The sequence below is a fragment of the Streptomonospora sediminis genome (genome assembly GCF_054778995.1).
This window is the reverse complement of record NZ_BAAGYZ010000002.1, coordinates 1-56,152: the sequence shown is the minus strand read 5'-3', so window position 1 is coordinate 56,152 and position 56,152 is coordinate 1. Positions and strand designations below refer to the sequence as shown.

Below are 56,152 nucleotides of genomic sequence, written 5' to 3'. Positions count from 1 at the left end.
GCAAAGAGCCGCGTTCCCCCACGAGCCGGCCGTCCTCCGGCCCCTGGGAGCCGAGACGCCCCCCAACGGTCCCGGCCCGCATCGAAGGCGAGCACCGGCCGCGGGGAAGTACCAGCCGGAACCGCCTGGTGAACAGCCTGGCCCTACAGGCTTACATCCTGCTGGCGATTCACTTTCACGCGTGGCTTGTGCGCTTACAGCCGATTTCGGCGGTATTAGCGGGGAGCGGACTCAGCGGTACCCGGTGCGTCCGGTGGGCCGCTGCCCTGCTGCGGGAGCCGTCGGCCGGCCCCGCCGCCTTGGGCGGACCGCGCCCTACCGCAGCCGCGGTGTCCGATTCCGGCCGCCGGCGATGGCGCATACCCGCCGGCCGATACGCGCATTAGGCTCGTGGCATGGCCGAGCAAGTCGTCGTCGGCGTCGACGCCGGAGGCACCTCCACCCGTTGTGCCGCGGTGTCGCTGAGCGGCCGGATGCTGGGTTACGGGCGGGCCGCCGGGGCCAACCAGCTCTCCAGCCCCGACCCGGCGGCGGCGCTTGAGCAGGCGCTGCGCGAGGCACTGGCGGGCTGCGGGGAAACCGAGGTCGTGCAGGCGGTGTTCGGCTTGGCGGGCGCGTCCGCGGCCGGGCACGCGCGGGCCGCCGCGGCCGCTGACAGCGCTTGGAGCCGCCTGGCCCTGCCGGGTGGCCCGCAGGTCACCGACGACATCGCCGTCGCCTTTGCCGCGGGCAGTTCCGCCGACACGGGCGCGGTGCTCATCGCGGGCACGGGGTCGGTCGCGGCCCGGGTCGGCAACGGCGCGGTGCAGCGCCGGTGCGGCGGCCACGGCTGGCTGCTGGACGACGAGGGTTCCGCGGTGTGGCTGGGCCTGGCGGGGCTGCGGGCCGCGCTGGCCGCCATCGACGGTCGAACCGGCCCCACCGTGCTGTGCGAGCGCCTGGCCGCCCTGCTGGAGGTTCCGGCCCGCGACGCGGCGGCGCTGGTGCGCGCGGCCCACTCCCGCGCTCCGGCCGAGCTGGGCGAGCTGGCGCCGGGGGTCACCGGTGCGGCGGCCGACGGCGACCCGGCGGCGGCGCGCATCGTCGCCGAAGCGGCCCGGTTGCTGCTAAGCGCCCTGGCCACCGCGGCACCCGACCCCGGCGGAGCCGAGCCCGTGGTGCTGGCGGGCGCCGTGCTGGCGGACGGCCCGGTTGCCGAAGCGGTGGTATCGGGACTCCGCGAGCGCTCCGGCGCGGAGCCGGCCAGGGCGGTGGACGGGGCGCTGGGCGCAGCGGGACTCGCACTGCGTAGGGCGGGGGCGCCGCGGCAGGCGCACGCCGCGCTGCTGCGAACCGCCGCCGGCGCCGGCGGCGGTGCGGCGCGATAGCCGGAGCCGGGGCATTGCAGCCTTACCCGCCCTACCGGCGGTGCGGCGTGCCCGCCGCTTGCCCGCGCGGCCTGAGCAGGACGAACGCTCCCGAGTAACGGGACTCGGCCGCGGTAGCGCCCGGTTCCCCGCACTGCGCTGTGCCGACGGGCGGCACCCGGGTTTCCCGAGTGACGAACAGCAAAAACCGCCGAATCACCCCAAAGGGGGGATTTCTTCGGCGGAGGGGAGCCATCAAGGGCTGCGAGTCGCTAGTGTCGTCTGCATGGCCAACAACACCAATAATCCGAATCCAGAGCAGGGCGACCCGGCGGGGTCGACCATGATGTTCCACCGGTTCGTGTCGGAGAACAAGGAGTCCGACGCGGCTCCCAAGCGCCCGGTTACGCCTTACATTCTCGCGGGTGTGGGGGCGGTCCTGGCCATCGCCATCATCATCACCGTGGTCGTCATGTGGTCCTGACCGTGAGTGCCGGGGGACACGGGCCGGCGGCCCTCACCCGCCGCGGATGGCGGAGTGGGGGCCGCGCGGCTGTGCGCGGCACAATCGGTTCGCGAGTGTTCTCGGGGGCTGCTATCGTTTAACGCGTCGCAAGCCCGGGCCGGGCAAACCGCCCACCGGGCTGGCCGACACGCGGCATTAGCTCAAGAGGCAGAGCAACTGACTCTTAATCAGTGGGTTCGGGGTTCGAGTCCCTGATGCCGCACTCGATCCACGCATCGGCAGAGGCCGATCGCAATCCGGTCGCACGTGCAGTGCACCCCGGTTCGCGGTCGGCCTTTTGCATGCGCCCGCACCGGCCCGCCGACCGCACACCCGCCTCCTGCCCGGCGCCCTGCGCAGCCGCCGAACCGGCACCTGCCGCGCCGATGCGCCAGGCGCGCCGGATACGTTCGTTCCCTTGGCCCCGGCCCTCTCGGCCCGCCCCCTGGAGGAGAACGATGCACATGCCCGACCGGACGGCCCCCGCAACACCCGACCCCCTGCGGGTGGCCGTTGTCGGCACCGGCAGTGTCGCCCGGCTCCACGCCGAGGCGCTGCAGTCGATGCCGGAGGCAGCGTCGCTGGTCGCCGCCGCCGATGTGAACCCCGACAACCTCGCACTGTTCACCGACAGCTACGGGATACCCCGGCGTTTCGGCGACATGGACCGGATGCTGCGCGAGGTCCGGCCCGACCTGGTGCACCTGTGCACACCCCCGGGCATGCACCACGGTCAGGTGACCGCCTGCCTGGGCGCGGGTGCAAGCGTGCTGGTGGAGAAACCCCCGGCGCTCAGCCTGGCCGAGCTGGTGCAGATGGCCGCGGCCGAGGGCCCGCAGGGGCCGTGGTGCGCGACCCTCTTTCAGCACCGCTTCGGCTCGGGTGCGCGGCGCGTGCGGGCGCTGGTGGAGTCCGGCGAGCTGGGGCGGCCGCTGGTTGCCGTCTGCCACACCCACTGGTTCCGCGACCAGGCCTACTACGACATCCCCTGGCGCGGCCGCTGGGACACCGAAGGCGGCGGCCCGACCATGGGCCACGGCATCCACCAGATGGACCTGCTGCTGTCGCTGCTGGGCGACTGGACCGAGGTCTCGGCCACCGCGCGGCGCCAGGCCAGGGCCGTGGAAACCGAGGACGTCTCGGTCGGGCACGTCAGCTTTGCCAACGGTGCGGTGGCCGGGATCGTCAACAGCGTGCTCTCGCCGCGCGAGGAGAGCTACATCCGCATCGACTTCGAGCGGGCCACCGTCGAACTGCGCCACCTCTACGGGTACGGCGACGGCGACTGGACGCTCACCCCGGCGCCCGGTTTCGAGGAGCAGGTCCAAGCCGCCTGGGAAGCCGGCGAGTCGGGTGTCAGCAGCGGCCATGCAGCCCAGATCGCCCATGTGCTCGCCGCGCTGCGGGCCAAGGAGGCGCCGCCGGTGACATCGGCGGATGCGCTGCGGACCCTGCGCCTGGTGGCCGGGATCTACGCGTCGGCCGCCGAGCACCGCACGGTCGGCGTCGGCGAGCTGCGCCGGGGAACACGGTTCTACGAACGCATGCACGCGGGCGGCTCGCCATGGTAAGCGCTATCCATGCCAGCGGCCGGCAACCCGCTGCAGCCCTGGCACCGTCCGTTGTACGGCCCGCAGCACACCCCATGGAGGCGCGATGACCGCCGAGCACGCCGAGTACCCCCGTCCCGCCGCCGGCACCGCAACCGCAGCCCGGCAGGCACCCGCACCCGGCGCCGAACCGCCCGCCCGCGGCCTGGGTCTGGTCCACGAACACGGCCGCTGCCTGCAGGTGACCTACGGCGGCGCGCACCTGGTGCGCTACGTCCACCACCCCGCAGACGACCAATTGGAGTCGCCGCGCCCCTACTTCCACCCCATCCGCACCCTCGGCGGCGACACGGTCAGCCTGTACCGGCCGCACGACCACGTCTGGCACAAGGGCATCGCCTGGTCGCTGCCCCACGTCGGCCCCGCCAACTTCTGGGGCGGACCCACCTACATACGCGACCGCGGATACCGGCAGCTCGCCAACGACGGCGCGATGCAGCACCGCGGGTTCGACCTGGTCAGCGCCGCAGGCGGCGAGGTCGCGGTCAGCGAGCGGCTGGAGTGGGTCACCGAGCAGGGCGAGACCTGGTTCACCGAGCGGCGCGGCTTCCGCATCTCGGCCGACCCCGCCCGATCGGCGTGGACCCTGGTCTTCGAAACCGAGTTCACCAACCTCACCGCATCCGCGATCGCCATCGGCAGCCCCACTACCGCAGGCCGCGACAACGCCGGATACGGCGGGCTGTTCTGGCGCGGGCCCCGCTCCTTCAGCGGCGGGCGGGTGTACACCCCCGACCGCGAGGGCGGCGACGACATGATGGGCCTGCGCGCGCCGTGGCTGGCCTTCGCCGGCCGCCACGACGACCGCGGCGGCGCCTCGACCCTGGTGTTCGCGGACGCGCCGGACAACCCCGGCCACCCGGTCGCGTGGTTCGTGCGCAGCAGCACCTTCGCGGCGGTGTGCCCGGCCCCGTTCTTCAGCGAGGAGGTCGAGGCCGCCCCCGGCACCCCGCTGGCCTACCGCTACGCCGTGGTCATCGCCGACGGCGACCGCGGGCGGTCGGGCAGCGCGGAACTCGCCGAAACGGGCCTGGCCGAGCTCGGCCGCCCGCGGATCGGCACCGCCGCAGCGGCCCCGGGCGCACCCGCCCGCACGTCGGCGGGCGGCCCCCGCCAGGCGGCCGCCCCGTGAGCGCCGCCGGCGGGCCCGGCGCCGCGGTCCCGGGCTTTCCCGGCGGCACCGCGGTCTCCCACCTGCGCGTCTACGACTGGCCCACCGCCGACGGCCTCGCCGGGGGGTCCCCGCACCTGCACACCGCATCGGCCGAGGGGTACGTGGTGGTGCGCGGCGAAGGCACGCTGGAGACCCTCAGCAGCGGCGGCCACTCCCGGACCCCGCTGTCGCCGGGGACCCTGCTGTGGTTCACCCCGGGCACCGTGCACCGGCTGGTCAACGGCAGCGGCGACCTGGAACTGCTGGTCGTCATGCAGAACGCGGGCCTGCCCGAGGCCGGCGACGCCGTGCTGACCTACCCGCCCGACGTGCTCGCCGACGCCGGCGCCTACGCCCGCGCCACGGCCATCCCCGCCCAGGCCGGTTTCCCCGACGCGGCCGCGGCGCAGGCGGCGATGGCCGCGGCCGCCCGGCAGCGCCGCGACCTGGCCATCGAGGGGTACCTGCGGCTGCGCGAGCGTGTGCAGCAGCAGGGCCCCGGCGCGCTGGCGGAACTGTACGAGGCGGCGGTGCGCCTGGTCCGCGACAAGGCGGCCGGCTGGCACCACCACTGGGAGCGGGGCCCGCACGGCCAGGCCGAGGCCACCCGCGGCCACATATCCGGCCTCGCCGCGGGCGACGGCGCCCACCTGCGCGAATCCGCCGTCTACACCGCCGAATCCCCGCCCGGCCCGCGCCGCACCGGCATGTGCGGCCTGCTGCAGGTCTGGGATCTGGACGGCGCCCACCCCGTCGACTGAGCCGGTCCGCCGCGGTGGAAAAGCGGCACCGGGGCGGCGGCGGAGGGTGCGCACGTATCCGCTGTGCGGGGCGGCGCCGACCGCGCCGTCCGGCTCCACTCCGGTGCCGGTAGTCGACTTCCTGTTACCAAACGCGGGCCGAGACGCTAGGGTTGCCACCGACCGAGGGATTCCGCACGAAGCCGCGCCCCGCACAAGCTGGGTGAGCCGTGCCGGGCGGCCCCGCCGCCGGCGCCGCTCCGGGCGCGATCGGCCGGTCCCCGCTCCGCCCTCGGAACCCGAGGAGGCAGCCGATGTGAGCACCGACGTTGCCCGCCCCGACCACACCGCCGCTGCGGCTCGACGACCCCGGCGGTACTACAGACCCTGAACAAAGCGGCGGGCCGCCTCATGATCGTGTCACGCCCCGGTGATCATGAGACGGCCGCCACGTCTGGGCACCTCTGTCCTCCCGGCCGGGCGCCTGCCCGGCCGCCGTCCTCGGAGGAGCGTCGGCCTCCCCTCCCGAAAAAGCCCGCCGCTCGGTGCCTCTGCCGTACCCCCGGCACCTGCGGGCAGCGAGACCGCCGTCGGGCCGGAAGCCGTCGTGTGCAGAGTTCCAGTCTCTGCGCCGACACCTCCGATCATGGCGGCGGCCGGCTGGAACCGGGTTGGAACACGGTTGGGGTGCCGATCGACGGCTGCTGCGCGGCACCGAGCCGCCGCGCAGTGCAGCGGGGCGTGTAGCGACCACCCGTATCCGGGCGGCGCGGGCCCTGCGGCGGTCCTGCCGCCCGCCAACTCACGGAGTTGACATGGACTTCCAAGTCCTCGGCCCGCTGCAGGTGAGCGGTCGCGACGGCCACCTCCGGCTGTCACCGAAACTCACCGCCCTGCTCGCCGCTCTGCTGAGCAGGCCCGGCGTGGTGGTGGCCGAGGAACGGCTGATCGACGCCCTGTGGGGTGAGAACCCGCCGCGTTCGGCCACCAAGAGCCTGCAGGTCTACGTTCACCACCTGCGCCAGGCGCTGGGCGAAGGCGCCCCCATCGAGCGCGGCGCCTTCGGCTACCGGCTGGCCGTGGACCGGGACCACGTCGACGCGCTGCGCTTCGAGGACCTCGCCGAGCAGGGCGAGCGCGCGCTGCAGAACGGCGAGGCGCACCAGGCCGGCCGGCTGCTGGGCGAAGCACTGGGGCTGTGGAGGGGCTCGGCATTCGCCGGGCAGGAGACCCTCGCGCTCGTGCGCGAGGAGGCCGCCCGGTTGAACGAGTGCCGCCAGCGCATCGCCGAGGCGTGGTTCGACACCGAGCTGGGCCTGGGCCGCCACAGCGCCGTCGTGGCCGACCTCAGCGGCCTGGTGGCCCAGTACCCCTTCCGCGAGCGGCTGCGCGCCCAGCTGATGATCGCCTACTACCGCATGGGGCGCACCACCGAGGCGCTGGAGGTCTTCCGCGAGGGGCGCGACCTGCTGGTGGAGGAGTTGGGGTTGGAGCCCGGCCGGGAACTCGCGGCCCTGGAGCAGGCGATCCTGCGCAACGACCCCGCACTGGACGTGCCCGCAGGTGCGGGGGATGCGGGTTTCACCGCCGCGCCGGGCACGCGCTGGGTGCCGGAACCGCGGGCGAACGGCGCAAGGCCCCTGCCGGACGGGCCGCATGAGCCGGGCGGCCCGGCGCACCGGTCGGACGCGGGCGCGCACCCGCCGGTGCCGGGCGGGGCGGCCGAGCACGGATCCGAGCAGGAGCCGGGTTCGGCGCCGCCCGAACCGGACGGTGCCGCGGGTACGGACCGGCCGGGCGCGGACGGCGCGCATGGGGCGGCACACCGGGCGGCCGAGGCAGCCGAGCCCGGCGCTGCCGCGGCATCCGGCACCGGATCGGGAACCGATCAGGGAGCCGCGCCGACCGCCGCACACACCGGTACGGCAGGCGCCGCCGGCGCCCGGCCCGAAGGCACCGGGCGCCCCGTACCCGCCCAGCTCCCGCCCGACATCGCCGACTTCACCGGCCGCCACGAGCAGGTCGTCGAACTGCGCAACCGGGTCGGCGCTCACCCCGAGGACGGCGTCGGGCGCCGGCCCGTCGTCGTTTCGGCGGTGGCCGGGATGGGCGGGGTCGGCAAGACCTCGCTGGCGCTGCGCGTCGCCCACGCCAGCGTGGCGGACTTTCCCGACGGCCAGCTCTATGCCAACCTGCGCGGCGCACAGAAGGCTCCGGCCGACCCCGCCCAGGTGCTCGCCGGGTTCCTGCACGCCGTCGGCGTCGAGGGCTCCGCGCTGCCGGAACCGCTGGAGGACCGGTCGGCGCTGTTCCGCAGTCTGCTGGCCGGCCGCCGCATGCTGGTCGTGCTGGACGACGCCGGCTGCGAGCGGCAGATCCGCCCGCTCATCCCCGGCGCCCCGGGGTGCGCGGTGCTGGTGACCAGCCGGGTCCGGCTGACCGGGCTGGAAAGCGCCCACCTCGTCGACCTGGACGTCTTCGAGCCGGGCCAAGCCGTCGAGCTGCTGTCGCGCATCGTCGGCGAGCAGCGGGTCGCCGCCGAACCCGAGGCCGCCGCCGACATCGCCCGGTTGTGCGGCCACGCCCCGCTGGCGGTGCGCATCGCAGGAGCCCGGCTGAACGGACGCCGGCAGTGGCCGCTATCGCGCCTGGTGCGGTTGCTGGGCGATGAGCAGCGGCGCCTGGACGAGTTGGCGACCGGCGACCTCGCGGTGCGTGCCAGTTTCGCCCTCAGCTACGCGGGCCTGTCCGATTCCACGCGCCGGGTCTTCCGGCTGCTGGGTTTGCTGCAGGCCGGGGACGTGGCCGCCTGGACGGCTGCGGCGCTGGCCGACTTCGGGCTGGACGCCGCCGAGGACGCGGTCGAGGATCTGGTCGACGCGCAACTGCTGTCGGTCGTGGGCACCGACGGCACCGGGAACCTGCGCTACCGCATGCACGACCTGGTGTGCCTCTATGCGCGCGAGCGCTGCGAGCAGGAGGACCCGGCCGAAGAGCGCGAGGCGGCGCTGCGGCGGGTGCTGGGCGCGTGGCTGTGGCTGGCCGAGCAGGCCACCGAGTACATCCCCGGACCCTGCTACGCAACGATGCACGGTTCCGCGCCGCGCTGGCCGCTGCCGATCGCCGAGGCCACGCGGTTGCTCGGCGAGCCCATGGCCTGGTTCGACGCCGAGGCGGCGGCGATGGCCGCAGCGGTGCAGCAGGCGTGCGCGCTGGGCTGGCACGAGACGGCCTGGGACCTCGCCGGCTGCCTGGAGAAGTACTTCGACGTGCGCGGGCGCTACGACGACTGGCGCCGCAGCCACGAGGCCGCCATCGCCGCCTGCCAGGCGGCGGGTGACGTCCGCGGCGAGGCGGTACTGCGGCGCGGGCTGGCCGACCTGGTCACCTGGACCCAGCAGAGCGGCGACAACGCGATGGGCACGATGATGGACCACGCCCAGCGGGTGTGGGACCTGTTCCACGAGCTGGGGGACCGCCGCGGGATGTCGGACGCGCTGGTGATGCGCACCTGGGCGCAGGTGTCCCAGGGGGCGGTGCAGCAGGGGGCGCAGACCGCCGAAGCAGCGCTGGACCTGGCCGAACGCGAGGACTACACCGGCGGCCGGGCGCGCGCCTACCAGGTGATGGCGGTCGCAGCGCACGGCATGGACCGGCCCGACCAGGCCGTCTCGCACCTGACCCGGGCCCTTGAGCTGGCGCGGTTGCTGGGCAACTCGCGTTTCGAGGCCACCGCGATGCAGTTCCTCGGCGCCGCCCAGTGCCAGGCGGGCGACGTCGACGAAGGGCGCGCCAACCTCGACCGCTCGCTGGCGATGACCCGGGCGCTGGGCGACCGCTACGCCGAGGCGTTCTCGCTGCTGTACCTGGTGCGGTTGTACTTGGCGACCGGCGATCCGCGGGCGCTGCCCACCGCCGCCGAGACCGCCGAGCTGAGCCGCAGCCACAACATGAACCACCACCTGGCCGACGCGCTGGGGCTGATGGGCCAGGCGCTGCTGCAGACCGGCCGGATCGAGGAGGCCGTGCCGGCGCTGGAGGAGTCCGTACAGGTCTGGCGCACTCGCGGCTGGCCGGCGTTCCTCGCCGACGGGCTGCGGACCCTGGCGCGGGCCTACACCGCACAGGGCGACACAGCGGCCGCCCGCAGGGCCGAGAAGGAGGCCGACGCGATCAGCGCCGCGTCACCCGACGCGGCCCCGGCCGAGTAGGCCGACGGCCGCCCGGCCAAGCGGCAGCGCCCGCAGCGGGCCCGGCCCGGGGCAGGCACCCGGTCCGGGCCGGGGCGGCCGGGCCCGCCGGTATGTGACCCATATGACCCGCTCCTGCACTCCGCCGGGCGCGGGAGCCGGGGAAACATCCGGTAAACTGGGTGGTGAAGAGGGGCCGGTAACGGGCCGAACAAGTACCGAGCCGTCCCTGGGCGCACCGCCGGTCCCCACAAAGGATCCCGTCGATCCGCCCATTGCCCCTCTGCATTTCCGCGCCATTAGCTCAAGTGGCAGAGCAACTGACTCTTAATCAGTGGGTTCCAGGTTCGAGTCCTGGATGGCGCACCCTATTTCCGCAGGTTGACGGATATCCCACCCGCGGTCCGGGCACGCCGCAGCCAGGTGGCCGCCTGCCCTGATCCGCCGGGGTCCGCCCGAGTCCGCCCTGCCGGCCACCGCATTCGCACGTCCGGGCGCCCGGCGCTGCTGCAGCCGACTACCGCGCCGGTTCTCGCCCACCGAAGAACCGGCCCCGTGCGGACACGGCACCCTTGCCATCGGACCGCCCGCGGATTCCCCGGGGCGAGTGCGCGTCGAGGAGAGCGCCGACACCGCCGCGTCAGGCGGGCGGTGCTGCGCCCGCCGTTCGCGCGGCAAACGGGCCGCCTTGACCGACCGACTGCGAATCACGGCCGGTCAGCCCGCGGGTTAACCGTCGACCTGGATATCGAAGTTGACGTTCGAGCCGTCGACCTCAGTGGTGGTGACCGTCACACCGAGGGTTTCGCCTCCCGCGGTGAGTTCGCAGCGGATCGATGCGCCGACCTCACCGGGAAGGTCCTCCGGGCAGGTCACGTCGTCCGGAGTCTGCCCGACCTGGGCTTCCAACTGCTTGGCGGCCTCCTCGGCCACCGTTTCCCTGTCCACACTGGTGCCGCCGCCTGCGCTGAAATTGAAGCTGCAGCCTGCGGATAGCAGCAGCGCCAGTACCCCTGCACCCGCAATGGTCCACTGCCGTGCTCGGGCTCCGTGCATTGTCGCCTCCTATGCGGTGGTCATCGGCTTGCCACGGAGTGAGACCCGCGGAAGGTCCGAACGGTTCCATCGCAATTGTCCGGTTCACTCGGCCCGGTCGGCAGCACCGCTACAGCGGGGTGCGCGGCGGCGCCGCGATCGTGTACCCGGACGGTGCCGTCCGGGCCGCCGTGTCACCCCCCGGCGCCTGCCGGGCCGTCGCCGTCCTGTGCGCTCAGGCGCTGGGTCTCGGCGTGCAGGATCGCGACCGAGTTCGTCACGAAGTCGTTGATCGCGGCGATCTCGGCGTCGTCGTACTTGGCGACCAGTTCTGCCATCGCCGCCGAGAGGCCGGTGAAAGCGCCGGCGAAGTCGGGCCGCGCTTCGGTATCCACGGAGATGAGGACGCGCCTGCGGTCCGCGGGGTCGGGGGTGCGCTGCACATAGCCGCGGCGGCGCAGCCGGTCCACGAGGCCGGTCACGGCGCCGGGGGTCAGCCCCGTCGACTCGGCCAGCGCTCCGGCGGTGAGCGGGCCTGCGCGCTCGATCAGCCCGAGTGTGCGGTGGTCCAGCGCGCTCAGCCCCAGGCGGCGGCCGACGGCCTCGTGGAACAGCACGACTGCGGTGCTCAACCGCCATCCCAGGTCGGCGCCTTGTTGTGCCCGGTCGGATTCTGTGTCACTCACGCCCCGATTGTCCCCCGTTCTCCTACGCGGCCGCCTTGGCACTTGCTTTAGCTTACTAAATATTTTACTTTATTGAACTAAATAGCCGGATCGGTGCGCTCCGACATCGGGAGATCTCATGACCGACAGCACGACAACGACCGCGCCGCCCGTACCCGCCAGCGGAATCCGACTCGGCCTGCAGGTCCCGCGCTGGGCGCTGGCCTGCTACATCCGGCACTTCGCCCTGGTGGCGGGCATCTCGCTGATCCCCGCTGCCGAGCGGTTCGCCGTCGCGCTGTGGGGCGCGGCGTTCTCCGCTCCCGCCCACATCGCCTTGGAGGTCCTTGCCGAGGGCGCGCGGGTGGTGCTCGTCGTCCTGGTCGTCCGGCTCGCCATCGTGCTCGACGCGGACGTGCGGCGGTGGAACCACCTGGGCGCCGGCCGCCGGTTCAAGGCGTTCCTCAACCGCAGGTGGCCGAGCCTGCTGGTGCAGGCGGCGCTGCTGCTGGGGCTCACCGCGGTCTTCAACGTCATCCCCGAGCAGATCGTGCCGCTGTGGCTGCCCGACTCCGCTGAGGACGTTTATTGGGCAGTGCTGCTGGCGGTCAAGAACCTGACCGTTATCGCGTTCACGATGATCTGGGTGGTGGCCGCGGTCCGCCAGGCGCTCATCGAGGGCGGCCGCCTCCTCGGAGCCGAGGTCTGAACCGGCCGCAGCCGGCCGGCCGCCGGATCAGCCGCGCACCAGCCCCGCCTGGTAGGCGACGATCGCCGCCTGGACGCGGTTGGCGGCGTCCAGGCGGGCCAGGACCGAGCTGACATGGGTCTTGACGGTGTCGTCGGCCAGATGCAGGCGGCGGGCGATTCCGGAGTTGGGCAGGCCCTCGCCGATCAGCGCCAACACCTCGCGCTCCCGCGGGCTCAGCGCCGCCACGCGCCGCTCCGCCGCAGCAGCGGGGTCCGGCGCGGACTCCGGCTCCTGGCGGAACCGGGTGGCCAGCCGCCGGGCCAGCTTCGGCGGCAGGCACGCGCCGCCCGCCGCCACCGTGTTGACCCCGGCGATGAGCTCGCGCGGATCGCCCGCCTTGAGCAGGAAGCCGCTGGCGCCCTCGTCCAGCGCGCGCACCACGTACTCGTCCTTGCCGAAGGTCGTCAGCATGGCCACGGCGGTGCCGGGCGAGACGCGCCGCAGCTCGGCGATCGAATCCAGACCGCCGCCACCGGGCATCCGGATGTCCACGAGCGCGACATCGGGCCGGGTCTGGGCGGCCATCGCAACCAGTTCCGAGCCCGAACCCGCCTCGCCCACGACCTTGATACCGGGATCGGCCGACAGGATCGTACGCACACCGGTGCGGATCAGTGCCTCGTCGTCGGCCAGCCCCACCCTGATCACGATCACCCTCCCGTCCCGTGTCCGGTGCTGCGCCCCCCGGGCGCCGCCTCGGCGGCGGTCTGGCAGCGCAGGCCGTCCGCTGTGATTCGCCGTGCCTGGTTGTACGCGCACTTGGCCACCACGCGGCCATCGCGGTAGCAGACCCGGTAGGTGAACGCGGGCGACCACGCCGGTCCGAGCCGGGAGCGGTAGAAGGAGCATGCCGGCGGCGGGCCGCCGCCACCTGCGCCGCGCAGCGCATCGGGGACGAACACGTTACCCGGCAGCGATCCCTCGGGCAGCACCGCCTCCGCCTGCGCGCGCGGCTGGCCCACCTGGATCCGCGCGTACTCCGCGGAGCCGAGCCCGGCGCTGCGCTCCAGATGGGCGGCGTAGGCATACCAGGTGACGAGGAGGGGAGCCAGCAGCCCGACGCAGACCAGCAGTACCGACACCGGCTCGTGCGGACGCCGCGGCCGCGTGTCCGCAACGGGGGCGCGGGCGGTGCCGCGCGGGCGGACGCCGGCGCGGGCGGTCGGCAGCCGGGCCGCGACCCGGAACCCGCTGTCGCCGCACGGACCCGACTCCAACGTGCCGCCCGCAGCGCGCACCCGCTCGTCCAGCCACTCCAGCCCGCGGCCGCCGCCGGCCAACGAGGGCGCGCCCGGGGCTGCAGTGGCGTCCGAGCCCGAGCCGGTGTGCGGGGCGGTGCCGTTCACCACGCAGACCGCCGTCTCTCCGGATCGGCGGGTGACCCGGTCGAACGGGGCGGCGAACACGGCCCGCACGGCCGATGCTGCGGAGGCACCGGAGACGGCCCCTGCGGCCGGCGCGGCGCCCTCGGCGCGCGCGGGCCGCAGGCGCGTGGCCAGCGTGACGCGCACGCGCGCGCCCGGGGCGTGTTTGGCGGCATTGGTCAGCGCTTCGCGGACCACGGCTTCGGCGAGCCGGACAACCGGTTCCGGACCGCGCGGCTCCGCGCCGTCCCAGTCGACCGCCATTCCGGCAGCGGCCGCCCGCCGGACCAGCCCGGCGATCCCGCCGGAGGGAGCCCGGGCGGACTTCGGGGCAGGGGCGGAGGTTTCGGGGTCGGCGCCGGACGTGCGCGCGCCGCCGCCATCGCCGCCATCGCCGCCGTCCAGCACGCCGACGATCGCCTGCAGGCGGTCGGTGGCCGCGGTCGCACCTGCGCGCAGGTCGCCCGCCGCGCGCCGGAACTCGTCGTCGTCCGGCCGGGGCCCGACCTCCAACGCGCCGGCGCGCACGGCCATCAGACTCAGCTCGTGGCCGAGCAGGTCGTGCATCTCCTCGGCGATGCGCGCGCGTTCGCGCAGCCGCTCCTGCTCGGAGACCGCCGCCAACTCCCGTTCCAGGGATTCGGCGCGCTGCCACCCGGCATCGAGAAGGGCGCCGCGCTGGCGCAGATACCGGCCGACCAGCCAGGGCAGCACCCCGAACATCACCGTTATGACGGCGCCGGCGACCCCCGACCACACCTGTGCCTCCAGCAGGGCGCGCGCCAGGCACCACACCAGGGTTCCGCCGAGCCACAACGGCACGGCGCGGTGTTCGGCCGACGCCCGTCCCGCCGCAGCGGCGGCCAGTGCGAGCAGCGGCACGAACACCGAGGCCGAACCCGCGGGGCCGGTCATTGCCACTGCGCCGACACAGCACGCGATCACGCCCGCCGCCAGCACGGCGTCGCGCGCCCGCGCCGCCCATGGCCCACGCAGCAGCCCGAACGCCGCTGCCGCTCTGCCCGTCATGTTCGCTCCACGCACCCCCGAACTGTAAGCAGCCCGGCGGCCCGCCGCCCTCCCCCGAAAGTGCCGGATGACCGGACCCCGGGGCCCGGCCGGCCTTTCTGCCCCGGAGGGCGGGAGGGCGGGGTCAGCGCCCGGCCGGGTGCCACCACCAGTGGTGCGGCGGGACGCCCGGGGGAGTGGCGGCCAGCGGGAGGTATCGCGGATCGGCGAAGCGCTCTTGGAGTTCCTCGTCGATTCCGTTCACCTCTTCCATGTCGATCAGCGAGAACGCCGCGGAACCGAGGAAATGCTCGAACGCGGTCTCCAGCGCCGACCGGTGCAGGCACGCGCCGTACCAGCCGTGCTCGGAATTGAGGGAGTAGTCCTCTGCAGCGCTGACATAGGCATCGAGCGCGGCGCGGTTGCCGGCGAGGGCCTCGGCTATGGCGGCGGCGCGGCCGCTGCCGGCCAGTGGCGCGGTACCACTGGCGACGGCCGCGCCGAGCAGCATGAGCATGCCGCGGTCGAAGTGGGGCGCTGTGTGGCGCAGATCGGCCGCGGCCTGGCCGAGGTAGGCGTCCGTGCCGCCGCGGAACGTGTGGATGGGGGCGCGCACCGTGGTCCGGGGCCAGCCGAAGGACTCCAGCCTTACCGCGCCGTTGCCGGCGACATGTACGGCGGCTTCCAGCGTTGCGGTCGTGCTCGCCGCCTCTTCGGCGGTGTAGTGGAACACGGCCGTGCCGCCGCCTTCGTGCGCAGCGGTGTCGGCGACGGGCTCCCCATCGGCGACCACCCGGGTGACGGCCGCGTGGAAGTCGGCGATCAGCGACTCCCCGCCCAGCATGGCCGGCGGAACCTCCTGGATGCGCCGCCTCGACATCGCCGCCGCCTCGACGGGGGAGTCGAACCCGATCGAGCCGGCCTGCGCACGGATCTGCTGGAGGACGGACTCCGACTCCGCCGGATCGACGCGCGCGCCGCGGCGCCCCAGGCCCTCGACCGCGGCGATGTCGGCGTCGAGCCGCCGCTGGACCGCATCCGGCGACATGCGCGATGCGGCGATCTCTGCAGGGGAGGGGTTTTCGGTCAACGTGTGTCTCCAGGTGGTGGGCGGGCAGCGCAGGGCCTGACCAATATCCGGGGAATGTTACTTGTTGCTGTGTATGGTCCACCACCAGTGGTGGGCGGGTACCCAGTCGGGAACGTCGAATTCCATGTCCGTCTTGAAATCCCGTTCCCGGGCCAGGAACTCATCGATCTCTTCGATGTCTCCGCGGTCAGGCTCCGGAAGCAGGAGGTCGATGTGCATGAACTCGTCGCAGAAGATCTGGATGACGGACCGCATGCGGCATGCCACCGCGTACTGGTCCGGGCACAGCATAGTCGAACGATCCATGCATTTTTGTATGTATAGGAACACGGCACCGTTGTTGCCCGGCGACTTTAGTTCCGATATTACTTGCTGTTTGAATTCGATGAATCCGCCTGTTCTGGGGTACCGGCTACCTAGGGATATATAAAGCCGCGCCAGCCAATCCAGTGCAGTGTGCGTGGCTTGGGTGATATCTTTCTCCCGTCCACGTTCAAGAAGGTCGAGTATTTTCTCCTTGATTTCCTGTGGGTTCCATGTATACTCGTCCGAGTCGAGCATTTCGGTTATTTTCTCGTGCTCTCGCCGTAGGTTTTCATGATAGGAGTCCCATCGCTGCGCACCACGATGCGCGCATCGAGTTTTTTGATCAAATTATCGTCGCTGTCGTATACGTTGCGTTCGTATACTAGGTCGATGGTTCCGTCTTGGTTCTTATGCCACTCGGCAATATTCCCCTTTCGGACGGTCTCGCTTGCGCTTTGATGGTACGATTCTACCTTGTCCGCTCCTTGTTCTAAAGCAGGCAGTTCGTTGAAATGCTTTCGGATGTGGTAAGCCGTGGACGTGGGGTGTCCCATTCCGATATTCGTGGAGTTGTCCTTCAGGATCTGATTGATTTCGTGTTGGTCGGCCGACGGGTCGACCTCTACCGGATCCTGCCCCCAGAGCTCCGATATCTTCTGGTGGTCGGACTCGAGCATGGACTGCACGTCGACATCGTCCATGCGGCCGGCCGCGGCGGCATTTCGGGAAATTCCTTGGTGGCTGTCGGGTCCGAGATTCTTGAAGTAATCGACTTGTTCACCGTAAACCGCCTTGAAGTATTCATACCGGTAGGCGAACTCCCTCGGGTCGGCGGCGCCGTCGAACGCGAACCTGGTCGCCTGCGGGTGCAATATATCGCGCAGCTTTTTGGGGAACTCCTGGCGGAGGGCGCCGTACGCCCTCTCCCACTGGTCCCCGTCGCGCGGATGGCCTCCGAACAGGTCGGAAATCTCCTGGTCGGTCAGCCCGCCGGCACGGAGCTTCTGCTCCGCCTCTTCCGCCCTCTCCAAGAGCCGCTCGCGTTCCGGGTCGTGCGGCTGCCGGCCGGGTTCCTGGTTCTCCTCTTGGCCGCCGCCCTCGTCCCGGTGCGAAGGGGCGTCCGCATTATCCGGTTTTGTAGACGGCGGTTGTTCTCCGGTCGGCTCGACGTTGTCGTCGGCCGGATCGGCTTCGGGCGCCTCCTCCTGCCGTGACGGCTTGTCGGCCGGCGGGTCGGTCTCCGGGCTCGGGCTCTCTGGGGACTCCGGGTTCTCCGGGCGTTGCGGCGATGGTTGCCCTGGCGGGTTCTCTTCTCCTGGGGCACCGCCCTCGCCATCGCGCTCGCCCCCGCCGTCGCCCTCGGGGGACGGCGGACGACCGCCTCCGCCACCCCCGCCCCCTCCACCGCCTCCATTGGGTGGGATGCCGGAACCCGGGCCGGTGGCGTCACCCGACGGGTTCGGCGTCGGCGTGGCCGGGCGGTCCGGTGCGGGCGATTGGATCGGATCCGCGATGGGGTTGGCGGGTGGCGGGTTGTTGGGGCCGTCGCCGTCGGCGTTCATTTCGGCATCGCCGTTAGGGCCGCCGACCAGGGCCGGTTCGCGCTGCTCGGCCGGTTGGGAGAATTCCGCGGACCGCCGAAGGGTCTCCTCCCACCCGAGTTCGGCGGCCATCTCCTCCCAGCTCCCCAGCTCCCGCTGGATCTGCTCGGTTGTGGGCGGCCCGTCTCGCCGGCCGGAACCCGTGAGCTCCATATTCAGGTTGAGGTCATTGCCGGATCCGTCGGATCCGGTCGAACCACTGCCGTCGCCGTCCCGCGTACCGGTTTCGGGGGCGGCGTCGCCGACATTGCTCACGGCGCGCATGATGCGGGTGCCCCGCCACGCCAACAGGGGCACACCCGCCACAGCTCCAACCCCGGTAGCGGTCAGCGCCACACCGGCGACGATGCTGCCGATGTTGACCAGCCCTTGGGTGATGACATAGCCCGGTCGGTCGCCCCACTCTTCCCAGGGCACCATGGAGTGGGCGACCTCCTTCCAGGCGGTACCGGCATTTTCCAGGCTCCAGCCGCCCTCTCCGTAGCCCACGAGCATCGCCGCGCCGGCCGCGGCGTCGCTCCAGTACGCACCGGCGTTGCCTGCCATCTCGCCGGGATTGATGGTCCAATCGCCCTGGCCGTCGTGGAGGCCGACCATTCCCAAGGTGTCCTTGACCGATCCCCAGGTGAGGTCGACCACGGCCGCGCCGACGTCCTCGTACCAGGGCGCGTCGTGCTGCTGGGGGATGGCCCACGGGGTGGCCACGTCCTGGGGCGCTTCGTCGTAGCCGTAGGCCTGCTCGTCGGCGCCGACCGACCCTTCCTCGCCCGGTTCAGTGGTCACGAACGTCGTGCCGCCGAACAGTGCGGTGATCTTGTTGGCGCACGTGCGCTCGGCGGCCATGAAGTCGTTCTGTGCCTTGAGGAGGTCGTTGTTGAGCTGGTTGAACTCCTCGACCTTGTCCTCGTCCTGGCGCCAGTCCTCGTTGTCGTCGATGTGGGCCTGCATGTCCTCGGCATCGAGTTTGAGGGCGCGCCAGCGCCGGAGGATGGGGCGGACCTCCTCGGCAAAGGCCAGCAGCGCGTCGCCGACGGTGGTTGCCGCGCTGTGCACGTCGTCGCCTTTGGTGGCTACCGGGTCGATCGCGGAGAACAGGGTTTCGTCTTCGGGGGCGCTGTAGATGCCATCGAGGCCGCCCCAGGCCGTCTTGATGTCCTGTCCGAAGTCGGAAACGTCCTGGCCATCGTTCTTGATGGCCCGTGCTGCTTCTTCGAGGTCCTGTATTTTCACGTCGGGAATCGTGATGGCCTCGGGGTCGATGCCATCAGCCAACTCGGCCGGGATCTCCGTGTTCATCGCCCTGCCCTTTCGACACTGGCCCCGGTCGTTCGAACCTCAAGGTAAAGCGGAACCGGCGAGTTAGGTGGGCGATTTGTCCGCGATTGCGGCCATGCAGGCCCGGGCCTTTCGCGGGTGGAAGCAGCAGGACGGCGTTGTTCCTGGTAGCGGGGGTACGACCGGATCGGGGTGCGAAATGCCTGGCCGAAACCGGCCAACCCGAGCGCGGCGCCGACGCGCGTTTAGGACCCGGACAGCTGGGTTTCGAGCACGGAAAATGGGGAACACATTCCGCGCCCGAGCCGGGCCGCCGCCGGCCGGCAATGGGATCAGCCGAGATTGATGGCCGCCGGTATACCGAGGCCATGTCCAGCGGATTTCCAGCGGAAGGCTACCCGCGGCTCAGGCCGAGCGGGTAGCCGCAGCGGCTACATCACGATCTGGAGCGCGCACGCTATTAAAGCGCCTGCGAACAGGACCACCGTGAGGATGTTCTCCCAGGTGGAGACCTGTACGCCACGCTTGTTCAGCACTTGCTTGCGTACGACAAGAAGCACGGCAAAGGCGGTGAGCAGGGCAGCAACTACGAAATTCACTTGTGCTCCGAACGTTGCCGGGGGATGGAACGGAGCCGCGAGTCTAGTCGGCGTTTGGTGAAGGGCGGATCAGCGCTCCCGGACGGGGATGTAGAGTTCTCCTACGGCTGCGTAGAAGTTCCCGTCCATCGGAATCACCAAATCTCTCTTTCAGTGATTCACTTCTCGGGACGGCGTTCCCATCGAGCTATGGATTCGTAGCTGCCGAACTCGGGAACCGGCTCCCAGTTGTTTTGCACAGGAACGTCCGTAGATTCTTTTATATCTTTGAAATTCTCGATTGCATTGATTTTTTCTTGCCTTGCATATCCGTCTTCGCGGTATGTATATTTTTCGATCATGTTCGCATCTTTGCGGGTGTGTTTTGGATTGTCATCGGCATAGCTCCATATGTGGACGGTCTCCAGGAACATTTGGTCCTTGTTTTTCTGGGAAAATTGGTACTCCATTTTTGGCCGCCCGTGTTCATCCAAAAATAGTGTGCTCGCATACCCATAATTTCCGGATATCGTGACAAGGACGGGATGGGATGTTCCTGGACTGCGGCCGATTATGGCAATGTAGTCCTCCCCGGTGGCATGCCGGGATCGCGCCTCTGCCTCGGTTAGAGGGGTTCCTGCGCGGTTTCGGCGAAAGTTCCAGGTCCACGTGTATTCGACCCCTGATTTGCTATTGTTATTTTCCATTTTATTCCTATTGTTATTCGTCGGGTAGTTCGTGAACATTTCCCGCCTCATCGCGGATGATTATGCCCAAATCTTCCGCCTTTTCTAGGATGCGATTTGGGACAGGAAATTTTTGTATGGGAACTTCGAGTATCATATCACCGCTTAGTCGCGTTCCTATGGCGCTATCACCGAGGTCCCGCCGGTTGGTGGGAGTGTCTGCGATGACTGTGCCCGGAGGGTAGTTAGTGAACAGGTCTTGCAGGTAGCCAAACGCGGTGCTTTCTTGGATCTCGGAAAGCTGTGTGTATTTTCGGGATACAATTTCTTGTTCAGGGATGTACGAGTCAAGTCGTCTATACTGGTTTCCTGGAGTTCGCTCTCCGACGTGGACTTCATTGGCTCCCCCTAGTTCGGTGTAGTGCGGCTCGCGTCTCTTATTGAAGTCATTTCCTGCTTCGGCATCGACAAGCCAATCCGGCTTAGACGACCCACCCCGCTGATTTTGCTCCGTACCTCCGTCATCGTCAGCGGAGTCGCTGCCAGAGTCCTGATTCCCAGGTTCCTCCTCCGGCCGATTCCCTGGTCGGCTGGCATCGTCCTCAAGTGACCCGTCACCCGCGTCGGCCGGATCCGGATCGTCTGTCGGCTCGTTGGGAGTATCCCCTTCCTGGTCGGACGGCTTGTCATCGGGTGCCTCAGGTTCCGATGGTTCCGGGCGTTCCTGGGGTGGTTGTTCGGGCGGGTTGTCCGGTCGTCCGCTGTTCTCCGGGCCGTCCTCCCCCTCACCGCGTCCGCGCCCACCTCCGAGGAACTGCGGGCGGTCGCCGCCTCCACCGCCGCCATTGAGCGGTGTGCCGGAGCCCGGGCCGGTGCCGTCGCCCGTTGGGGTTTGTATCGGGGGAGCGGACGGGCGCTCCGGTGCGGAGGGGGAATCGGGCAGGGGCGGGACCGGTTTGGTCGTCGGCGGGTTGTCGGGGCCGTTGGCGTTGGCGTTGATTTCGAGGTCGCCGTCGGGGGCGCCTACCAGGGCGGGTTGGCGCTGCTCGGACAGCTCGGAGAGGTCGGCGGCGCGCTGCAGGGTCTGCTCCCAGCCGATGTCGGCGGCGATGGCCTCCCAGTCGCCCAGTTCGCGCTGGATGTCCTCTGTCGTGGGCGGCCCGTCGCGCCGGCCGGAGCCGTCGGGTTCCAGACCCAGGTCGAGCCCGTCGCCGGATCCATTGCCGTCGCCGGAGCCGTCCGAACCATGGCCGCTACCGTGGCCGCCGCCCGGCGCGCCCGAGTCGGGGGCGAGGTCGCCGACCTTGCCGAGGGCGCGCATGACGCGGGTGCCCCGCCATGCCAGCAGTGCCCCGCCCACCGGGGCGCCGTATCCGGAGATCGCCAGCCCCGCGCCGAGGGCGATGCTGCCGATGTTGACCACGCCCTGGGTGATGACATAACCGGGCCGGTCGCCCCACTCGCGCCAGGGCACCATGGAGTGTGCGGCCTCTTTCCAGGCGGTGCCTGCCGTGCCCCAGCTCCACTCGCCCTCGCTGTAGCCGGCGAGCATGGCCGTGCCCGCGATGGCGTCGCCCCAGTACCGGCGGGTGTTGGCCGCCACCTCGTCGCGGTCGAGCGTCCAGTTCCCCTGGCCGTCGTGGAAGCCGACCATGCCCAGGCCGTCCTTGACGGATCCCCAGGTGAGGTCGACGCCGGCGGCGTACACGTCGGTGTACCAGGGGGCGTCGTGTTCTTGGGGGACGGCCCACGGGGTGGCCACATCCTGGGGCGCCTCGTCGTAGCCGTAGGCCTGCTCGCCTTTGCCGGCCGAGCCTTCGCCGCCCGGTTCGGTGGCCACGAACGTCGTGCCGCCGAACAGTGCGGTGATCTTGTTGGCGCACTCGCGCTCGGCGGCCATGAAGTCGTTCTGCGCCTTGAGGAGGTCGTTGTTGAGCTGGTTGAACTCCTCGACCTTCTCTTCGTCCTGGCGCCAGTCCTCGTTGTCGTCGATGTGGCCCTGCATGTCCTCGGCATCGTCTTTGAGGCTGTGCCAGCGCCGGAGGATGGGGCGCACGTCCTGGGCAAAGGTCAGCAGCGCGTCGCCGACGGTGGTTGCCGCGCTGTGCACGTCGTCGCCTTTGGTGGCTACCGGGTCGATCGCGGAGAACAGGGTTTCGTCTTCGGGAGCGCTGTAGACGCCTGCCAAGCCGCCCCAGGCCGACTTGATGTCGTTGCCGACGTCGGAAACGTCCTGGCCATCATCCTTGATGGCCTTTGCCGCTTCCTCGAGGAGCTCGATTCTGACTTGGGGGATTGTGATGGCGCCGGGGTCGATGCCATCGGCCAGTCCCGCCGGGATCTGCGTGTTCATTGCCCGCCCTTTCGACACTCGTCCCGGTCGGTCGAACTCACCGTAAAGCGGGATTTGTGACTGGAGTGGGCGTTTTATTCGCAATTGGGAGCATGCAAATCCGGGGCACTTGTGAGCGGTGGGCGAGAGGCGGAGTCTTCGCTGCGTACCGGGGCGGGGTTTAGAGCGAGTCGTGAAACATGTGGCCGGAACCGGCCACGCCGGGGTCCGCGTGGCCTACGCTTCGTGCTTGCGTTGAGCAGGGAGCCGGTCCCGCGCGACCGGACGCGCTCTTGGGCCGCCCTTGTCCGGGCCGCCGACCGGTAACCGCAGAGGCGACCGCCCGCGCTCGGCAGCCCGGCCCGCTGATGCCGATCGGCCACGCGCTAGTGTTCGGCACGCTCGGTGTATGGCGCTTCATCCGCTACGAGACCGGTTGGTGCCGCCAGACCCGCACCGCACGACGCAATGAAGGAAGGAATCCCTACATGGGAAAGTTCATCACCTCGGAGCGGCTGCTGTGGGTAGCGCTTGCTGTAGCCGTGGTGGCCGGCGTCGTCACCGTTGTCCGCAGCGGCCTCGGTATCGATGCCGCCGCCATCGGTATCGTCTGCCTGATGATCGCGGTCGGTATCGGCGCGCGGCGCAGCGAGAAGGCGAAGGCGGCGGCCGGCGACGACGCCTGAGCCGCCCGACCAGCCGCCCGACCAGCCGCCTGAGCCGTCCGCGGCTGCCACCGGTCGAAGTCCGTAACCGCCGGGTGCGGCGTGCGTCGGCACCCGTCGGATGACCGGACGCCGGCTGCCGCCGAGCGGACGGTGCGCTCCCGCCCGGCGGCAACCCGCCCGGGCGGCGCGAATGATCCGGAGAAGGTGCGGACGGTGCTCGCCGACGGCATGTCCGAAGGCAGATCCCGCCGTTGGCAATGGCCGACGCCATCCTCCCGGGCCGCCCGTCGGCCAAGTCGGATCAGACGCCGCCCACGCCCGCAGAGGCGGTCCCGGGCGGCCTGAGCAGTAGCCGGTCGAGACAGAAGTCGAGGCCTGCTTCCAAGTGTTCCGCAGAGCCGGTCGCCGCCAATGAGCTGACACCACCCTGGAAGGCGGCGATCACGGCCGCCGCCGTGCGATCGGCATCCAAGGCGGGATCGGCTTCCCCGGCAGACTGGGTGTTCTCGATGCCGCTCCGGAGACAGTCCTGCAACCGCCGGCTCAATTGCGCCGCGACAGATCGGGCCGCGCTACCGGATTGCCCCGCGCCGGCGATCAATGGGCCCAGCGGACAGTGCAGTCCCTGATCGCGGTAGCGCTCGACCAGCGTGTCGCGCCACGTCAGCCAGGCTGCGCGCGAGGTCAGTTCGCCCAGGTACGGCTGCTGATCATCGAAGATCCGCCGGGCTTCATGCTCGGCGACCTCCTGCAGGAGTTGTTCGCGGCCCCGCGGGAAGTAGTGGAACAGCTGCCCCTTGCCGGTGCCGCTGCGCCTCCCCACGTCATCCAGCGTCAGAGCGCCGGCCCCGTGCTCCACGATCTCGGCCGCGGCCGCTTCGACGATGCGCAGACGGGTCGCGGCGCCCTTCTTGGTGGTCACCTCAGAGATTGTACTTGCGGGTACATTTTTCCACAATTACCGTCCCCGGCATGAAAGCGATTGTGATCAACGAACCAGGTGGACCAGAAGTCCTGCAACAAAAAGAACGGCCGGCGCCCCGGCCCGGACCCGGAGAGATTCTGGTCAACGTCCACGCGGCGGGCATAAACTTCATCGACACCAGCACGCGCCGCCAGGCACGCACCGATGTGCCGGGACTGGAAGGGGCGGGCGTCGTCACGGAAACCGGCGACGGCGTACAGGGATTCGCCCCTGGCGACCGTGTCGCATGGATGAGCCCGAACGAGGGCGGCTACGCCGAGCAGGTCGCGGTTCCCGCAGGCGCCGCCGTCCGACTGCCCGATGGGGTCGATGACGAGACGGCCGCGAGTCTGCTGGTGCACGGAGTCAGCGCGCATCTTTTCGCGACCGTCTCACACCCCGTGGCTCCGGGAGACATCGCGGTCGTGCACGCCGCCGCAGGCGGAGTCGGACGCATGCTGACCCAGCTCATCAAGGCACGCGGGGGCACCGTGATCGGACTGGTGTCGCGGCCGGAGAAGGTGGAGATGGCCGCTGATGCAGGCGCCGATCACGTCCTGGTCTCCACCGGTGAAGTGTTCCGCGAACGGGTCCTGGAGCTCACCGGCGGTGAAGGGGTCCATGTGGTCTACGACGCCGGAGGTCCCACCACCTTCCAGGCTTCCCAGGACGTGCTGCGCCCGCACGGCACGCTGGTGTTCTACGGGGTGCTGGCCGGAGAGCCGCCGTCCATCCGCATGGACCAGATCCCACGAAGCATCCGCATCACCTACCCCAACACCGAGGACCACGTCCGCACTCCGGAAGAGTTCACGGCCCACACGGGAGAGCTGCTCGCGCTCGCGGAAAAGGGAGAGCTGACCGTCCGGGTCGGCGGCCGTTACCCCTTGGCAGAGGCCGCCCGCGCCCACACGGACATCGAATCACGCAGGACCACGGGAAAACTGCTGCTCATTCCGTAGGACGTGGCGCGTAGCACGTAGATCCTTGCGTTGGCAGGGGCCGAGCCGACCAGGGCCTGGACGTCCGCGGACCGGATCGCCGCCCGGCCCCGACCGACGCGCCGGGCCGGGGATTGTGCGGGAAGGCCGCATCGCACGCATCCCCGGTCCGGCAGCTGTGGTGGGCACCGGACGCCACCCGGTGATTTACCTCTGGGGAGTTCGATTACTCATCGGTGACGTCCGGGATAGTCGAACGAAACTGGGCTCCTGGTACGACGACGATGCGCTCATCCGATGCCATACCGACGCCATCGGGCATTCTGTCCGCCAGCAGGGCGGTCGCGTCCCTGCCGATGATCGCGACGTCGCCGTTGTCCAGTTCCCAGAACTCGGGGCAGTCCTTTCCGACGCGACTGACTTCCAGTTCGGCCGCTGTCTTGCCGAGCCGCCGCTTGAACTGGGCGGAGGGGTCTACGTCCCAGGGACGCTCCATAAAGGGCTCCTTTGGTGTGGCGGGGTAAGGCCGCCTTGACGTATTCCCGATCGTCGGACTTTTACACTATGTCCGGTTTGCGTGCGATGGCAGATCTGCCTACGTGTTTGGAGTGGGCGAAGCGCAGTGTCAATCTGCGGCAGCGGGAACGGGTAATGGCGCTATGTCCCGGTTGAAGTAGTCCAGGAAGGGTTCGCTGCGCCGCCAGAGGTCGGTGATGGCAGCGACGGCACTTGCCACGAGTGCGGGATCGTCAACCCGCTTGGCGCCGATGGGTGTCCCCTGGCCGTTGTAGCGGACCTGGTAGAGGACCTGTTGGCCGTAGACCATCAGCTCCGGCAACGACGCCGCGGTTTCGAGGTGGGCGATGGCGGTGGTCGGCAGGGCGCTGATGGCGTGCCCGCATTCGACGAAGATCCGGTGGCTGTGGGATTCCCACTGCAAGTAGGGCGTCGGCGGGTACTCGACAATGCGAAGGCGCCGGAACTGCAGGCCCTGCCGGGTATAGCGGCCGACCTCCCGCCTGATCCAGTCGCGTTCTCCCTCGAAGATCTCCATGACCCGCGTCCAATCGCCGGCCACGAACGCGTCCCACGCGGGGTCGTCAAGCTCGTTGAAGAACTGTGAGCGTTCGAGTTTCCAAACCACGCCGCCGTCGAGCTGGTCTTCCTCCCGGTCACTGTCGGCGTGGAAGGTCGGACGGTCGAGAACAGTGCCTTCAGCGGTGCGGATGCGGTCGAAGATGCTGTCGCCCACAGATTCCGTCCTCTGCTTCGGAAGGGTTGGGTGGCGAGTCGCCCGGTGCGCGGTCGGTCAGCACTACTCGCCTTTACAGCATTGCACAGCGTGATCGCAGCCGTTCGCCCTATCCACAGATTCCCGGGCCCGCCCGGTGCCCGGCCGCCACCTCAACTGCGGGGGTGATCGCGGCTGCCCTGCGGAAATGACGAGATCCGGCGCCGGATCTCGTCATTTCCGCAGGGCCGTTGCCCCGCACTGCTCCGGAACCGGGAAATAAGGGACACGCGGGCACCCGCCCGGCCCCGCGGCCATTGGTGCCGCTTTCCTGCGCAGACCGCCCGCCGCTCGGCCGCGGGCAAGGCCGCATAGTGGAGCTGAGCCGCCGGCCGGCCACCGATGGGAGTGCCCGGCCCGCCACTGCCGGCCCCGCCGCCGTCTTGGTCGGCCCGGCAACCTCCGGGATCAGTAGCCGAAGTTGAGCGGCATGCGCGCCACCAGCAGGGGAGTCTGGCGCAGGTCCTTGAGGGTGCGTTGCAATCCGGCGAGAGCGCAGACGGCGCGCATGCCGATGTTGGGGTCGGGCTCGCCGTCGTCCTCGATCGTGCCCGCCGCGGCGAACGCGGCGCGGAGGTTGGGCGGCAGGTTGGGCAGGTCCGCCTCCAGGTCGAGGTCGTCGACGTTGATCGAGGCGAGTTCCTCGGCGTCGACGGCGTAGATGACGCTGGTGTCCCCGTCGAGGGTGAGCCGGCTCGTCGCAGCGGTGCGCCGGTGGCCGGCGAGCGCCGCCGTTGTGCCGGGCAGGACGGTGGCTCCCGCGTCGTCGTAGATGAACGTCCAGGCACCGATGCTTCCCGCCAGCAGCGTGCCCGCCGCGGACGCCGGTTCGCCGTATTCCGCGTAGTCGGCGTCTTCGGGGGAGTCGTGCCCATCGGCACCGAGGGCCGCCTCAGGCAGCGAAGTCCACTCGTTGGGCTTTTCACCAGGCAGTTCGCACGTCTGGACCGACGACGGTTCGGCGCCGAGCATCTCCAGCACCTCTGCCGGCTCCAGCCCCTTCACCACGTGCACGATGTGGTTCGGGTCGGCGGTGGCCAACCCGCTGATCCAGCTGGGGCAGCCGTCGCCATCGAGCGTGTGCGGTCGAAATCCGGGCGTCGGCATAGCGGTCTCGTTTCTGAGCTGCACGGTATAGCGGGATGACCTGGGCGACGCTACCGGAAAGGGTCGGCGGCCCCCGCCAGGGCGGGCCGTCCGGTGCCGGTTGGCCGGACTCGGCAGTAGCACGGCCTACCATTCGTGTGCCGGGTGCATCCCGCTGCCTTCCCCATGACTTCAGATGCGCGGTGACTCCTCCCGAAATGCCCTTTTTGGTGAACCGTCGGGTGGTGGTATTCGGCGCGGCGGCAGCGACGCCCCGGAGGGGGTGACGCGGGTCTCCCTGCCTTCCGAGGCACCAACTTCAGTTAACGGGCGTCCTACAAGGCGTCTGCTGCCTAGAGAGGACAAGTGTGAACAACACCGACTCCCCGCGCGATTTGCGACTGATCGTCACCGGCGGGGGCACTGGGGGCCATACCTATCCCGCACTGACCGCTGTCAACGCCCTGCGGTCGCGGCTGGAGTCCTCCGGGCGCGGGCTGGAGGTGCTGTGGGTCGGCGCCGCCGACAGCCTGGAGAGCCGGGTGGCCGCGGCGAACGGGATCCCGTTCCAGGAGGTCGCCACCGGCAAGATCCGCCGGGCGAAGAACCCCCTCAAGCTCGCCTCGCCGGAGAACATCCGCGACATGGGCAAGGCCTTCCGCGGAGTCTTCCAGTCGCGCCGGGTCGTCTCCGACTTCCGCCCCGACGTGGTGCTGGCCACCGGCGGCTACGTCGCCGTGCCGATCGGCCTGGCCGGCCGGATGGCGGGCCGCCCGCTGGTGGTGCACGAGCAGACGGTGCTGTTAGGGCTGGCCAACAAGGTGCTGGCGCGCGCGGGTGCGCGCATGGCGGTCACCTCCGAGAACACCCTGGAGTTGCTGTCCGGCTCCGCCCGCGCCAACGCGGTGGTCACCGGCAACCCGGTGCGCCCGGCGGTGTTGGAAGGCCAGGCCGAGCTGGGCGCGAAAGGGCTCGGTTTCGAGGGGCACAACCCGGACCTGCCCACGGTCTATGTCACCGGCGGAGCCCAGGGCGCGGTGCAGATCAACAACACCGTCCGCGACCTGCTCCCGTGGCTGCTGGAGCGCGCCAACGTCGTGCACCAGTGCGGCGAGAACAATTACGAGGCGCTGCGCGAGGCCACGCCGGACCTCGACGCCGAGACGGCGGCCCGCTACCACCTGACCGCGTTCGTCGGCCCGGAGTTGCCCGACGTGCTGGCGCTGGCCGACGTGGTGATCTCCCGCAGCGGCGCCGGGACCATCGCCGAGCTGACCGCGCTGGGCAAGGCCGCTGTGCTGATCCCGCTGGCCTCGTCGGCCGGCGACGAGCAGCGGCACAACGCCCGCCACCTGCAGGAGGCGGGCGCCGCGTTCGCACTGCCGGACGAGGTGACGCCGGAGCTGCTCCGCGAGAAGCTGGAGCCGCTGCTAGACGACCCGGACCGCCGCACCGCCGTCGCCGCGAAGGCCCGCGAGCACGGCAAGCCCGACGCCGCCGACCGGCTGGTGGATGTCGTGCTCAGCGCAGCGGCGAAGTAGCCGACGGGGGATACGGGGGATCCGGGGAGAGGTGGCGCGCCGGGCCTTCACAGGCCCCCGTCCTTCACGGCGGAGAGGAAGGCGCGCCACTCGGGTTGGGGGAAGGTGAGGGTGGCGAGGTCGCGGTGCTTGGTGTCGCGGATGGCGCTGATGTCGGCGGTGTCGGCTATCTCTACACAGTTGGCGGACCCGGTACTGAAGCTCGACTTGAACCAGATCGCTGTCTCTTGGTCGAAGCCAGCGCGTTTCATGCGAACTCCTCCATGATCGTCTTAATGAGCTTCGCTGACTCTACTGGCGGCAGCGCTGCGCCTTGAAGTTGGTCGTATATAGATTTGTGAAGGGATATCTCCCTTATGCCCTCTTTGTAAGTGTTTCCTCCTCGACTCTCGATGTAGACGATGGGTGGATAGCTCGGTCCGATCTCCAGTAGCGAGAACGGCCCGTCCAGCCCGGTATGAGCGCCACAGGTCGTCGGGATGATCTGTATGGTCACGTGGGACCGCTCATGCATGTCGAGGATGTGCTTTAGCTGGGCGTAGTGGACCTTAGAGCCGCCTATCGGGCGACGTAGGACATGCTCCTCCATGATTGACCAGAGCTGCAGTGGCTCAGGCGTACGGTCAAGTACCTGCTGGCGTCGGAGGCGAAGCTCAACAAGACGTTCCCGGTCATGCTCGGCAGCGCGGGGGTTCAGCTCGGACAGGAGGGCACGTGCATGATCAGCCGTCTGCAGTAGGCCGCAGATCATATGCGTGTGCCAGTCCTTCAGGCTGATCGACACTTCTTCAAGGCCCACGTACTTTTCGTACTTCGCTGGGAGCACGTCTTCATAGGTAGTGGTCCAGCTCTTCCTGCGTGCGTTGGACGCTAGTTCCCGAAGCACGCCTGTGAGGTCCTCAGGGACCGACAGCAACTCCGCCAACTTAGCCAGCTCCACCTTGCTGGGGATCGACTTCCCCTTCTCCATGTTCGAGACTCGCGGTGGATGGACTCCCAACTCCCGCGCGACATGCGTGCCGGTCAGCCCTGCCTCTTCCCGGAGGTCTCGAAGCATCGTGCCTAGCCACAGTCGACTGGCGATCGGACTGTGCTGCTCCTGCGGATCTTGGCTCATGCGTCGTGCTCCCCTGCCTCCGTGCTCACTGCCACCGCACCGCAAGTATGTCGGTCATCGAGATGCTTGCCGAACGCTCCGAATAATTATTCGAAAGTAATTGCCAAAGTAATTACTCCTAGGGCACCATGGTAGCCGTACGAATCCAGCAAGTTACAACCAGTGCAGAGGCTTCCTTGGAGGGACTCCATGGCCAGGACACAACAGGTACATGTAGAGGGAGACGACCCCACCCCCACCCCCTGGCCCCGCCTCGGCCAGCGCATCCGCTCCGCCCGCGAGAAGCTCGGCATCACCCTTCCCGACCTCTCCGCCCGCGCCAGGGTCGGGGAGTTCACCCTTCGCAAGATCGAATCGGGCGAGGAGGACCCCGGGCGCTATGCCATCGAGCGGCTGGACCGGGAGTTCGGCGCCGAAGGCGTCCTGGTCGACGCCTGGGCGCAGGTCTTCATCAGCCACCATGTCCGCACCGGCGCCGGCGTCGACCAACTGCACCGCGAAGCGGGCCAGATCCGCGTCTTCGCGCCGCTGGTCATCCCCGAACACTTCCAGACCGAGGACTACACCCGCGCCCTGGACCGCGCCGAACGCCCGATGGAAGCCCACTACCTGGTTCGCGACCGGCCGCGGCTGCCCCGGCTGATGGCCGGATCCTCCGGCCCGCCGTACCACTGCCTCATCCTCGACGAGGCCGCGCTGCACCGCACCGTCGAGGGCCCCGAAACCACCCGCGACCAGCTCGCCCACCTGCACCGGCTCGCGCAGGCCTCCTACATCACGGTGTACGTCATCCCGAGCGCCACACCCCACCACCCCGGCCTGCGCGGCGCGTTCTGGACGCTGTCCTACTCGCCCCGCCACGCGCTCGCCTACACGCCGCACCCGCGGGGGCCGGGCGCGCTGGTCACCGATGCCACGCACATCAAGGGCTATGCGGACCTGTTCGCGACCCTGCAGGGCGCCGCACTGCCCGTCGCCGAATCGCTGGCCCTGCTCAAGGAGGCCGCCGAGCGGTCCGCGCCGCGCCGCGCCATCACCAGTGGGAACGCGTCGGGCACCGCAGCGGCCACCCTCGGTGCCGCTGCGTATCCGGCGGCCGCCGATTCGGCAGTCCCAGCCGCACCCCCAGCCACCAATCCGGCCGCATCCACACGCAATCCGGCTGTACAGGCGCGCGCGGCGGCCGATTAAGGCGTCGTGCGGTGGTTAGCGGGGCGGTAATACCCAGCACGTGCTTTTCCGACACGTAAAAGCTCTGGCGAGTGCGCCCCACGCACCCCCAGAGCATGGCCGACATTCCACACCCCAATGGAGCCGCCGACATGGCCATTGTGCCGCATGTGCCGCCACAGCCCGAGCTGTCCAGCAACTTCACTGCCGTGGCCACGGCCCCGGCGCTGGTCCGGAATCCGCAGACCACCTGGCCCCCGCGCGTCTACCCGGGAGTGACCGCGCAGGCCGCGCGGCTCCGCGCCGACCTGCGCGCCGACCTCGCCAAGACGCCGGGCGTGCCCGATGACCTGACCGAAACGATCACGCTCTGTGCAACCGAAGCCTTCGCCAACGCCGCCGAGCACACCCGCTCCGGCGAACCCGCCGGTCGCGTGGTGCGCGCGCTCTTCGCCCCCAAGCCGCGGACGCTGCGGCTGGTCGTCGTCGACGACGGCTCCCCGGACACCGTTCCCGAGGTGCAGTACGGAGGCACCGCTGCAGAGCGGGCGAGTGCCGAGTGCGGCCGCGGGCTGCTGCTCGTCGAATCCCTCGCCGACCGCTGGGGCACTGCGCCGGTCGTGCCCTACCCCTTCTGCGCCGAGCTGGGCACCGCTGTGTGGGCCGAATTCACCACTCAGGAGGACATCAGATGACCCCGACCGCCCTCTCCCCCCGGCTGCGCGAAGTGTGTGCCGCCCCGCGCGGCCGCCGCTTCCCGCCGAGCGGCGCCTCCCGGAGCCGGGAAGCCGCCCGGCGCGGGGCATCCCGCCCGCCCGGCGGTGCTGGCGGAGCCGCTCCCGCACCGCGCCCGCGCGAAACCCGGCAGCCGCCTCAGGCGCCCGAACCACCCGCGCCGCATGCCGTGCCGCCCCCGCTGTCGGCGCGCACCCGCGCCATGCTCGCCCACATGCGCGGCAACCCCCGTGTCGCCTACCGCCTTGACCACGGCGAAACCCCCGCGTGGATGCGCACCGCGGCGCGCGCCGACCGCGAACGGCCCCCGCGCCGCGAACCGGTACGTGTCCACTGCCGCACGGCCACCGGACCGCGCCACCGCCGCCCGGAGCGGTTGCCCGGCTGGTCGGCGGCGCCGGCCGCCTACGGCCTCGCGGCCCTCGCCGGCGCGCTGGTGTCCTATGCGGTCGGCGCGGCGGCCGTGCTGTTGTAAAGCGTTGTTTAGAGCCGCTGTGCCAGCGTGGTCCCCGGGCGCAGCCCTCGCCGCCTGCGGTTCTCCCTCCCGGATTCACCCGCCCGATCGACCGGCGTACCGCCCCCGGGTGCACGAGTTGCCCGGCGAAGCCGGGTGCCGGGTGTCATCCCTCCCCGCCGCCGTGGCGGTGGTGGCTCTGCGCATCGTTCTCCTGCTGGAGGGCGTGTGCGAGCAGCGCCGGATAGTCGGCGGCCACGCCCTGCAGGAGCGTTTGCACCGCCGTATCAACCTCCTCCCCGGTGATCGGCGCGTGCCCGAACAGCACCCGGTAATGCACGAGGGAGCCCAGCAGGTCCAGGATGAGCCGCCGGTCGGTGTCCGCACGCAGGTCGCCTCGTTGCAGGGCGCGCGACAGGGTCTGGTCGACCGCGGCGCGCGGCGGGTCGAACAGCGCCGACATGAACGCTGCGCGCAGCTCGGGGTCGCCGGCGCAGTCGGCCAGCAGCGGCCCCAGCACATCGGGCGGCATCCGGTCGAAGACGCACGCGAATAGGGAGATGCACTCGCTGATGTCGCAGAGGGTGCACTCCGTGTCGGGCGCCTCGACCTGGCCGAGGCGTTCGGCGAGTGCGGCCAGTACCAGGTGCTGGCGCGTGGGCCAGCGGCGGTAGATCGCCGGTTTCGTGGTCCCCGCGCGCCGCGCCACGGATTCCATTGTCAGTCCGCTGTACCCGGACTCGTTGAGTACGTCGAACGTCGCCCCCGTGACGGCGGCGTCGATCTGCGCGTTGCGGGGCCGCCCCGTCCGCAGGGGAGCGCCGGCGCGGCTGTGCGGAGCTTGAGCTTGCATGCCCCCTAGTCTAGCGGATATGTTTCGTTACGAAACGGAACGAAAGGGGGGCGAGATGATTCACGCCAGGAACCTCTCCCGCCGGTTCACCCTCGGCCGGGAGCAGGTACACGCGGTCCGCGATGTCGACATCGATGTCGACCCCGGCGAGGTGGTCGCCTTCCTGGGGCCGAACGGGGCGGGCAAAAGCACCACGCTGCGCATGCTCACAACCCTGCTGGCGCCCACGGCCGGCGAGGCGGTGGTCGCCGGCCGGAACATCGCGCGCGACCCGGTGGGCGTGCGCCGCCGGATCGGCCACATCGGGCAGGGCAACGGCTCCTTCGGCGGGCTCCGGGTGCGCGAGGAGCTGTACTCGCAGGGCCGCTTCTACGAACTGGACCGGCCAACCGCCAAAGAGCGCACCGCCGACCTGCTGGAGCGGCTGCAGCTGACCGAGCAGGCCGACCGCGACGTGGCCACGCTCTCGGGCGGCCAGCGGCGGCGGCTCGACATCGCGATGGGGCTGGTCCACCGTCCTGAGCTGGTGTTCCTGGACGAACCGTCGGCGGGCCTGGACCCGCACAGCAGGTCCAACCTGTGGGAGCACGTGCTGGGGATGCACCGGGAGTACGGGACCACCGTCTTTCTGACCACCCATTACCTCGATGAGGCCGATTCCGTCGCGGACCGGGTTATCGTCATCGACCACGGCCGCATCATCGCCGACGGCACCCCGGACCAGCTCAAGTCCAAGGTGTCCGGCGACCTGTTCACGGTCGAACTCGCCGAAGACGCCGACTCCGGTACCGCCGGCGCAGCCGCCGATATCGCCGGTGCGGTCCCGACCGCCCACGACGTCGAGTCCGTCGACGGCACGGTCCGCTTCCGCGTCGCCCACGGCGACACGGTGACCCCCGAGGTCGTGCGGGCCATGGACGCGGCCGGTATCCGGCTGCGCGGCACCCGCGTGCAGCGGCCCACCCTCGACGACGTCTTCCTCTCCCTGACCGGCCGCAGACTGCGGGAAGGCGGAGCTGAGGGCGAGGGCTGACCGGCTGACCGGTCCGCCGCCGCCCGCGACCACCTGCCGCAACCGGTCAGCGCTCGCGACGCCAGAACGACAGAAAGGTATGGCAAATGAGCGTGCTCACCGCCACCGGTTCGGTGCTGAACCGGGAGATCCGGTCCAAGCTCCGCACTCCGTGGCCCTACATCGAGGCGATGGCCGACCCATTGCTGCTGCTGGCGCTCTTCGGGCCGCTCGTGGCCGCCCTCAGCGGGTTCCCGGGCATGCCCGAGGCCGGGACTGCCCAGTGGTTCGTGCCCGGCATGCTCGTGCTCATGGTTTTCACGACCAGCGCGTTCATCGGCGCCGGGTTCCAGGAGGAACGGGACTCGGGCGCCCTGGAACGCATGCTCGTGACCCCGGTCAGCCGGTTCGCCCTGCTCGCCGGCCGGGTGCTGCGGGTGGTCGTGGTCGTCGCGGTGCAGTCGCTGATCGTTGTGGCCGCCACTGTGCCGTTCGGCCTGCAACTCCAGCCGCTGGGTATGCCGGTCGCCCTGCTGCAGCTCGCCACGCTGGCGGCGGCCCTGGGCATCAGCTCCCTGGCGGTCGGGCTGCTGCTGAAGAACTCCTACGCCTTCTGGGGTGTGGTGTCGATCGTATACACCCCGATCATCGTCACGTCGGGGGCGCTGCTCCCGATGGAGCTCGCGCCCGGCTGGCTGTTCGCGGTCTCCAGGATCAACCCGCTGGCCCACGTGGTCGAAGGCCAGCGGGCGCTGTTCACCGGCGGCGCGGCCGAGCCCGCGGTGCTGCTGGGGTTCGCGGTGGCTCTGCTGTTCGGCGCCGTCGGCGCCCTGCTGGGTATTCGCGCGATGGGGCGTATCCGGGCCTAGCCGATTGCGAGGGGCGGCCGCGGTGCTTCCAGGCGGGGGAGCGGGTGTCGGTGCCGGCTCGTACTGTTCGCTTGCAACCGCCCTCGGCTGAAGGACAGGACGATCGGCATGAACGACGATGCGGCCCGCAGCGCTGCCGAGCCCGCCAAACCCACCACCCCGCAGGAATGGAGCCGCTTCCTCCAAAGACACGGCGACCTCTACCTGCGCACCGCCAACGAGTACGTGCGGTCCCGCATCACCGCCGAACAGTGGCGGACGCGCTGGCTGGGCCGCGATCCGGCGGCCGAGGAAGACATCGCGGCGGCCGAGCAGCGGCTTGGGGTACGGTTTCCGCCGACCCTGCGCGGTTTCCTGCTCACCTGCGACGGCTGGCATGGCGGCGGCACCGTCGATGAGGTCCACGCGTGCGCGGAGATCGGTTGGCTGCGCGACAGCGACGCGGGTCAGGACCTGATCGAGATCTACGGGTTCGGCGTTCCGGACGATGGCGCGGCCGACGACGGGGAATGGGACGGCGGGGAACCCGAGCCCGTGCGGGTGTTCGAGCGGGCGCTGGAGGTCGGCAGCGGCGACGGCGAGCACTGGTTGCTCGACCCGACACGGGCCGCTCCGGACGGGGAGTGGCCCGCCTATGCGTTCCTGGCCGGCGACGGCTTTCTCGACGAGTTCACCGACTTCGCAGCACTGTTCCGCGACGGCTGCGACTTCCTGGTGCGGTGCACCGCAGACGGCCCTCGAACAGCGCCCGGCGCGCGGTAGGCGGGCGGAGCCCGCGGGGCCGGCCGCGGCGTCTTCGAGCGGTGAGCGGGTGTCGGTGCCGCCTCGTATGCTTCGCCGGTAACCAGCCCGGCGGAACGACAGGACGATTGGTATGAACGACGACGACGCGGCCGGCAGCGCCACCGAGCCCGCCAAACCCACCACACCGCAGGAATGGCGCGTGTTTCTGCAGACGTACTGCGACCTCTACCTGCGCATCGCCGACGAGCGCACGCGGCCCCACATAACCACCGAGGAGTGGCGGACGCGTTGGCTGGGCCGCGACCCCGCGGACGATGAGGATATCGCAATGGCCGAAGAGCGGCTGGGGGTGCGGTTGCCGCCGACGCTGCGCGGTTTCCTGTACACGAGCGACGGCTGGGCCCATCCCTGCAACGTCGAAGAGGTCTTCGGGTGCGGGGACATCCATTTGCTGCGCGACACCACCTACGGCCAGGACCTCATCGAAATTTACCGCCGCGTTTGGGAAACGGGAGAGGACCCATTTCCGGTGTCGCTGTTCGAGCGGGCGCTGGTGGTTGCGGACGGCGACGGGTTTACGTGGTTGCTCGACCCGGCGCAGGCCGGCCCGGACGGTGAATTCCCCGTCTATGATTTCATGCCCGGCGAAGGACATTTCTGGGAGTTCACCGACTTCGGCGCGCTCTTCCGAGAAAACTATGAACGCTTGGCGGAGGAGGTTGCGGACGTCGAAAGGAAGGACGCAAAAGCGGACGACGAAGCCGGGGAAGCCGAACCGCCGGCGGGCGCTGCAGCCCGCGCCGGCCATGGCACCGGCAGCATTGCGGGCAACCTGACCGGGGAGCCGCTGACCTGGGGCGGCGGGGCGGCAATGGAGACCAATTCCCTTGCCCTGCCCTACGAGTAAGCCGGCGGCACCGGCCCCGCCCTGCCCGCCGGCATCGATATCCCGGCCGGCTATTCGGCGAGGTCGGCGGCCTGCTGGCGCAGGGAGCGGATGAGGGCTTGGGCCGGCGGCGGGGTGGGGCCGGGCAGGCGGGCCAGGCTGACGCGGCGCTGTTCCTCGGGCAGGTCGTCGATGCTGATGAGGCGGACGCCGGGCGGGATGGCCGGCAGCAGCGTGGAGGGCACGGTGGTGATACCTGTTCCGGCTGCGACCAGGTGCAGTTTGGTCAGCCAGTCGCGAGCGGCGTGGTGGATGCGGGGCCGCCCGGGCAAGCCCGGCCAGACGCCCAGCAGCGGCTGGTCACTGCCTGCCGGGCCGGCAATCCACGTCTCACCGGCGAGCTGCTCGGCGGTGACGCCGGCGCGGTCGGCGAAGCGGCTGCCGGCCGGCACCGCCAGGACCAGGCGGTCCTCGATCAGCGGTTCCACCCGCAGGGGCGGATCGTCGGTGTCGGGTGAGCGGTGCGGTGGCCGGGAGGTCAGCAGGGCGAGGTCGAGGGTGCCGGTGCGCAGCGCCCGCACCAGTGATGGGGTCGTGCCCTCCCGCGTGGTCACCCGGGCGCGGGGGTGCTCCCGGCGCAGGGCCGCCAGGGCGCCTGCCACGAGCACCGCTCCGGCGGCGGGGAAGAAGCCGAGCCGCACCGGGCCGGTTTCGTCCTCTGCTCCGCGCAGCTCCCGGTCGGCCGCATCCAGCGCATCGAGCGCGGTCACGGCGTGTTGCAGCAAGGAACGGCCCGCCGAGGTCAGCCGCACGCCGCCGGGATAGCGGTCGAACAGCCGAACGCCGGTGGCCTGCTCCAGGGCTGCCACCTGTCGGGAGGCGGCCGACTGCGTGTAGCCCAACTCCTGGGCCGCAGCCGTGAAGGTGCCCCGCTCGGCCACCTCGCGCAGCACCCGCAGCCCAACCAGTGTGACGTCCATGAGCGGACAGCATATCCGCCATGCACAGCATTCGTTGGCGGAATGGCAGCGGCGTTTCTAGCGTGAATAGCGTGAACGAACAATCCGCCAACCGGGCCTCCGAACTGGGAGGCCGGTTGCCCCTCCTGTTTCCCAACGGCCTCGACGAGGCGCAGCGCGCCGTCTACGACAGGCTCGGGACCACGCGCCTGCCCGGCGCGGACGAGGCCGGCTACCTGACCGTGCTTCCCGACGGGCGGTTGATCGGCCCGTTCAACGCCATGCTGCGCAAGCCGGGCATAGCAATGCCCTTGCTGGAGTGGGTGCAGGCGATCGCGCGTACCGGCATCCCGGCCGATGTCCGCGAAGTGGTCATACTCGCCGTGGCCGCCCAGTGGCAGGCAGAGTATGCGCTCTACGCCCACACCGCGGCCGCCGTGCGTGCCGGCGTGCCCGAGGCCGCGATCGAGGCGCTGCGGCGCGGCGACACGCCCCGCGGCCTGCGTGCCGAGGCCGATGTCGCCCATCGCCTGGCCACCGCCCTCGTCCGCGACCACCGGGTACCACCAGCCCTCTACGCCGACGCGGTGGCCGCGTTCGGCGCGGACGGGCTCGTCGCGTTGGTCAACCTCATCGGCCAGTACCTCAACACCAGCGCGCTGCTGACCTGCTTCCAGATCCCCGCACCCGCTGGTTGACCCGCACCCCGCACCAAACCGCACGAGAAAGACAAGGAACGGAAATGCCGCTGATCAACGTCCACCTGCGCCGGGGAACCGCCCCCGAGTACCGCCGCAACGTATCCGCTGCCATCCACAAAGCCATGGTCGACGTCTTGCAGATCCCCGAGGACGACCAATTCCACGTCTTCCACGAGGTCTCACCCGACAACTTCCACATGCAGCCGGTCGTTTTCGGCCTGCCGCGCAGCGAGCACACCATGTTCATCCAGTTGTCCTTCAACCAGCGCACAGCCGAGCAGAAGAACGAACTGTTCCAGGCGATCGTGGGCAACCTCCGGCGGTTCGCCGACGTCCCCGAGGAGGACGTCATGATGGTGGTCCTCGAAACGGCCCGCGAGAACTGGTGGGCCGCCGGCCGCGTTGTCAACCCCGAAACCGGCTACGACGCGCGCATGACCGATGCCCCTGCCGAAACCGCTGCCGGGAACTGATCCGCGTTACCGTCCCGCCCCGGGAGTACCGACGGTTCTTGCAGCTTCCAGGGTTGTCGCCGCCGCGCTGCAGGCTGCGCGCGCAATGATCCCGCGGCGGAGCGTTTCCGGCGGTGCGGCGGGGTTCCGGGGCAGCGCGCAGCCCCGGCCCGCTGGAAACGCTGGTGCTATGTTGGAAACAGCTGAAACGTTGCCGTATGTACCGAGTTGTCCATACTGGTGACCGGCCTGGAGGTGGATTAATGATCAACCCGGACAGTTGGGGCCTTTCGCCCAAGCGCAAGACGGTCCGCTCGCCCAGGATCCGCCGCGCGATCCGCGCGACCAACAAGAGCGCCAAGCCCGCACCCGCACCGAAGCCCGCGACCGGCGGCTGCTGGCCTTCGCCCTGGGGCAACGGCACCTGGAAGAACCCGCTCGGCGACTGACCCCCGCGGCAGCCGGCTGCGACCGGCCCTCCGCCCTGACCCGCAGGCGCCCCCGGACCGCTGCATTCACGCACCGCGGCCGGGGGCGCCGCTCATGTGCCCGGTCGGACTCGGGGAGCGGGGTGTGGCCGGTCTTGACCGCGGAAACACCGACGGCGCCCGACTCCGATCCCTGGATTCCAGGGTGGAGCCGGGCGCGCGCAAGTGGTGAGTGAAGGTTGTGCGGGACCCTGGCTACCCATAATTTTTCGGCAGGATTAATTAGACTCCCAGAATGACCGAAACGGGTAGCGGCACATAGAGCACCCGGGTGAACACCGCCCAGCAGAACAGGGCGACCACCGCGGCCACGCCGATGTCCAGGAGGAGGCGGCGGGGCGGGCCGAAGCCGCGGCGGATGAGGACTGAGGCGGCCACGAAGGCCACCACGCCGCTGAGGGTGATGCCGAACAGGCCGAAAGCGACGCTCCAGGAGAGTAGGAGGACGATCGCCGCCGGCAGGATCCAGCGCGGGCGCGGGCCCTCCTGCTCGGGGGCGGGCTCGGCGGCCGGTTCTTCCGCCGGTCCGTCGGCCGGGTCGGCGGTCGCCACCGCGACTCCCGGCTCCGGGGCCGGCTCAGGTCCGTCCGATTCCGTCGCCTCCGCCGTCGCCGCTGCCGGCGGTTCCGATGACCTGTCCGTTTCCGCCTGCCCCGCCTCAGGTGGCGGGTTCCCGCCGGCCGCCTGGGCATCCTGCCGCCCGCCCTTGCGGGCGCGGACCAGGGCCGTGGCCGCGATGGCCACGCCCAGCGCGGTCAGCACCGCCAGCACGAAGCGGGGGAAGATCACGTCGGTTTCCGTCGTAAAGTCCTGCTGGGTCCAAAACACCGCGGTGACCAGCAGGATCAGGGCGGCGGCGATCAGATCGCGTCGCGTGTGGCTCACTTGGTGCCCTCCTTTTCGGTGCCGTCCGCCGCCGGACCGGCGGCCGCTGCGGCCCCCGCTGCCTGCGCGGCCTGCACGCGCGCCACCCGGTTTGCCCGGAAGCGGCTCCACATCGGCCACAGCAGCGCGACCAGCACGACCACGACGATGCAGGCGCTGATGGGCCGGGTGAAGAACGACAGCCACGGGTAGGCGTCGCCGCCCGCCGTCAGCAGCCCTTGGCCCAGCCCCGCCTCGATGATCGGACCGAGCACCACGCCCAGCACCACCGCGGGCGGTGGCAGCCCCAGGTGGCGCAGGCCGTAGCCGAGCACGCCCAGCGCCAGCATGATCACCACGTCCAGCGCGTTGTTGCGCACGGCGTAAGCGCCGATCATGGTGAGCAGCGCGATCGCGGGCACCAGGTAGGTGGTGGGCGTGCGCACCACGGCCCGCTGCAGGCCGCGGCCCACGATCAGGCCCACCGGTGCCAGCAGCAGGGCGGAGATCCCCAGGGCCAGGATGAAGGTGAAGGTCAGCGACCCCTGCGTGGTGAACAGGTCGGCGCCGGGCCGCAGCCCGTGCAGCATCAGCACACCGAAGATGACCGCGTCGGCCGGTGCGCCGGGGATGCCCAGGGTCAGCAGCGGGATCAGGCCGCCGCCGACCACAGCGTTGTTGGCGGTCTCGGGGGCGACGACGCCGTCGACCTTGCCCGTCCCGAACTCCTCGGGCTTCTTGGAGGCGCGCTTGGCCTCGTTGTAGGCGATCAGGTTGGCGACGTTGCCCCCGGCGCCCGGCAGCATCCCCACAAAGGTGCCGATCACCGCGGAGCGCACGAGATTGAGCGGTCGCGAGAGCACGTCGCGGACGGTGCGGATGAGCAGCCCGCGCTGGCGCTGCCGCGATTCGCGGCGCATCGCCGCCGCCCGCGAGCCCGGGTCGACCATCAGGTCGATCATCGCCGGGACGGTGAAGAACCCGATCAGTGCCACGATCAGCGGCACACCCGCCTGCATCTGGGTGAAGCCGAAGGTGAACCGCACGTCGCCGCCCACCGGCGCGATGCCGATGGTGGAGATCAGCAGCCCGATGAATCCCGCGGCGAACCCCTTGATCAGCGACTTGGCGGCCAGCCCGGCGATCATCGTGAGGCCGAAGATCCCCAGCCAGAAGTACTCCTGGGGGCCGAACGCCAGCACGACGTCGGCGATCGCCGGCCCGAGCAGCATCAGGGCGACGACACCTACCAGGCCGCCGACGACCGAACCGGTGGTCACCGCGATGATCGCGATCTCGCTGCGGCCCTTGCGGGTCATGGGGTAGCCGTCGAACGTCGTCGCGATGGATGAGGGTGTGCCCGGCGAGTTCACCAGGATGGCGGTGAACGCGCCGCCGTAGATGGCGCCCGAGTAGAACGCGCCCATCAGCACGAGTCCGCGGGCGGGGTCGAGGGTGAAGGTGATGGGCAGAAGGAGCGCGAGGCCGACTGTTGCGCTGAGCCCTGGGGTGGCGCCGACCGCCATACCGGCGATGACACCCACCAGGCAGAGCAGCAGCGTCTGCGGGGTGGCGACCTGCGCAAGAGCTTCGTCGAAACCGGGGAACATGGTTGCTCCTGGCATTGGATGAGCAGGTGGGGGCGGACACGGCGCCGGGGTAGTACCCGTGTCGCCGTCCGCCGCGGCGGGTGCCGGTGCCGGTCCCGGCGCTGTTCCGGTGCCGGCCGGCTGCACCCGCGGCAAGCCGCGGCCCCATGGGGCGGGGCCGGGGGAGTCAGCCGTTCAGCATGTCGAAGCGCCGCAGCAGGTCCTCGGACAGCTTGGTGCGTTCCCGGGTGAACTCCACCGCCTTCTCCGGGCCCATGTCCTCAATGTGGAAGCCGAGGCTCTTCGCCTTCTTCAGGAACGCCTTGTCCTGGTTGACCTGGGCAAACGCGTCGGCGAGGACGTCGATGACCTTGCGGGGCGTATCGGGCGGGACCGCGGCTCCGCGCCAGGCCCCCTCGACCACGTCGAAACCGCTTTCCCGCAGCGTGGGCACGTCGGGGAACTCCGGTACGCGGTCCTCGGCGGCGATGGCCAGTACCCGCATGCCTTTGTCCTGCAGTTTCAGCGCCTCGGTGTTGTAGGTCATCAGTGCGTCGACCTGGCCGCCCAGCAGCGCGGGCGAGGCCGCCGCGGTACCGCTGAAGGGTACGTAGGTCAGCTTGCCCTCGGACTGGTCGGCCAGCGCCAGAGTGCCGATGTGGTTGGCGCTGAAGGCGCCGCTGCCGCCCAGGCTCAGCTCGGTCTCGGTGGAGCGGCCGATGAAGTCGCCGACGCTGCGGTACTCGCTATCGCCGCTGACCACAAGGGCGTTGGGGGTGCTCTGGAAGATGTAGGCCCAGTTGATCTGGTCGGTCTCGTAGCCGGCCTGGTCGCGTGCCAAGGGTTGGAGAATGACGTGCGGCAGGTTGGCGCCCATCACCAGGTAGCCGTCGGGGCGGGCCTGGTGGACCAGTTCCGACCAGCCCACCGCCCCGCCGCCGCCCGGGCGGTTGTTGACCACCACCGACACCCCCAGCGCATCCTCCAGCGGCTGCTGCTGCAGGCGGGCGGTGATATCGGACTCGCCGCCCGGGTCGAACGGCAGTGTGTAGGTGAGGCTGCGGGAGGGGTAGGCGGAGATGTCGCCTCCGGCCGGTGCGCTCTGGGTGGCGCAGGCCGCAAGCGGCAGGGGCAGTGCGGCCGTGGTCAGACCGGCCAGGAACGCCCTGCGTGAAGGTTGCATCGTCGTTCCTCCTCGTGCCGGAGCGGCACAACGGAGATGGGGGGTCTGGGACGGCGGGCGGCCGCCGCCCCGCGGGCCGCGGCGGGCGGACCGCCGCGGCCGTCGTCGCCTGCCCCCGCCTGGCGGCGGAGGGCAGGATTCACAGCCGTTCGCGCAGCATGCTGTGCAGCGCGGGCTTGAGTTCGATCCCGATTCCCGGGGCCTCGGGCAGCTCCACCCGGCCGCCGGTGACGGGCGTGGTCTCGGCGAAGCCGCCGAACGGCTCGAAAACCTGCGGATAGGACTCGCACCCGCCGAAGCCGAAGGCCGCGGCCATGGCGAGGTTGATCTGGTTGCCGCCGTGCGGGCAGCAGTTGGCCGGTGTCCAGCCGCCGAGGGCCAGGTCGCGCAGCATCGCGTCGTACTCGGCCACCCCGTAGCTGAGCGAGGGGTCCATCTGCAGGACGTCCCGCCGCGGGCGCAGGCCGCCGTAGCGGCGCAGGTTGCGCACGTCAGCGGCCGAGAACAGGTTCTCGCCGGTGGCCAGGGCGCCCGGGTACTCCTCGGCCAGTACCGCATGGGAGCGGTAGTCCAGCGGGTCGACGGGCTCCTCGTACCACATCAGGTCATAGTCGCTCAGCGCCCGCGCGTACTCCAGTGCCTGGGGCAGATCAAAACGCCCGTTGGCGTCGACCGCCAGCCGCGAGTCCGCCGGCAGCAGCTCCAGCACCGCCTCGATCCGGCGCATGTCCTCGGCCAGCGGTGCGCCGCCGATCTTGATCTTGACGTCGCGGTAGCCCATCTCCAGGTAGCCGCCGATCTCCGAGCGCAGCCCTTCGATCGGCTTGTCCGGGTGGTAGTAGCCGCCCGCGGCATAGATCCACACCGACGTCGCGGGTTCGGGGCCGGTGCCGAAGCGCCGGTGCAGCAGCCGGAACAGCGGCAGCCCGGCGGCTTTGGCGGCCACGTCCCACATGGCCATGTCCAGGGTGCCCACCGCCACGGCGCGGTCGCCGTGCCCGCCGGGTTTCTCGTTGGCCATGGCGACCCGGTGCACCGCTACGGGGTCGATGTGGCCGGTCTCGGGGTCGGTGAGCGCCTCGGCGGGCGCCTCCTCGACCCGCGGCAGCATGCGGGTGGCGAGGATGCCCGACTGGGCGTAGCGGCCGTTGGAGTGGAAGCCGTAGCCCACGACCGGCTCGCCGCCGACGACGAGATCGGTGTGCACGGCCACGATCGACACCGTCATGCGGGAGAAGTCGATGACCGCGTTGCTGATACGGGAGGCGATGGGTGCCTCGCTGTGGGTGATCTTGGTGATGCGCAATGTCGCCCCTGTAGTGGTGGGTGGCTGATCGGGAAACCCGGCGCGCGGGCCCGCGGCGGTTCGCGGCCCGCGCGCCCGCGGTCACATCCGGTCGATCAGCGCCTTGGTGACGTCGTCGGTGGTGGCGCGGCCGCCCAGGTCGGGGGTGAGCACCCCGTCGCGGGTGACCTCGGCGATGGCCCGCTCAAGCGCTGCGGCCGCCTGCGGCAGGCCCAGGTGGTCCAGCATCAGCGCCGCGCTGCCGAACGCGCCGATCGGGTCGGCGAGGCCTTGGCCGGCGATGTCGGGCGCCGAGCCGTGGACCGGCTCGAACATGCTGGGGAAGCGGCGCTCCGGGTTCAGGTTGGCGCTGGCGGCCACGCCGAGGCTGCCCGCGAGCGCGCTGCCGAGGTCGGAGAGGATGTCGGCGTGCAGGTTGGAGGCCACGACGACCGATAGGCTCTGCGGCTGCAGCACGAAACGCGCCGCCATGGCGTCGACCAGCACCCGCTCGGCCTCGACGTCGGGGTAGTCCGCGGCGACCCGGTCGAAGACCTCGTCCCACAGCACCATCCCGTACTGCTGGGCGTTGCTCTTGGTGACACCGGTGACCTTGGGCCGGTCGCGCGTGCGGGCCAGGTCGAAGGCGTAGCGGATGATCCGTTCGCACCCGGTCTCGGTGAACAGCGCCGACTGCACGGCGACCTCGTGGCCGGGGCCGCGGCCGGCGAGGTTGCGTCCGCCCAGCCCGGCGTACTCGCCCTCGCTGTTCTCGCGGACCACCACCCAGTCCAGTTCGCCGCCGTCGTCGCCCCGGGTCTCGCGCAGCGGGCTGCGCACGCCGGGCAGGAACCGCACGGGGCGGATGTTGGCCCACTGGTCGAACCCCTGGCAGATGGCCAGGCGCAGACCCCACAGGCTGACGTGGTCGGGCACGGTCGGCCAGCCCACCGCACCGAAGAAGACGGCGTCGAGGCCGCGCAGCCGGTCCAGACCGTCCTCGGGCATCATCCGCCCGTGCTCGGCGTAGTACTGCGAGCCCCAGTCGAACTCGCGCCAGGTGATGTCGAAGGGTTCGGGGCCGCGCCGGGCCAGCTCGGCCAGCGCGGTGCGGGTGGCGTCGACGACCTCGGGCCCCACCCCGTCGGCGGGGATGGCGGCGATGGTCAGTGGGCGTGGGGCGCTGATGGCAGGGCTCCTTCTGCGTTTGCTGCCTGCGGTGGCATCGGCTGAGTCGGGGCAAAGTGGGAGGGGCGCCGGGTCAGGCGGCGGCGACGGCCGCCGCAACGGCCTTGCCGAGGTCCTCGGTGCCGGCGGAACCGCCCAGGTCGGGGGTCAGCGGCGCCCCGGGCGCGGACAGCACGGACTCAACCGCGGCGAGGATCCCGGCCGCGGCCTCGGCGGCCCCCAGGTGGTCGAGCATCATCGCCGCCGACCAGATCTGCCCGATGGGGTTGGCGATCCCGCGGCCGGCGATGTCGGGCGCCGACCCGTGCACGGGTTCGAACATGGAGGGGTGGCGGCGCTGGGGGTCGATGTTGGCCGACGGGGCGACGCCGATGGTTCCGGTGACGCCGGGGCCCAGGTCGGAGAGGATGTCGCCGAACAGGTTGCTGCCGACGACGACGTCGAAGTGCTGCGGCTGGAGCACGAACTTGGCGGTGAGGATGTCGATGTGCTCCTGCTCGGTGGCGACGCCTGGGTACTCGGCGGCGATCGCGCGGAAGCGCTCGTCCCAGTAGGGCATCGAGTGGTAGATGCCGTTGGACTTGGTCGCCGAGGTCACCAGCGCGCGCTCGCGCCGCTGGGCGAACTCGAAGGCGTAGCGCAGGATGCGGTCGGTGCCGCGCCGTGTGAACACCGACGCCTGCATCACCATCTCGCCGGGGGTGCCCTCGCTCTGCCGGCCGCCCAGCGTGGAGTACTCGCCCTCGCTGTTCTCGCGGACCACCCAGAAGTCGATGCTGCCGGGTGCGGCATCGCGCAGCGGCGAGGTCACCCCCGGCAGCAGCCGGACCGGGCGCAGGTTGACGTACTGGTCGAACTCGCGGCGGATCGGGATGAGCAGGCCCCACAGCGACACGTGGTCGGGAACCCCGGGGTAGCCCACGGCGCCGAGCAGGATCGAGTCGTGGCCGCGCAGCCGGTCGATGCCGTCCTCGGGCATCATCCGGCCGGTCCGCCGGTAGGTCTCGCAGCTCCAGTCGAAGTTGCGGAACGCGAATTCCACCCCGTAGCGGGAACCGGCGGCCTCAAGAACCCGAAGGGCTTCGGGCATGACCTCATTGCCGATCCCGTCTCCGGGAATGACCGCGATTTCAAAGCGCTGCACACCGTCTCCCCACACGTCTGGGCCGATTCCGCGCCGTCGATTTCCCGGCACAGCGCCGCCGCGGACACCGCTGACCGGGTCGCAAACGACGTGGAATGACCTGGTTCACTCGGTGGACATCTAAATTCAATAATGAGTCGAATGTCCAACTGCCATTGGTGATTCCATCGATAGGCGGAGCCTATGGGAGGCAGTGCGAACGTCTGCGGGAAAGCGATTCCGGCGGCCGCATCCGCGATGCGGGCACCTGTTTTCCGGGGCCCGGTCCGGGCGGCGGGTAGCGGGTGCGGGCGCCGCGGCGTGCGGGCAGCCGCCACCGCACACCCCCTATCGGTGCGTGTTGTGCGCCGAGGCCAGGGCGATGTCGCGGAAGGCGCGCGCGGCCGGCGTGAGCGGCGCGTCTCGGTTCAGCAGCGAGATCCGGATCCAGGTGGGCGGATCCAGATCCAACACCTGAGCGCCGCCGCTGCGGGCGGTCCGGGTCCAAGACTCGGTCAGCACCGCCACCCCCGCCCCGTTGAGCACCAGCGGCAGGATCGCCTCGCGGTGCCCGGCTTCCACGGCGATCTTCAGGTCGGTGCCGTCGGCGCGGATGCGGTCGACGATGTGCCGCTGGCGGCTGCCGGTCGGCGCGGCGATCACGCGCTGCCCGCCGAGGTCGTCCCAGTGGACCCGCCCGCGGTCGCCGAAGGCATGGTCCGGCGGTGCCACGAGGATGAACTTCTGCACCTCGACGGGGTGCTCCTGCACCCCCACCGGCCGCAGCGGGTCGCCGGAACCCACCAGCGCCAGCTCGCAGGCGCCTTCGCGCACCATGTCGATGGCTTCGGGCGGGGTGAAGACCGCCGAGACGTTCACGGTCACGCCGGGGTAGTGCTCGGCAAACCGCGTGATGATGGTGGTCAGCGGCTCGACGGCCTGCGAGGGCATCGCCGCGATGTCGACCTCGCCCGAAAGCATCCCTTTGATCGACTCCACGCTGGCGCGCGTGGTGTCGAGCCCGCGCAGCACCTGGCGGGCGGGCTCGACCATGGCCCGCCCCGCCGGGGTGAGCTGCACGCGCCGCCCTACCCGGTGGAACAGCGCCGCACCCAGTTCGCGCTCCAGGCGCTGGATGGCCTGGGAGAGCGAGGGCTGGGCGACGTGCATCCGCACCGCCGCCCGGCTGAACCCCTGGTGGTCGACGATCGCGAGGAAGTACTCCAGTTGGCGCGTGTCCATACGACATCCCGTGTTCGCGTGTTCCCGTATTCCAGGCAGTGCGCGTGCCCGTGCCGGTGGGAGCCGCCGCGGTCGATAGGCACAACCTATCGAAGCCCGTTGGCCGGCCCGACGGCGCACCGGCCGGTATACCGCCCGGTCCCAGGGTCTCCGGGACGCGCGGGGGATCGGCAGCCGTGCCGAAAACGAGATTGCTTCGCGGTGAACCGGCAGTGTAGCTCCGGAGTCGAATGAGGGTCCGGACGACTTGGAGGCCCCCATCCTTTCCCGCTTATCCGCCCCCCGCGTTGCACCCGCCGGCCGGCCCCGCCGCCGCACCGCCTTCCCGGCTGCCGCCGCTGCCGCCGTGTGCCTGCTGACCGCCTGCGGCGGCGGCTCCGCTGCAGACCCGGCCGCGCCCGGTCCGGACCACCCGGCCCCGACCGGCGAACCGGACGTCGACTTCAACGGCGACGGATACGCCGACTACGCGGTGGAGGGCTGGCAGGGCGCGAGCTACACCAGCGAGCCCTACGTCGGCGCGCTGCTCGGCGGCCCCGGCGGACTCAAGCCCGGCCGCAGCGTGGTCCGCACCCAGCAGGGCCTGCAGATCCCGCCGGACAAGACGTCCGGCGGCAACCGGCTAACCACGGGCGGGACCGCCGACTTCGACGGCGACGGGTTCACCGACATGCTCGTGTGGTCCAAGACCGGATACCTGGTGTGGGGCGGTCCCAACGGCCTCGCGAAGAAGGCGGTCGCGCTGCCGTGGGACGCGGACGGTTCCACCAAGGACGGAATAGGAGCCGATCGGGCGGTTGGCGACTTCGACGGCGACGGAGCAGTCGACATCGCGCTGCTCGGCTTCCGCCTCGACACCGACCCCCAGCGCTACGAGGCCTCCTTCGTCCGAGGCCCGTTCGACCGCTCGGGTGCGCCCAGCGCGATCGAGGAGTTGCCGCTGCCGCTCGATGCGGAGGACGGCCTGACCGCCGACCGGATCGACGCCTTCGACGCCAACGGCGACGACGCCATGGACCTGATGATCCTCCGCCAGTACGACGAGTCGCCCGCCCCCCACATTGTCCTGGCATCGGACGGCGACGGGCCCGCGGCCGAGCGCCTGGCCGACACCCCGCCCGGCCACGAGGCCGAGTCCGGCGACTTCGACGGTGACGGGGCGACGGACCTGCTCATCGGCGCGCACGGGATACCCAACAACGAGAACCTTGAGGGCGCCGACGACCCCGAACTGCACCCCGGCTACGTGGACGTCTACCCCGGTGCGGCGGGCTTCGCAACGGGCGAGCCGGCGCGCATCACCCGCGCCACACCCGGCGTAGCGGGCAAGGCCAAGGACGCCGACGGGTTCGGCGAGACCGTCCTCACCGCCGACGTGCAGGGCGACGGTTACGACGACGCCGTGGTCGACCCCGGACCGGCCGGTGACCGCTGGAGTGCGACCCTGCTCGGCGGGTCGCCCGAGGGGCTGACCCGGGCCACCACCGTCGAGCTGGCGGCCCCCGAGGCCGGAGACTCCGCGGACTTCAGCTGGGAACCCGGGGAGCTGCGCGACTACGACGGCGACGGTACCGCCGACCTGCTGCTCTTCGAGCCGTACGCGGACGAGGGCGGCCCGGACTCGTATTCCGCGTTCGCGGTCTACCGCGGTACCGAAAACGGATTCGCCACCAAACCGAACCGGTTCACCACGAAGGGGTTCTGAACGAGGAGCGGGTGGGTGCGGCCGGGGTAGACCGGCCGCACCTACCCGCGATGGGGCATCCGGCGGGCCGAATAGGGCTCGGGCGCTTTCCGACACGGGCGGCGGCGCCGATCGGTGCCGCCGCCCGTGCGGCGCGGCCGGCGCTGCCCGGTCGCTGACTGCGGGCGCGTCGGCGGGCTGTGCACGGTGCCGCGGATTCCGAGTTGACCTAAACCAATGTTGAGGGAGCAGGGTTGTGCATGTGAGGGCGCGGACCGGCCGGTTCCACACAGGTTCCGGCCGAGGCCGCGCGCCCCGGCCGCCACACGCGGCACGGACAGCGCAAGAACCGCAATCGCACACAACCGGAGGAATCCAATGGCAGAGAACCGCCCGATCCTGGTCACCGGGGCGACCGGCAACGTCGGCAAGCACGTCGTGCGCAGGCTGCTGGAAGAGGAGGGGCGCGCCGTCCGCGCGCTGACCCGCGACCCCGCACGGGCCGACCTGCCGGAGGGCGCCGAGGCCGTCGCAGGCGACCTGGCCCACCCCGGCAGCCTGGGGCCCGCGCTCGAAGGCATCGACGCGGCGTTCCTGGTGTGGCCGAGCCTGGAGGCCGACAAGGCGGCCCCCGAAGCCATCCCGGCGATCGCCGCCCGCGCCCGCAACATCGTCTACCTGTCGGCGATGGGCCTGCCCGAGCACGACGGTCCCGACGCGCCGAGCGAAGGCATCCTGGGGTCGCACATGCTGCTGGAGCGGTTGATCCGGAAGTCGGCGGCGGACTGGACGTTCGTGCGGGCGGGCGGGTTCGCCGCCAACCTGGCGGGCTGGATCCCGCAGATCCGCGCGACGGGCACGGTCCGCGCCGCCTTCGCGGAACTGGCGCGGCCGCTGATCCACGAAGCCGACATCGCCGAGGTCGCGGTGCGGGCACTGACCGAACCCGGCCACTCCGGCGCGTCCTACGAGATCACCGGGCCCGAGCCGGTCACCCAGGCCGAGCAGGCCCGCATCATCGGCGAGGAGTTGGGCGTGCCGGCGCGCTTCGAGGAACTGTCCGCAGAGGAAGCGGTGCAGGCCTTCATCACCGACGGGCTGCCCGCGCAGCTGGCCCAGGACATCGTCCAGGGCCAGGCCGCCATGGCCGAGCAGCCGGAGTCCACCACCGACACGTTCGAGAAGGTCGCCGGCGTGCCGCCGCGCAGCTTCCGGCAATGGGCCGCCGACCGCGCCGGCGGTGCGGTCGCCCGCGCCTGAACCGGGGCGCGGTCCGGGGGAGCGGGCGCGCGGCGCAGGGGGCGCAGTGGGTTGGAGTGGGACGATCCGGGCGAACACTTGGCCGTGGTTTGGGGGGAATGTCAGCGGCGCTTGTTAGCTTCGCAGCATGGCAAAGACGATGTTTGTGAACCTGCCCGTCGCCGACCTGCAGACCTCCGTGGATTTCTTCACGGGGCTCGGCTTCGAGTTCAACCCCGACTTCACCGACGAGAACGCCACCGCGATGATGGTCGGTTCCGACGCCATAGTGATGCTACTGGTCAAGGACTTCTTCCAGAGCTTCACCAAGAAGGATGTCGCCGACGCCAGAGCCTCCACCGAGGCGATCATCGCCGTCTCCGCCGACAGCCGCGAGGAGGTCGACGAGACGGTGAACAAGGCGCTGGCAACGGGCGGCAGCCCCGCCAACGAGCCCATCGAGGGGCCGGGCATGTACGGGTGGAGCTTCCAGGACCCCGACGGCCACCTGTGGGAGTACGTGTACATGGACCCCAGTGCCATGGGGTCTTCTTAGGGAGCGGGAGAGTTCCCGGGCGGGCGCTCGGGTTTCCGGCGATGGTCATGCTGAAATGCCTGTCCCAGCCTTGGAATCCGGGCATTTCCGCAGGGTCGGTGCGCCGCCGCCCCGGCCGCCTGCGGTGGGACCGGTGACCGCCCGCCCCCGCCGCCCGCGGCCGTTGCCGCTGCTTTTCAGTCCGGGTCGCCTGTGGTCGGCCGCGGGCAAGGCCGCCGAGCGGACCCGCCGGCCGCCGAGCGCGGTCCGTCCTCGGCGGGTGCGGTAGGTACCTACTCACGAGTCGGAACGTGCGCGCTTCAGCATGCCCGAAAACACTGGTGCTTGTCGGACAAATTTGTCGGATAAACGAAGTTTGTCGGGCTTGAAAAGCAGGAACCGGTGCCGAATGCGGATTTCGCGCTCGATTGCCGCTACGTGTCCGGAGTGGGCTACGGTAAGTTTCGGATCACCCCCATTGGCCGTCGCACTGGCTGCACCGGGACTGGCCGTCTTGCCTTGCAACGGATCTGGGGTCCGATGCGGGCCGGGGTTCCGCCTGCCTCCAACAGCCGACGAGGACCTGATCGATGTCAGCACGTGTATCCGAAAGAGACCAGCCGCACCATTCACCCCAGACCGCCCAGGCGAGCGGGCCGCAGCGATCACCGAACCCACCGAGCTCGCCGGCGATGCTGGCCGTGCTCGCGTTCTGTGCCGCGGCAATCGTGCTGGCCGTCGCCTGGTATTGGGTCGTCTACGCCGTACCTGCCGGATCCCAACCGCTCATGACCGTGGTCGGCTCGGTCATGGGCGTGCTGCTGGCGGCGGCGACCGCTGTGGCGACGTACCAGAGCGCCGCGGCCGCCGCCGGCCGCGACCGCGCCGCACGGGCCGAGGAGCGCGTCGCCCGAGCCGAGCACGAGATGGCCGGACTGGAGCAGGACCTGCGCCAGTTCGCGCACGACGGCATCCCCGACCTGCGCCGCCGCATCAGCGCGGGCGCCACCACCGACGCCGCGATCGCCGATATGTCCCAGCCCGCGCAGGAGGCGCTGCGCTCCCTGCTGGTCCAGCTCGGCCAGACCCTGGGCCAGGCCGAACGGCGCGGCGCGGCGGCCATGGCCGCCTGCGCGGGTACCGCGGCCCGCGTCCAGGCGCAGGTCACCAACCTGCTCGCCCAGCTCCGCGAGTTGGAGGACCGCTACGGCGACCAGGACGGCGTCTTCGGCGACCTGCTCGAACTCGACCACCAGGTCTCCCAGATGGGCCGGCTGGCCGACAGCTTCGCGCTTCTCAGCGGCGGCCGTTCGGGACGCCGCTGGACCAAGCCCATCGTCATGGAGAGCGTCCTGCGCGGCGCCATGGGCCGTATCTACGCGTTCCGCCGCGTGCGGGTGCACTCCACCAGCACCGCCGCGATCGTCGGCTACGCCGCCGAGGGTGCGATGCAGGCCCTGGCCGAGCTGATGGACAACGCCGCCAACTTCTCCGCGCACAACACCGAGGTGCACGTGTACGTGGAGGAGGAGGACACCGGGATCATGGTCACCGTCGAGGACAGCGGCCTGGGCATGCGCCCCCGCGAACGCCGCCGCGCCGACCAGTTGGTCTCCGAGCCCCACGACCTCACCAACATGTCCGGTACCCGCATGGGGCTCGCGGTCGTCGGCCGGGTCGCCGCCAAGTACGGGCTGACCGTCAGCTTCCGGCCGTCCTCGCGCGGCGGTACCGGCGCCGTCGTGCTCATTCCCCAGCACCTGATCACCCGACCCCGGCAGGACCTCGAAATGCCCGCTCCGCCGCCCCCGCCCCGGGAACCCCAGCCCGCGGCGGTCGCCGCCCCCGCCTCGGCTGCGGAGGCCGCCGAAGGCCCCTCCGGCGCCGAGCGCAACCTGCCCAAGCGGCGCCGCGGCCAGACACTGGCCAACGCCGAGACCCAGCAGCATGCGCCGCGGACCGAGCCCAAGCGCGACCGCGGCGGCGACCCCGGATCCCGCTTTGCCGCCTTCCGCCAGTCCGGCACCGCCCGCGGGCGAGAGACCGGCCCGGAGGACACGTCCCCGTGACCGCCGGGCACCGGCCCGCGTAAACCGGCTGATTCCCGCTGATTCCCGCTCAACGCAGTCCCGGCCCCCGGCCGCTAACGAGCGCGGAGCGCGACACCAGGGCGCCGGAGCGCCCGCAGCACCAGTGCGGGGCGCCGTCGCGCACGGCCCCGACCCCCCGCAACCACTGAACCGAGGAGTGGCACAGATCCCATGAGCACAGCAGACCGCGGCCTTGACTGGTTGCTTGAGAACCTGCTCGCGAAGACCCCCGGCGCTCGGCATGCGCTTGTGCTGTCCAGGGACGGGCTGAAAATGGTCTTCACCTCCCAGCTGGACGGAGACCGCGCCGACCAGCTCTCCGCCATCGCCGCCGGGATCCAGAGCCTGTCGCTGAGCGCCTCCGCCGAGTTCGGCGACGGGATCACCTCCGGCCAGGCCATGGTGGAGTTCGCCGGCGGTGTCCTGCTCATCGTCCCGGCGGGGGCGGGCGCCCACCTGGCCGTGGTCGCCGAGGAGGACACCGAGGTCGGCGTGGTGGGCCACAACATGAACGAGCTCGTCGAGCAGCTCGGCTCCTACCTCACCGCCGATCCGCGGATGCCGCAGTACAGCGGTGACCCCGCATCATGAACCCCAAACCGATCGACCGCGAAGACCCGGACCGCCTCTACACCGTCACCGGCGGGCGCAGCCGCGCCGACGAAAGCGCCTTCGACTCCGTGACGCTGATCGTCAGCGAGTGCGAACCCAAGGCGGGCATGCAGTCCGAGCACGTGCGGATCCTGCGGATGTGCCAGCGGCCCACCGCGGTCGTGGAGGTCTCCGCCGAACTGCGCATGCCGGTGAGCGTGGTCAAGATCCTGCTGCGGGACCTGCTGGACACCGGCCGCATCACGGTGCGCCACCCGTCCTCGGCCTCGTCCGCGGCCCACGCGCATTCCCCCGCCCCCGAGACCCTGAAGCAGGTGCTCGATGCACTCCAACGCCTCTGAAGCCCCCGCTCCCGCCGCCCGGCCCGGTACCGCGCCCGAGGACCAGCTGCCCGCAGCCGCCCAGGACGCGCTGAAGATCGTCGTCGTAGGCGGCTTCGGCGTGGGCAAGACGACCATGGTCGGCACGGTCAGCGAGATCCGCCCCCTCAGCACCGAGGAGGTCATGACCGAGGCGGGCGTGGGCATCGACGACCCCTCGGGAGTGCGCAGTAAGACCACCACCACCGCGGCCTTCGACTTCGGCCGCATCACCATCACCCAGGACAAGGTCCTCTACCTGTTCGGCGCGCCGGGCCAGGAGCGGTTCTGGTTCCTGTGGGACCAGCTCTTCGCCGGCAGCCTGGGCGCGGTCGTGCTCGTGGACTCCCGCCGGCTGGAGGAGTCGTGGTATGCGGTCGACCGGCTGGAGGCGCACGGCATGCCGTTCGTTGTGGCGGTCAACCGGTTCGAGCCCGGCCCGGACCTGGAGCGGCTGCGCGACGCGCTCTCGCTGGCCCCCGACGTCCCGCTCGTCGAATGCGACGCGCGGAGCAGGGACGACTGCAAGGCCGTGCTGATCTCCCTGGTCCGCCACCTGAACAACCTGTACACACCGTCGCCCGCCAGGGAGGGCACGCCGTGACCGACACCTCCGATTCCCCCCAGAGCGCCCCGCAGGCGCCGGAGACCGCGGGGGTACCGATGGCCGGATACCCCGATCACGACCAGGCGGTGCGGTTCTACGGTCCGCAGATCGCCGACGATCCGGCCGCCCTTTACCACGACATGCGCTGGCGCTTCGGCCCGGTCGCACCGATTCTGCTCGACGGCGACGTCCCGGCGTGGTTCGTCATGGGCTACCGCGAGATCCACTACGTCACGAGCAACCCGCAGTGGTTCGCGCGCGACTGCCGCCGGTGGAACCTGTGGGACTACATCCCCGACGACTGGCCGCTGATGCCCTACGTCGGCTGGACCCCTTCGGTGATGTTCGCCGAGGCCGGCGAGCACCAGCGCCGCGCCGGGGCGCTGGGCGACGCCCTGGACGCGGTGGACCGCACCGAGCTCGCGCTGATCTGCCAGCGGGTCGCCGACGACCTCATCAACGACTTCAGCGGCGATGGCCGCGCCGATCTGGTGGCCCAGTACGCCCATCAGATCCCGGCCCGGGTCATCGCCGAAATGTTCGGTCTGCCGCCGTCCGATGTCCCGGTGCTGGTGCGCGACATCCTCGACTCGCTGGACGTCAAGGGCAATGCCGCCGAGGCGCACCAGCGGGTGCACGCGCGCATGCAGCAGCTGGTCGCCGACGCCCACGGGCGGCCGGGCCAGGACGTGCCCACGCGGCTGCTGGAGCACTCGGCCAAGCTCACCGACGACGAGATCGTCATCGACCTGCTGGTGATGATGGCCGCGGCGCAGGCGCCCACCGGCAACTGGATCGCCAACACGCTGCGGCACATGTTCGTCGACGACCGGTTCTCCATCAGCCTGCAGGGCGGGCGTTCCAGCGCCGGCCAGGCGCTCAACGAGGTGCTGTGGCGCGACACGCCCACCCAGAACTTCATCGGCCGGTGGGCGGTGCAGGCGTGCGAGCTGGGCGGGCGGCGCGTCGAGCGCGGCGACATGCTGGTGCTGGGCCTGGCGGCGGCCAACTCCGACCCGCGGGTGCAGCCCGAAGCGCAACTGGACTCCGGCGCCAACCGGGCGCACATGTCCTTCGGCCACGGCGAACACGGCTGCCCGTTCCCCGCGCCGGAGCTGGCGGAGGTCATCGCCCGCAACGCGGTCGAGGTGCTGCTGGACCGCTTGCCCGATGTGGAGCTGGCTTCGTCGGATGCGGAGCTGAAGTGGCGGCCGTCGGTGTGGATGCGGGGCCTGTACTCGCTGCCCGTTGAGTTCACCCCGGCCATCCCCAACGACAACCGGTCGCTGTAGCGGCACCGGCGTTGGCGGCCCGGCAAGGTTGGGCAGGCCCGGGGGCCGCACCGGCCCGGCAGCGGCGGCGGCCGCGCGGTGCGCGCGCCGCCGC

Annotated in this window: 52 protein-coding genes, 2 tRNA genes and 1 pseudogene; 30 read left to right on the top strand and 25 right to left on the bottom strand. The window is 70.7% G+C overall.

The features are described from left to right. Positions 1-395 precede the first annotated feature (395 nt). The 8 genes from ACYVD5_RS00485 to ACYVD5_RS00450 all read left to right on the top strand — a co-directional run bounded on the left by ACYVD5_RS00485 (position 396) and on the right by ACYVD5_RS00450 (position 9,910). A complete protein-coding gene (locus ACYVD5_RS00485; protein WP_460998818.1) occupies positions 396-1,367 on the top strand; it encodes a BadF/BadG/BcrA/BcrD ATPase family protein in 972 nt (323 codons plus the stop codon). A 265-nt stretch (positions 1,368-1,632) separates the two neighbouring features. Further along, complete coding sequence (locus ACYVD5_RS00480; RefSeq protein WP_460998817.1) at positions 1,633-1,830, top strand: hypothetical protein; 198 nt, start codon at positions 1,633-1,635, stop codon at positions 1,828-1,830. 171 nt (positions 1,831-2,001) lie between these two features. Then, positions 2,002-2,074 (top strand) — tRNA-Lys (locus ACYVD5_RS00475). 235 nt (positions 2,075-2,309) lie between these two features. After that, positions 2,310-3,422 (top strand): Gfo/Idh/MocA family protein, encoded by a 1,113-nt coding sequence (locus ACYVD5_RS00470; protein ID WP_460998816.1) that lies wholly within the window; start codon positions 2,310-2,312, stop codon positions 3,420-3,422. Positions 3,423-3,507: 85 nt separating this feature from the next. Beyond that, the gene (locus tag ACYVD5_RS00465) at positions 3,508-4,593 is read left to right on the top strand and encodes a DUF6807 domain-containing protein (protein ID WP_460998815.1); all 1,086 of its coding nucleotides are present in this window, start codon (positions 3,508-3,510) and stop codon (positions 4,591-4,593) included. Next, a complete protein-coding gene (locus ACYVD5_RS00460; protein WP_460998814.1) occupies positions 4,590-5,375 on the top strand; it encodes a cupin domain-containing protein in 786 nt (261 codons plus the stop codon). Before ACYVD5_RS00465 ends, ACYVD5_RS00460 begins: the two co-directional genes overlap by 4 nt. A gap of 794 nt (positions 5,376-6,169) precedes the next feature. After that, positions 6,170-9,565: an AfsR/SARP family transcriptional regulator gene (locus ACYVD5_RS00455; RefSeq protein WP_460998813.1), complete on the top strand. Its 3,396-nt coding sequence runs from the start codon at positions 6,170-6,172 to the stop codon at positions 9,563-9,565. A gap of 272 nt (positions 9,566-9,837) precedes the next feature. Continuing rightward, positions 9,838-9,910, top strand: a tRNA-Lys gene (locus ACYVD5_RS00450). Positions 9,911-10,273: 363 nt separating this feature from the next. Here the strand turns inward: ACYVD5_RS00450 and ACYVD5_RS00445 are convergent. Both ACYVD5_RS00445 and ACYVD5_RS00440 read right to left on the bottom strand, forming a co-directional pair. Beyond that, positions 10,274-10,600: a DUF4333 domain-containing protein gene (locus ACYVD5_RS00445; protein ID WP_460998812.1), complete on the bottom strand. Its 327-nt coding sequence runs from the start codon at positions 10,598-10,600 to the stop codon at positions 10,274-10,276. 173 nt (positions 10,601-10,773) lie between these two features. After that, positions 10,774-11,265: a MarR family winged helix-turn-helix transcriptional regulator gene (locus ACYVD5_RS00440; RefSeq protein WP_460998811.1), complete on the bottom strand. Its 492-nt coding sequence runs from the start codon at positions 11,263-11,265 to the stop codon at positions 10,774-10,776. Between the two features lie 118 nt (positions 11,266-11,383). Between ACYVD5_RS00440 and ACYVD5_RS00435 the strand changes: the two genes are divergently transcribed. Next, on the top strand, positions 11,384-11,953 hold the full coding sequence (locus ACYVD5_RS00435) for a hypothetical protein (RefSeq protein WP_460998810.1): 570 nt from the start codon (positions 11,384-11,386) through the stop codon (positions 11,951-11,953). 27 nt (positions 11,954-11,980) lie between these two features. On the opposite strand, the gene ACYVD5_RS00430 is transcribed toward ACYVD5_RS00435, so the two are convergent. The 8 genes from ACYVD5_RS00430 to ACYVD5_RS00395 all read right to left on the bottom strand — a co-directional run bounded on the left by ACYVD5_RS00430 (position 11,981) and on the right by ACYVD5_RS00395 (position 22,256). After that, on the bottom strand, positions 11,981-12,643 hold the full coding sequence (locus ACYVD5_RS00430; protein WP_460998809.1) for a response regulator: 663 nt from the start codon (positions 12,641-12,643) through the stop codon (positions 11,981-11,983). 2 nt (positions 12,644-12,645) lie between these two features. Continuing rightward, a complete protein-coding gene (locus ACYVD5_RS00425; protein WP_460998808.1) occupies positions 12,646-14,388 on the bottom strand; it encodes a sensor histidine kinase in 1,743 nt (580 codons plus the stop codon). 124 nt (positions 14,389-14,512) lie between these two features. Further along, the gene (locus tag ACYVD5_RS00420) at positions 14,513-15,457 is read right to left on the bottom strand and encodes a hypothetical protein (RefSeq protein ID WP_460998807.1); all 945 of its coding nucleotides are present in this window, start codon (positions 15,455-15,457) and stop codon (positions 14,513-14,515) included. Between the two features lie 57 nt (positions 15,458-15,514). Further along, positions 15,515-16,018: a hypothetical protein gene (locus ACYVD5_RS00415; RefSeq protein ID WP_460998806.1), complete on the bottom strand. Its 504-nt coding sequence runs from the start codon at positions 16,016-16,018 to the stop codon at positions 15,515-15,517. 5 nt (positions 16,019-16,023) lie between these two features. Continuing rightward, a complete protein-coding gene (locus tag ACYVD5_RS00410) occupies positions 16,024-18,660 on the bottom strand; it encodes a hypothetical protein (RefSeq protein ID WP_460998805.1) in 2,637 nt (878 codons plus the stop codon). A 410-nt stretch (positions 18,661-19,070) separates the two neighbouring features. Continuing rightward, entirely contained in the window at positions 19,071-19,238 is a 168-nt protein-coding gene (locus ACYVD5_RS00405; RefSeq protein WP_460998804.1) for a hypothetical protein, read from the bottom strand. A 158-nt stretch (positions 19,239-19,396) separates the two neighbouring features. Further along, positions 19,397-19,963, bottom strand: coding sequence for a hypothetical protein (locus ACYVD5_RS00400; protein ID WP_460998803.1), 567 nt, complete (start codon positions 19,961-19,963; stop codon positions 19,397-19,399). After that, positions 19,938-22,256 carry a hypothetical protein gene (locus tag ACYVD5_RS00395; RefSeq protein WP_460998802.1) on the bottom strand — a complete coding sequence of 773 codons (2,319 nt, stop codon included), beginning with the start codon at positions 22,254-22,256 and terminating at the stop codon, positions 19,938-19,940. Before ACYVD5_RS00395 ends, ACYVD5_RS00400 begins: the two co-directional genes overlap by 26 nt. A gap of 347 nt (positions 22,257-22,603) precedes the next feature. Here ACYVD5_RS00395 and ACYVD5_RS00390 point away from each other — a divergent pair, with 347 nt between their 5' ends. After that, positions 22,604-22,921 carry a hypothetical protein gene (locus ACYVD5_RS00390; RefSeq protein WP_460998801.1) on the top strand — a complete coding sequence of 106 codons (318 nt, stop codon included), beginning with the start codon at positions 22,604-22,606 and terminating at the stop codon, positions 22,919-22,921. A 283-nt stretch (positions 22,922-23,204) separates the two neighbouring features. Here ACYVD5_RS00390 and ACYVD5_RS00385 read toward each other — a convergent pair whose 3' ends face one another. Continuing rightward, on the bottom strand, positions 23,205-23,825 hold the full coding sequence (locus ACYVD5_RS00385; RefSeq protein ID WP_460998800.1) for a TetR/AcrR family transcriptional regulator: 621 nt from the start codon (positions 23,823-23,825) through the stop codon (positions 23,205-23,207). Positions 23,826-23,875: 50 nt separating this feature from the next. Between ACYVD5_RS00385 and ACYVD5_RS00380 the strand changes: the two genes are divergently transcribed. Next, positions 23,876-24,829, top strand: coding sequence for a quinone oxidoreductase family protein (locus tag ACYVD5_RS00380; RefSeq protein WP_460998799.1), 954 nt, complete (start codon positions 23,876-23,878; stop codon positions 24,827-24,829). A 205-nt stretch (positions 24,830-25,034) separates the two neighbouring features. Here the strand turns inward: ACYVD5_RS00380 and ACYVD5_RS00375 are convergent, their stop codons facing one another. From ACYVD5_RS00375 to ACYVD5_RS00365, 3 genes are all read right to left on the bottom strand, one after another. After that, the gene (locus ACYVD5_RS00375) at positions 25,035-25,304 is read right to left on the bottom strand and encodes a hypothetical protein (protein WP_460998798.1); all 270 of its coding nucleotides are present in this window, start codon (positions 25,302-25,304) and stop codon (positions 25,035-25,037) included. Positions 25,305-25,433: 129 nt separating this feature from the next. Beyond that, positions 25,434-26,060, bottom strand: a complete 627-nt coding sequence (locus ACYVD5_RS00370) for a DUF6879 family protein (protein WP_460998797.1) — start codon at positions 26,058-26,060, stop codon at positions 25,434-25,436. 447 nt (positions 26,061-26,507) lie between these two features. Next, positions 26,508-27,206 (bottom strand): hypothetical protein, encoded by a 699-nt coding sequence (locus tag ACYVD5_RS00365; protein ID WP_460998796.1) that lies wholly within the window; start codon positions 27,204-27,206, stop codon positions 26,508-26,510. Between the two features lie 347 nt (positions 27,207-27,553). Between ACYVD5_RS00365 and ACYVD5_RS00360 the strand changes: the two genes are divergently transcribed. Then, a complete protein-coding gene (locus ACYVD5_RS00360) occupies positions 27,554-28,726 on the top strand; it encodes a UDP-N-acetylglucosamine--N-acetylmuramyl-(pentapeptide) pyrophosphoryl-undecaprenol N-acetylglucosamine transferase (RefSeq protein ID WP_460998795.1) in 1,173 nt (390 codons plus the stop codon). Between the two features lie 47 nt (positions 28,727-28,773). Here ACYVD5_RS00360 and ACYVD5_RS00355 read toward each other — a convergent pair whose 3' ends face one another. Both ACYVD5_RS00355 and ACYVD5_RS00350 read right to left on the bottom strand, forming a co-directional pair. Beyond that, positions 28,774-28,977, bottom strand: a complete 204-nt coding sequence (locus ACYVD5_RS00355; protein WP_460998794.1) for a DUF397 domain-containing protein — start codon at positions 28,975-28,977, stop codon at positions 28,774-28,776. Further along, positions 28,974-29,843, bottom strand: a complete 870-nt coding sequence (locus tag ACYVD5_RS00350; RefSeq protein WP_460998793.1) for a helix-turn-helix domain-containing protein — start codon at positions 29,841-29,843, stop codon at positions 28,974-28,976. Before ACYVD5_RS00350 ends, ACYVD5_RS00355 begins: the two co-directional genes overlap by 4 nt. A 189-nt stretch (positions 29,844-30,032) precedes the next feature. Here ACYVD5_RS00350 and ACYVD5_RS00345 point away from each other — a divergent pair, with 189 nt between their 5' ends. The 3 genes from ACYVD5_RS00345 (at position 30,033) to ACYVD5_RS00335 (ending at position 32,223) form a co-directional block, all read left to right on the top strand. Further along, positions 30,033-31,034: a helix-turn-helix domain-containing protein gene (locus tag ACYVD5_RS00345; protein ID WP_460998792.1), complete on the top strand. Its 1,002-nt coding sequence runs from the start codon at positions 30,033-30,035 to the stop codon at positions 31,032-31,034. A 95-nt stretch (positions 31,035-31,129) separates the two neighbouring features. Next, entirely contained in the window at positions 31,130-31,708 is a 579-nt protein-coding gene (locus ACYVD5_RS00340) for an ATP-binding protein (protein WP_460998791.1), read from the top strand. 254 nt (positions 31,709-31,962) lie between these two features. Continuing rightward, positions 31,963-32,223 carry a hypothetical protein gene (locus ACYVD5_RS00335; protein WP_460998790.1) on the top strand — a complete coding sequence of 87 codons (261 nt, stop codon included), beginning with the start codon at positions 31,963-31,965 and terminating at the stop codon, positions 32,221-32,223. A gap of 145 nt (positions 32,224-32,368) precedes the next feature. Here the strand turns inward: ACYVD5_RS00335 and ACYVD5_RS00330 are convergent, their stop codons facing one another. Then, a complete protein-coding gene (locus ACYVD5_RS00330; protein WP_460998789.1) occupies positions 32,369-33,055 on the bottom strand; it encodes a TetR/AcrR family transcriptional regulator in 687 nt (228 codons plus the stop codon). A 55-nt stretch (positions 33,056-33,110) separates the two neighbouring features. Here ACYVD5_RS00330 and ACYVD5_RS00325 point away from each other — a divergent pair, with 55 nt between their 5' ends. The 4 genes and pseudogenes from ACYVD5_RS00325 (at position 33,111) to ACYVD5_RS00310 (ending at position 36,587) form a co-directional block, all read left to right on the top strand. Continuing rightward, a complete protein-coding gene (locus ACYVD5_RS00325) occupies positions 33,111-34,088 on the top strand; it encodes an ATP-binding cassette domain-containing protein (protein ID WP_460998788.1) in 978 nt (325 codons plus the stop codon). A 77-nt stretch (positions 34,089-34,165) separates the two neighbouring features. After that, positions 34,166-34,936 (top strand): annotated as a pseudogene (locus ACYVD5_RS00320) (ABC transporter permease); the annotation flags it as partial. A gap of 108 nt (positions 34,937-35,044) precedes the next feature. Further along, positions 35,045-35,698 (top strand): SMI1/KNR4 family protein, encoded by a 654-nt coding sequence (locus ACYVD5_RS00315; RefSeq protein WP_460998787.1) that lies wholly within the window; start codon positions 35,045-35,047, stop codon positions 35,696-35,698. A gap of 112 nt (positions 35,699-35,810) precedes the next feature. Beyond that, the gene (locus tag ACYVD5_RS00310) at positions 35,811-36,587 is read left to right on the top strand and encodes an SMI1/KNR4 family protein (RefSeq protein ID WP_460998786.1); all 777 of its coding nucleotides are present in this window, start codon (positions 35,811-35,813) and stop codon (positions 36,585-36,587) included. Positions 36,588-36,637: 50 nt separating this feature from the next. Here the strand turns inward: ACYVD5_RS00310 and ACYVD5_RS00305 are convergent, their stop codons facing one another. Further along, positions 36,638-37,546: a LysR family transcriptional regulator gene (locus ACYVD5_RS00305; protein WP_460998785.1), complete on the bottom strand. Its 909-nt coding sequence runs from the start codon at positions 37,544-37,546 to the stop codon at positions 36,638-36,640. A 71-nt stretch (positions 37,547-37,617) separates the two neighbouring features. On the opposite strand from ACYVD5_RS00305, the gene ACYVD5_RS00300 reads away from it, so the two are divergent. The 3 genes from ACYVD5_RS00300 (at position 37,618) to ACYVD5_RS00290 (ending at position 39,127) form a co-directional block, all read left to right on the top strand. Further along, positions 37,618-38,223 (top strand): carboxymuconolactone decarboxylase family protein, encoded by a 606-nt coding sequence (locus tag ACYVD5_RS00300; protein WP_460998784.1) that lies wholly within the window; start codon positions 37,618-37,620, stop codon positions 38,221-38,223. 44 nt (positions 38,224-38,267) lie between these two features. After that, complete coding sequence (locus tag ACYVD5_RS00295; protein WP_460998783.1) at positions 38,268-38,699, top strand: tautomerase family protein; 432 nt, start codon at positions 38,268-38,270, stop codon at positions 38,697-38,699. Between the two features lie 242 nt (positions 38,700-38,941). Beyond that, complete coding sequence (locus tag ACYVD5_RS00290) at positions 38,942-39,127, top strand: hypothetical protein (RefSeq protein ID WP_460998782.1); 186 nt, start codon at positions 38,942-38,944, stop codon at positions 39,125-39,127. 261 nt (positions 39,128-39,388) lie between these two features. Here ACYVD5_RS00290 and ACYVD5_RS00285 read toward each other — a convergent pair whose 3' ends face one another. From ACYVD5_RS00285 to ACYVD5_RS00255, 7 genes are all read right to left on the bottom strand, one after another. Then, positions 39,389-40,051: a tripartite tricarboxylate transporter TctB family protein gene (locus tag ACYVD5_RS00285; protein ID WP_460998781.1), complete on the bottom strand. Its 663-nt coding sequence runs from the start codon at positions 40,049-40,051 to the stop codon at positions 39,389-39,391. Further along, positions 40,048-41,640, bottom strand: a complete 1,593-nt coding sequence (locus ACYVD5_RS00280; protein ID WP_460998780.1) for a tripartite tricarboxylate transporter permease — start codon at positions 41,638-41,640, stop codon at positions 40,048-40,050. Before ACYVD5_RS00280 ends, ACYVD5_RS00285 begins: the two co-directional genes overlap by 4 nt. Before the next feature lie 166 nt (positions 41,641-41,806). Beyond that, positions 41,807-42,802 (bottom strand): Bug family tripartite tricarboxylate transporter substrate binding protein, encoded by a 996-nt coding sequence (locus tag ACYVD5_RS00275; protein WP_460998779.1) that lies wholly within the window; start codon positions 42,800-42,802, stop codon positions 41,807-41,809. Between the two features lie 139 nt (positions 42,803-42,941). After that, complete coding sequence (locus ACYVD5_RS00270) at positions 42,942-44,108, bottom strand: enolase C-terminal domain-like protein (RefSeq protein WP_460998778.1); 1,167 nt, start codon at positions 44,106-44,108, stop codon at positions 42,942-42,944. 81 nt (positions 44,109-44,189) lie between these two features. Next, positions 44,190-45,275 (bottom strand): tartrate dehydrogenase, encoded by a 1,086-nt coding sequence (locus tag ACYVD5_RS00265; protein WP_460998825.1) that lies wholly within the window; start codon positions 45,273-45,275, stop codon positions 44,190-44,192. A 73-nt stretch (positions 45,276-45,348) separates the two neighbouring features. Continuing rightward, on the bottom strand, positions 45,349-46,419 hold the full coding sequence (locus ACYVD5_RS00260; RefSeq protein ID WP_460998777.1) for a tartrate dehydrogenase: 1,071 nt from the start codon (positions 46,417-46,419) through the stop codon (positions 45,349-45,351). 327 nt (positions 46,420-46,746) lie between these two features. Then, complete coding sequence (locus ACYVD5_RS00255) at positions 46,747-47,640, bottom strand: LysR family transcriptional regulator (protein ID WP_460998776.1); 894 nt, start codon at positions 47,638-47,640, stop codon at positions 46,747-46,749. Between the two features lie 346 nt (positions 47,641-47,986). On the opposite strand from ACYVD5_RS00255, the gene ACYVD5_RS00250 reads away from it, so the two are divergent. The 8 genes from ACYVD5_RS00250 to ACYVD5_RS00215 all read left to right on the top strand — a co-directional run bounded on the left by ACYVD5_RS00250 (position 47,987) and on the right by ACYVD5_RS00215 (position 56,058). Then, a complete protein-coding gene (locus tag ACYVD5_RS00250) occupies positions 47,987-49,345 on the top strand; it encodes an FG-GAP repeat domain-containing protein (protein WP_460998775.1) in 1,359 nt (452 codons plus the stop codon). A gap of 357 nt (positions 49,346-49,702) precedes the next feature. Further along, positions 49,703-50,584, top strand: coding sequence for an NAD(P)H-binding protein (locus ACYVD5_RS00245; protein ID WP_460998774.1), 882 nt, complete (start codon positions 49,703-49,705; stop codon positions 50,582-50,584). A gap of 127 nt (positions 50,585-50,711) precedes the next feature. Continuing rightward, positions 50,712-51,119, top strand: coding sequence for a VOC family protein (locus tag ACYVD5_RS00240; RefSeq protein WP_460998773.1), 408 nt, complete (start codon positions 50,712-50,714; stop codon positions 51,117-51,119). Between the two features lie 569 nt (positions 51,120-51,688). Continuing rightward, the gene (locus ACYVD5_RS00235; RefSeq protein ID WP_460998772.1) at positions 51,689-53,167 is read left to right on the top strand and encodes a sensor histidine kinase; all 1,479 of its coding nucleotides are present in this window, start codon (positions 51,689-51,691) and stop codon (positions 53,165-53,167) included. A gap of 192 nt (positions 53,168-53,359) precedes the next feature. Next, entirely contained in the window at positions 53,360-53,779 is a 420-nt protein-coding gene (locus tag ACYVD5_RS00230) for a roadblock/LC7 domain-containing protein (RefSeq protein ID WP_460998771.1), read from the top strand. Continuing rightward, positions 53,776-54,141, top strand: a complete 366-nt coding sequence (locus tag ACYVD5_RS00225) for a DUF742 domain-containing protein (RefSeq protein WP_460998770.1) — start codon at positions 53,776-53,778, stop codon at positions 54,139-54,141. The genes ACYVD5_RS00230 and ACYVD5_RS00225 overlap by 4 nt, the downstream gene beginning before the upstream one ends. Next, positions 54,122-54,763 (top strand): GTP-binding protein, encoded by a 642-nt coding sequence (locus tag ACYVD5_RS00220; RefSeq protein WP_460998769.1) that lies wholly within the window; start codon positions 54,122-54,124, stop codon positions 54,761-54,763. Before ACYVD5_RS00225 ends, ACYVD5_RS00220 begins: the two co-directional genes overlap by 20 nt. Before the next feature lie 59 nt (positions 54,764-54,822). Beyond that, entirely contained in the window at positions 54,823-56,058 is a 1,236-nt protein-coding gene (locus ACYVD5_RS00215) for a cytochrome P450 (protein WP_460998824.1), read from the top strand. The last annotated feature ends 94 nt before the right edge of the window (positions 56,059-56,152 follow it).

Coding starts and splice junctions, on each gene's coding strand:
- ACYVD5_RS00485 (WP_460998818.1), top strand. CDS start 396: ATGGCCGAGCAAGTCGTCGTCGGCGTCGACGCCGGAGGCACCTCCACC.
- ACYVD5_RS00480 (WP_460998817.1), top strand. CDS start 1,633: ATGGCCAACAACACCAATAATCCGAATCCAGAGCAGGGCGACCCGGCG.
- ACYVD5_RS00470 (WP_460998816.1), top strand. CDS start 2,310: ATGCACATGCCCGACCGGACGGCCCCCGCAACACCCGACCCCCTGCGG.
- ACYVD5_RS00465 (WP_460998815.1), top strand. CDS start 3,508: ATGACCGCCGAGCACGCCGAGTACCCCCGTCCCGCCGCCGGCACCGCA.
- ACYVD5_RS00455 (WP_460998813.1), top strand. CDS start 6,170: ATGGACTTCCAAGTCCTCGGCCCGCTGCAGGTGAGCGGTCGCGACGGC.
- ACYVD5_RS00445 (WP_460998812.1), bottom strand. CDS start 10,600: ATGCACGGAGCCCGAGCACGGCAGTGGACCATTGCGGGTGCAGGGGTA.
- ACYVD5_RS00435 (WP_460998810.1), top strand. CDS start 11,384: ATGACCGACAGCACGACAACGACCGCGCCGCCCGTACCCGCCAGCGGA.
- ACYVD5_RS00425 (WP_460998808.1), bottom strand. CDS start 14,388: ATGACGGGCAGAGCGGCAGCGGCGTTCGGGCTGCTGCGTGGGCCATGG.
- ACYVD5_RS00415 (WP_460998806.1), bottom strand. CDS start 16,018: ATGCTCGACTCGGACGAGTATACATGGAACCCACAGGAAATCAAGGAG.
- ACYVD5_RS00410 (WP_460998805.1), bottom strand. CDS start 18,660: ATGAACACGGAGATCCCGGCCGAGTTGGCTGATGGCATCGACCCCGAG.
- ACYVD5_RS00400 (WP_460998803.1), bottom strand. CDS start 19,963: ATGTTCACGAACTACCCGACGAATAACAATAGGAATAAAATGGAAAAT.
- ACYVD5_RS00395 (WP_460998802.1), bottom strand. CDS start 22,256: ATGAACACGCAGATCCCGGCGGGACTGGCCGATGGCATCGACCCCGGC.
- ACYVD5_RS00390 (WP_460998801.1), top strand. CDS start 22,604: ATGCCGATCGGCCACGCGCTAGTGTTCGGCACGCTCGGTGTATGGCGC.
- ACYVD5_RS00380 (WP_460998799.1), top strand. CDS start 23,876: ATGAAAGCGATTGTGATCAACGAACCAGGTGGACCAGAAGTCCTGCAA.
- ACYVD5_RS00375 (WP_460998798.1), bottom strand. CDS start 25,304: ATGGAGCGTCCCTGGGACGTAGACCCCTCCGCCCAGTTCAAGCGGCGG.
- ACYVD5_RS00365 (WP_460998796.1), bottom strand. CDS start 27,206: ATGCCGACGCCCGGATTTCGACCGCACACGCTCGATGGCGACGGCTGC.
- ACYVD5_RS00355 (WP_460998794.1), bottom strand. CDS start 28,977: ATGAAACGCGCTGGCTTCGACCAAGAGACAGCGATCTGGTTCAAGTCG.
- ACYVD5_RS00350 (WP_460998793.1), bottom strand. CDS start 29,843: ATGAGCCAAGATCCGCAGGAGCAGCACAGTCCGATCGCCAGTCGACTG.
- ACYVD5_RS00345 (WP_460998792.1), top strand. CDS start 30,033: ATGGCCAGGACACAACAGGTACATGTAGAGGGAGACGACCCCACCCCC.
- ACYVD5_RS00340 (WP_460998791.1), top strand. CDS start 31,130: ATGGCCGACATTCCACACCCCAATGGAGCCGCCGACATGGCCATTGTG.
- ACYVD5_RS00335 (WP_460998790.1), top strand. CDS start 31,963: ATGCGCGGCAACCCCCGTGTCGCCTACCGCCTTGACCACGGCGAAACC.
- ACYVD5_RS00330 (WP_460998789.1), bottom strand. CDS start 33,055: ATGCAAGCTCAAGCTCCGCACAGCCGCGCCGGCGCTCCCCTGCGGACG.
- ACYVD5_RS00325 (WP_460998788.1), top strand. CDS start 33,111: ATGATTCACGCCAGGAACCTCTCCCGCCGGTTCACCCTCGGCCGGGAG.
- ACYVD5_RS00315 (WP_460998787.1), top strand. CDS start 35,045: ATGAACGACGATGCGGCCCGCAGCGCTGCCGAGCCCGCCAAACCCACC.
- ACYVD5_RS00310 (WP_460998786.1), top strand. CDS start 35,811: ATGAACGACGACGACGCGGCCGGCAGCGCCACCGAGCCCGCCAAACCC.
- ACYVD5_RS00305 (WP_460998785.1), bottom strand. CDS start 37,546: ATGGACGTCACACTGGTTGGGCTGCGGGTGCTGCGCGAGGTGGCCGAG.
- ACYVD5_RS00295 (WP_460998783.1), top strand. CDS start 38,268: ATGCCGCTGATCAACGTCCACCTGCGCCGGGGAACCGCCCCCGAGTAC.
- ACYVD5_RS00290 (WP_460998782.1), top strand. CDS start 38,942: ATGATCAACCCGGACAGTTGGGGCCTTTCGCCCAAGCGCAAGACGGTC.
- ACYVD5_RS00280 (WP_460998780.1), bottom strand. CDS start 41,640: ATGTTCCCCGGTTTCGACGAAGCTCTTGCGCAGGTCGCCACCCCGCAG.
- ACYVD5_RS00275 (WP_460998779.1), bottom strand. CDS start 42,802: ATGCAACCTTCACGCAGGGCGTTCCTGGCCGGTCTGACCACGGCCGCA.
- ACYVD5_RS00255 (WP_460998776.1), bottom strand. CDS start 47,640: ATGGACACGCGCCAACTGGAGTACTTCCTCGCGATCGTCGACCACCAG.
- ACYVD5_RS00245 (WP_460998774.1), top strand. CDS start 49,703: ATGGCAGAGAACCGCCCGATCCTGGTCACCGGGGCGACCGGCAACGTC.
- ACYVD5_RS00240 (WP_460998773.1), top strand. CDS start 50,712: ATGGCAAAGACGATGTTTGTGAACCTGCCCGTCGCCGACCTGCAGACC.
- ACYVD5_RS00235 (WP_460998772.1), top strand. CDS start 51,689: ATGTCAGCACGTGTATCCGAAAGAGACCAGCCGCACCATTCACCCCAG.
- ACYVD5_RS00230 (WP_460998771.1), top strand. CDS start 53,360: ATGAGCACAGCAGACCGCGGCCTTGACTGGTTGCTTGAGAACCTGCTC.
- ACYVD5_RS00225 (WP_460998770.1), top strand. CDS start 53,776: ATGAACCCCAAACCGATCGACCGCGAAGACCCGGACCGCCTCTACACC.
- ACYVD5_RS00220 (WP_460998769.1), top strand. CDS start 54,122: ATGCACTCCAACGCCTCTGAAGCCCCCGCTCCCGCCGCCCGGCCCGGT.
- ACYVD5_RS00215 (WP_460998824.1), top strand. CDS start 54,823: ATGGCCGGATACCCCGATCACGACCAGGCGGTGCGGTTCTACGGTCCG.